Raw genomic sequence first — 57,671 nt, 5'->3', positions numbered from 1 at the left:
GATACTCATACAGCTTGCCCGGGATCTGCGCCTCCAGTGCATTGCCGATGTTCACCAGCACGTCGCACTCCAGCTGCATGCGCAACACCGCCTCGTGCGGCTGCTCGCCAAGGAAGACGATGCGCCCGCCACTGCGCTTGGCCATCGCCAGGTACTCGGTATCCACTTCCGGGGCCACGACCGTCAGGCGCACGCCGGGCGTGGCGCAGACCGCCTCCAGCAGGGCCGCGGGACTGCGGAAGGGGTAGAACCGGCCCGCGTACAGCAGATGCAGCGGTCCAACGGGCCCTGCGGGGCCAAAGGGTATGGCGACCGGCAGCGAATCGTCGAAACCCTGGGTGAGCACTTGCACCTTGGAAGGGTCCACCCCGTGCCGGCGGATCATCAGCTGGCGGGTAGCCTCCGTCGTGACGCTTACTGCGGCCCTGCGGCAGGTTTCCCGCTCCAGCCTCAAGGCACGCCGTCGCCAGCGCCTGGGGGTGTAGGGCGCCCATACCGGATCGCCGAGATCGGCCAGCCATACCGGTACGCGGTCAGCCACCTCCAGGCCAAGCTGCAGCGGCGCCGGCGGCTCGTGCGAGCTGATGAGCACATCCGGCGCGATTTCGTCGATCAGACGATCGAGCGCGCGCCGCGCTGGGCCTAGCCACTGGCCCCGGCCGTCGGGGTAGCAGTAGAGGGAGATCAGCCAGTCCAGGCGACGGTACAGGCGCCCCTTCCAGTTAAGCCGGACGACCGGAGGCTGCCTGTCCCGGGCGCCCGCGGCTGGCGTTACGGCCCTGCGCGTGCGCGCAGTCCATCCAGCCAACCCGCCGGCATGGCAGCGATGCACCACCACTCCTTCGGGCACCGGCAATGAGGTGCCGGGCGTACCCGGCAGGTCGGGTGCCAGCACATGCACCGACGCGCCCTGTCTCGCCAGCTCACGGGTGAGGTAGTACCAGCGGATCGCCTGCGGCGAGGCAAGCGGTGGAAAGTGGTAGGCGATCAGTAGGATGCGCATGTTCTGGACTGCGGTTGCTGGCGTTGCCGAAAGCAGCCCGCTGGCCGCCCCGGGCCGGTCGTCGCCGCTAGTGAGTTCCGGTCGCCCCGCCTGGTCCTGCCGGGCAGCGTGCATCAATCGTCAGCGTCTTGCGGCAGTTGACGGCCAATCGCGCGGCGTTGAATACCACCTGGCCGTAGCCGGGGGCCTGTTCCTCGGGCGCCTCCTGGATGGTCTTGCGCACCTGGGCCTCGATTGCGAGGTAGCCGCCTTCCGGCAGTCCGACCGTGTCGAAGACCAATCCCGGGAGGTCATACGCGTTGATGTCCAGCGTACGTGCGGGCAGGCTCCTGTTCGAGAGCAGAATATAGCGGGTGTGTTGTGCCGGACCCAGTTGTCCATCGTCGAAGCCGACTTCCTGGAACGCGTGGTGCAGCGAGGGCAGATGATCCCCGTAGAAAAGCAGCACCGTCCAGCGTGGCCTCGCGAGCAGCCGCGCAGCGAAATCGCCGAGCGCGCGGTCACCGTTAACCAGGTGCGAAAGGTAGTGGGTGAGCTCGAGCCGGGCGCTGTCCGAGAGCCCCTGGGGAATCGGCCTATCCTTGAGGATCTTTCCGAACTCGCCGACGTCGCTCCCCCAGGGGCCATGGTTTTCCATGGTGATGGCCATGACGAACTGCGGCTTGTCGGTGTGCTTTTCCAGCGTGCCGAGCACATGCTCGAACAACGCCTGGTCGCCGACGTAGTAGCCGGCATGCGCGGCGCCCTTGAAGCTCTCCTCGTAGTCGGTGTGCCCGAAGCCCAGCAACGGCATCACCTGCGCGCGGTTCCAGAAGCTGCTCTTGAACGGATGCAGAAGCCGCGTCTCGTAGCCGAACTCGTGCAGCCGTCGCGGCATGCTCGGCATCCAACTGGCCGCAAGTCCGTAGTACGGGTAGGCCACTGCGGGGAATGCCTGCACCGGATAACCGGTAAGCGTCTCGAACTCGGTGCGTATCGTGCCGCCGCCATAAGCGGGCGTATCGAGGGATCCGCTGATGCCCTGGCCGGACAGGCGAGCGAAGTTCGGTGCGTAATCGCCGAACTCCACGCCCTTGAGCAGGCCGGGTTCGAAGAACGCCTCGCTCTGCACGATCACGATGTCGGGAAGCTCCGCCGGCACCGGACGTTCGGTGCGCGCCTTCAGCTCCTTGGCATGCACCGAAACGAATTTGTGCACAGGCGCGGCATCGACCGTCGGGATGGTTACCCGCGCTTCCTGCGACAGGCGCACGAGGCCTGCCATCAGTCCATCGCGCCGGACGCCCTCGATGGGATGCCAGAGCGGAAAGCTGGGCATGTGCCCATCGGCGTATGCCGTGCGGAAAGGGCCGTCGCCGTGAAACAAGGCGACCAGGCCCACCAGCGCAACCAGCAACGAAGCCAGGCGCGGCAACAAGGCGAGCCGGCTGTGCCGCTCGAAGCGCCACAGCCAGAAAAGCGCAAGCACGCCGATCACCGCGGCGATCCACGGCAATGCACTATGGCCGAGGTAGCGGCCGAAGAATTCCAGATTGTTCGCCAACTGGTCCTTCAACACCACGTCGCCGGGCAACAAGGGCTCGTTCATATTGAGCTGCTTGATTGCATTGACGCGGAACACGGCAATCAGCAGACCACCGATCAGCAGCGAGGTGACCAGCGCGCGGCCGCTGAGCGCCAGGATGAGCAACGCCAGCAACACCACGGGCAACGCGTTGCGCCACCACAGGATGCCGGGCGATTTCGCGATGGCGGGATCCAGCCACCACACCAGCGCGAACGGCACGGCGAACAGCGCGACCAGGCGCAGGCATGTCCGCAGTGCCGTCGATTGCCACACCCGCCGCATGCGCCCTTCAGGCTGCATCATGTCGCTTTCCCCTGCCCGCAAAAGCGGAAATATTACAACAAGATACAACTGGTCCGGGTCGGGCGGCCGGGCGCCCGTGCCTCAGGAGGCCAGCGCTTCGCGCAGGACCCCGACGATGCGCGCGGAGGCCTTGCCGTCGCCGTACGGCGACACGCCACGCGCCATCTGCCGGTAGGCATCGGCGTCATCCAGCAGCCGGCTGGCTTCCGCCACGATGCGCTCGCGGTCGGTGCCGACCAGTCGCACGACGCCTTCGTCCACGGCTTCGGGCCGTTCGGTTTCGTTGCGCATGACCAGCACCGGCTTGCCCAAGGCGGGCGCCTCCTCCTGCACTCCGCCGGAGTCGGTGAGGATCAGGTACGCGCGCTTCTGCACCTCGACGAACGGCGCGTAGTCCAGCGGTTCGCAAAGATGGATGCGCTCGCGGCCACCGAGCAGCTCGCGAGCCACCGCCAAAACGTTGGGGTTGGGATGGACCGGATAGAGCACTTCAATATCCGGGTGGCGCTCGACCAGTTCCAGCACCGCGCGGCAGACCTCGCGCAAGGGCTCGCCGAAGTTCTCGCGGCGGTGGGCGGTGAGCAGCACCAGGCGCTTTGACGGATCCAGCGGCAGGTCGAGCGTGCGACCGGTGGCCGCCACCTCGAGCAACGCATCGACGACCGTGTTGCCGGTGACGTGGATGGCGGCGCCATCGATGCCTTCGCGCAGCAGGTTCTGCCGGCCGCGCTCGGTCGGTACGAAGTGCCATCGCGACAGGTGGCCGGCCAGCAGTCGGTTCATTTCCTCGGGAAACGGATTGCCCAGGTCATGGGTGCGCAGGCCTGCTTCCACGTGGCCGAAAGGCACGCGCCGGTAGAAGGCGACCATCGCCGCGGCCATCACCGTGGTGGTGTCGCCCTGGGCGAGGATCACGTGTGGATCCAGCTCGCCGAACTTCTCGTCCAGGCCGGTGATGAGACGGGCGGTGAGTTCAGGCAGCGCCTGGCCCGGACGCATGATGTCCAGGTCCACGTCCGGCACGATGCCGAAAAGCGCCAGCACCTGGTCCAGCAGGCCGCGGTGCTGCGCGGTGGCCAGCACCGTCACCCGTGCCCAGGGCTCCCGCTGCAGGGCCTTGATCAGCGGCGCCATCTTGATGCCTTCCGGGCGGGTGCCGACGATGCAGACGATGTGCTTGGGCGTACTTGCCATGGATCAACCTGGGAATGAATGCGGTGCGGAGACGGGACAGGAATGTCAGCCGAGCATGCCGGGCCGATAGCGGTGCGGTTCCCACGGTCCCCACTTTTTCTCGTACAGCGCCCTGTTCTGCGCGAACAGCTCGGCGCGGCGCTCCTGCTTGAGCTTATTGAACGAGGCGGAAAGATGGTGATGGATGAACACGTCCTCGGCGCAGGCGATCGACCAGCCCGCCTGGTCGACGCGGCGGCAGTAGTCGTCGTCCTCGAAGAAGCCGATGCCGAACGCCTCGTCCAGCGGGCCAACCTTTTCGTAGACCTCGCGACGCAGCATCACGCAGAAGAACGCGGCCGTGCGCAGCGTGGTGAGCTGGCCGACGTGCCGCGCGGTGTAGTCGGCCGCCGCCCCCAGCATGCCGTCCATGTCCTCGTAGCGGATGTCGATGCGTGCTTCGTTGCCGATGTTGTTGGTCACCGGCCCGATCATCCCGAGCGCGCTATTGCGCCGCAGGTGCGCCACCAGCGTTGCAACCCAGCCCGGCGTGACATGCGTGTCGTTATTCAGCATCACCAGGTAGTCGCCCTCGGCCACGGCCAGGCCCTGGTTGTTCGCCGCGGCGAAACCGCGGTTGTCCGGATTGAGGATCACCCGGCGCCCTTCGCCCCGCGTGGCCCACTCGGTGAGGAAAGCTGGCGTGCCGTCCGAGGATGCGTTGTCGACAACGATGATTTCGAGGTTCTGATAGTCGCTGTACAGCTCCAGGCTGCGCAGGCAGGCCTTGGTCAGGTCGAGATTGTTGTACGTGACCACGACGACCGAGACCCGCGGCTCCGGCAGCGAATCCATCGCCGCCCTCAGGTCTTGAACGCGGTGCTCCCACGTCTGCTCCGAGGCGAACTGGCGCCGCTGCGCCGCGAGTTCGGCATCCGGGCCCGCCGCCAACGCCAGGGCCACCTGTTCGAGGAAGCCCTCGTGGTCGCCGGCCGTGCGCACCAGGCCGTGGAACTGGGCCATTTCAGGCAAGTCAATGGCCACCACGTCCTTGCCCGCGCTGAGGTACTCGTACACCTTCACCGGGTTGGTGGCGAGCGTCAGCGGGATCACCTGGAACGGCATCATGCAGACGTCGAATGCGGTCAGGTAGAACGGCAGCGCGTCGTACGGCACCTCGCCGGTGAAATGCACGTTGTCCAGATGCCGGAGCCGGTCAGTAGCACCGACGGTGTCGCTGCCGACCATAAGCACGAGGCAGTCGGAGAATTTCCTGGCGACCGCTTCGAGCAGTTCCAGGTCGAACCATTCGGCGATGGCGCCGTAGTAGCCGATGATCTTCCGCCCGCGCTCGTCCCGGAAGCAGGGCTCGGCAGGCGTGGCGAAATGCGCGTACTCGCAGGCGTTGCGCACGATCAGCGTGCGCGGGTTCAGTGGACTGGTTTCGTCGTACAGCCACTGCGAGGTGACCACCAGCAGGTCGGCCGTGCGCATCAGCTCGTTTTCGCGGGCCAGCATCGCGGGACCGATCTCGTCGAAGCCGCCGTGGTGGTCCATGCAGTCGTAGACCAGCCGAAGGTTCGGCAACTCGCGCGCCAGCTCCAGCCAGTACGCATGCTGCACCAGCGACAGGCAGGAACGGCTGCACGTCCAGGCGAGAAGCTTGCCCAGGCCTTCGCGCAGCTGCTCATGCACGTCGGGCGTCGGCACCTGGTGGTAGATGCCGGGCGTGCCGGCAAGATTGAACTGCACGCGGAACAGACGACCCGCTTCGTCCAGCGGCTCGACGTGGAAACCCGCGTCGCCGGAATCGACGAACTGGCACGACACGTAGAACACGCGGTGCCCCTCGCGTGACAGTTCCCGGGCCAGATGCTGCGGACGCTGGATACGGAAATGCCAGTCGATCACGGACCACACGAACACGTCGCGGCAGCCGTCAGCCTGGGGCGCCAGCGGCGGAAGCGTCGGCGGTGCGTCGATCTCGCCCGGCGCCATGACGGTGGGAACCGCGCGGCGACCCAGCAGCCGCATCAGTTGCTCGCGATCGGCCTCGCCCAGCCGTCCGCGGCCTCGCACCAGACGCATGGCCAGCCGGATCGGACGCGTCATGCGCCATGACCGGCTGCCCTTGATGATATCGAGTTCCTGGCGCGCCAGCTCCAGCGTATGGATCCGCGCCTGGCGCTTGGCCAGTTCCCCGCGAGCGGCCACCAGCAGCGCTTTCGCGCGCGCGACCTCCCGGCGGGCAGCCTCCACTTCGCGGAGTTCCTCCTCCTGCAGGCGCAGCGCCCGTTCCTCGTGCTCGCAGGCATCCTCCTCGTGCAACAACGCGAGCTTGCGGATGCGCTCGGCTTCCTGCTTCGCCTTCGCCGCTTCCTCCTTCGCCCTGGCCGCCTCGTTCAACGCCGCGGCCGCCTCCTCGCGCGAGGCGCTGCTTTCGGCGAACAGGCGTTCCGCTTCGCCGCGATAGACGTCACTGGCCTCCTGCAGGGCGACAAGCTCGCCTTCGAGGCGATCGAGTCGCGACTTCACCTGGACCTGGGCCATCAGGGGCGAGGCGAACGCCAGGCGGTCGAGGAACGCATCGACCGAGTGTTCCAGCGCGGTCCATTCGAGCTCGCCCTTCACCAGGGCCAGGCTTTCGGCATGGATGCCCAGGATGGCCGCGCGCCACGACGCCGGCAGCAGCTCTTCCGCCACATTGGCGTGCTGGTGCTTGAGGTCCAGTCGCAGGTTGGCGTGCACGTCGTCCGCGACGGCGGCAGACCCGGTCGGCCATTCCACGGACAGGCACTCGCCCAGCGACGCCATGCAGTTGCGCCAATCGGCCAGCAATCCCTCGTAATCGGCCATGCAACGCACACGGTCGTGCGAAGCCTTGAGCGGTTCGGCCAGGTGCCGAAGCCACAGCATGGATGCCACCGACGGCGAGAGTCCGTTGCGGCGCACGAGCGAACCGACCACCTCGGCCGGATGGCGCACCGCGAAGACCAGCCGGGGCTCGATCTGAAGCTCCGCCAGCACGTCGAACCACAGCGGCAGGAACCGGCACAGGCGCGGGTCCTTCACCGCCCACAGGGGGGTGTCGCCGTACTGCTCGCGGATGACCGCCACCAGCGCCTCGCGATAGCCGGCCCCCTCGACCTCGTCCAGCCAGCCCGAGGGCAGTTCGCGTGGATCGTCCCAACTGGAGCCGAGGTGCTCCAGGATGCGCTCGTGCAGCCGCACGACCGCCTGGTTTTCCCAGAAGCCGGCCTCGTTGTCGAACGCCGCCTCAAGCAGCTGGCGACCGAGGGGCACGCCATGCAGGTTGATGACGCGGGTCAATGCCGAGGTACCACTGCGGTGCATCCCGACGATCAGGATGGCGCGCCGCGGGGTGGGGCTGGGAAGGTCGTTCATGAAGCAAGCTCGGTCCCTAAGACGCATGCAGAGGGCTGCACGCAGAAATCCACGAAGCCGGTGGCCAGGCGCTCCGGCTGGGGCAGCACGCGGAACATGGCCGCGTCGATCAGCCGGTCGACATAGGTCTCCTGCTCACCCACCATGGCCAGCACCCCGGCGTTCAAGAAGTACGTGCCTCCGTCGAGCAGGCAGCGGAAGCGAAAGCGAGCCTCCACCATGCCGCCGGCTTCGACCTGGGCAATCGGCTGGCGAGCCAGGTTGCTCGCCGCACCGCCGAGCTCCAGGCCGGTGAGGGTCTTGATCAACATACCGCAGCGGACGCCACGCATGGCCTCATCGAAGCGCACGCGATAGGTGTAGACGTAGTCCCGCCCCGCCCGCAACACGTTGACCGTCCGTCCGTCCAGCGACTCGACGTGCGGATCGATGATCGTGGCGCCGCGTTCGTCGTAGCGCATGGTGCTCTTGGGCGTCATGCCCTCGTCGAACCAGTCCTCGGCCGCCTTGCGCGGCATCGCGGCGTCGGGCGATGCCTGCCGTACCAGTTGCGCGTCGCTCTCGTCGATCGCCGACAGCGCGGGCGCCTCGGGCTCCAGCGCGTCCTCGCGCTCGGCGCGGATGGCCTCGCGCACGGCTTCGGCGCGTTCGGCCGGCACGTACAGCATCTTCTGGTAGCGCGAAACGACGAACTTCGGCACGCCGTCCAGCAGCAGTTCGCCACGGTCCAGCAGGATCGCGCGGTCACACAGCTGCGTGACCACGCCGGCCGAATGGGAAACGAACAGCACCGTCGCGCCGTCGTCGCGGATGCGGTTGATCCGCGCAAAGCATTTGCGCTGGAACGCCTCGTCGCCGACGGACAGCGCCTCGTCCACCACGAGGATGTCCGGCGTGACGTTGATCGCCACGGCGAAGGCCAGGCGCACGTACATGCCGCTGGAGTAGGTTTTCACCGGCTGGTCGATGAAATCGCCGATGTCGGCGAAGGCCGCGATGTCGTCGAAGCGCGCGTGCACTTCGGCGCGGGTCAGCCCCAGCACCGTGCCGTAGAGAAACACGTTCTCGCGCCCGGTGAAATCGGGATTGAAGCCGGCGCCCAGTTCGAGCAGCGCGGCAATGCGCCCCTGGACTTCGACCGTTCCGGCGGAGGGTTCAAGCGTTCCGCAGATGATCTGCAGCAAGGTCGACTTGCCCGAGCCGTTGCGTCCGACGATGCCGAGCGTCTCGCCCTTGCGCACTTCCAGATCGATGCCCTTGAGCGCATGAAACTGGCGGAACCACCGTTGCTTGGCGCTGCGCGGCGAGAGCATCTGCAGCAGCCGGTGTACCGGTCGCTCGTAGATCGGAAAAGACTTATGGACACCTGCGACGCGGATGCCGAGCTCAGATGACATCGGCGAACCCCCGCCGGGTCAGACCGAAGACCGTGTAGCCGCCCAGCAGCACGACCAGCGCGCCAGTCGTGTAGATGGCCAGCCCCTGCCAGTCCGGCAAGGTTCCCCACAGCGTCACCGCGCGGGCCTGGTTGATGATGAAGCTCAACGGATTGATCTGCAGCATCCAGCGCCAGTTCGACGGCAGCGCATCCACCGGGAACATCGCGGTGGACAGGAACAGCATCGCGGTGGCCAGCACACCGGTAACCTGGCCGATGTCGCGCAGGTACACCCCGAGCGCGGCGAGCAGCCAGGAGACCCCGAGCGTCAGCACCACCAGCGGCAGGAACACCACCGGCAGCAGCACGGTCGTCCACGGCAGTTGGTGATCCAGGAACAGGTGCAGCGCCAGGAACACCAGGACGTTCATGCCCGTGTGGAACAGCGCCGACATCACCATCGGCCAGGGCAGGATCTCCAGCGGGAAGATCACCCGCTTGACGAAGTTGACGTTGGTCGTGATCAGGTTCGGCGCACGGTTGAGGCATTCGGCGAAGAAGCCGTGCACGATCAGGCCGATGAACAGGATGATCGAGTAATGGATGCCGCCGGCTTCCGCCTCCGGCCAGCGCGCCTTCATCACGAACCCGAACGCGAACGAGTAGACCAGCAGCATCAGGAACGGGCTGAACAGCGACCACAGCAGACCGAAGCTGGCGCCCCGGTAGCGTCCGAGCACGTCGCGCTTGGCCAGTTCCCAGGTAAGCGATCGGTAGGCGCCTAGGGCAGCCAGAGGCCCCCGCTGGAGCCAGGAGGGCCCGGCGGCGGAGGACGATAGGACAGCGTTTTTCACGGGGTCATCCGGACAGCCGGTCTCAAGTCAGGGCGAAGGCGAGTTCGTCGCGCAGGTCGCGCACGTCCTCCACGCCCACCGACAACCGCACCAGGCCATCGCTGATGCCCAGTCGCTTGCGGTTGGCCGGGGGCACCGAGGCGTGGGTCATGATCGCCGGGTGCTCGATCAGGCTTTCCACGCCGCCGAGCGATTCGGCCAGCGCGAACAGCTCGCAGCGCTCGAGCATGCGACGCGCCTTGCGCAGGCCGCCCTTGACCTCGATCGTGATGATGCCGCCGAAGCCGTGCATCTGCCGGCGCGCCAGCGCGTGCTGCGGGTGGCTTTTCAGGCCCGGGTAGATCACCCGTTCGACCGCCGGATGCTTCTCCAGCCATTGCGCCAGTTCCATCGCGCCCTGGCAATGCGCCTGCATGCGCAGGTGCAGGGTCTTCAGGCCGCGCATGGCCAAGAAGGCATCGAACGGACCGGCGATGGCGCCGACGGAGTTCTGCAGGAAAGCCATCCGCTCGGCCAGTTCCCCGTTGCCGGCGACGACGATGCCGCCGACCATGTCCGAATGGCCATTGAGGTACTTGGTGGCCGAATGCAGTACCAGGTCGGCGCCGAATTCCAGCGGCCGCTGCACCATCGGCGAGCAGAAGGTGTTGTCGACCACCAGGATCAGCCCGTGCTTCTTCGCGAAGGCGGCGACCTTGGCCAGGTCGACCAGCTTGAGCATCGGATTGGTCGGCGTCTCGGCCCAGATCATGCGGGTGTTGGGCTTGAGCGCGGCCTTCAGCGCCTTGGCGTCGTTCAGGTCGATGAAATCGAAATCCAGGCCCGCCGAGCGACGACGCACCCGCTCGAACAGCCGGTAGCTGCCACCGTACAGGTCGTCCATGGCGATGACGTGGCTGCCCGAGTCGAGCAGGTCCAGCACCGTGGCCGCCGCGGCCAGCCCGGAGGCGAAAGCGAAACCGGCCACGCCGCCTTCCAGGTCCGCCACGCAACGCTCGTACGCCATGCGGGTCGGGTTCTGCGTGCGCGAGTATTCGTAGCCCTTGTGCTTGCCGGGGCTCTCCTGCACGTAGGTCGAGGTGGCGTAGATCGGCGTCATGATCGCGCCGGTGCTCGGGTCGGGGTGCTGGCCGGCATGGATCGCCCGCGTTCCGAGTCCGAGAGGGGCAGCGTTCTTCTTGGTCATGGCGTGGGAGCGGCGGGGTAGCCGGCGATGATGGGGCTGCCATCTTAACCGCGAAGCCCGCTTTTTCCTTAATTTTCATCAGCCGGAAGCCTCGCCCGGGCCCCGGCGAAGGGACGTCGATGGCACAATGCGGGGTTTGGAAGAACGCGAACGGACCCCATGGAAACCTTGCTCGTCACCGGCGGCGCCGGCTTCATCGGCGCGAATTTCGTGCTGCAGGCGGTCGCCGACGGCCTGCGCGTGGTCAACCTGGACAAGCTGACCTACGCCGGCAACCGCGACACCCTGGCCTCGCTCGAAGGCAGCGACCGGCACCTGTTCGTGCAGGGCGACATCGGCGACCGCGCGCTGGTGGCACGGTTGCTGGCCGAACACCGGCCGCTGGCGATCGTCAACTTCGCCGCCGAATCGCACGTGGACCGTTCGATCGACGGCCCGGCCGCCTTCGTGGAAACCAACGTGGTCGGCACGCTCGGCCTGCTCGAAGGCGCCCGCGACTACTGGCGCGGCCTGGAGGGCGCGGCGCACGAGGGCTTCCGCTTCCTGCACGTTTCCACCGACGAGGTGTACGGCTCGCTCGGCGCCGAGGGCAAGTTCAGCGAGACCACGCCGTACGCGCCCAATTCGCCCTATTCGGCATCCAAGGCGGCCTCCGACCACCTGGTGCGCGCGTTCCACCACACCTACGGCCTGCCCACGCTCACCACCAACTGCTCGAACAACTACGGGCCCTACCAGTTTCCCGAGAAGCTCATCCCGCTGGTGATCCAGAAGGCGCTGGCCGGCGAGGCGCTGCCGGTCTACGGCGACGGCCTGAACATCCGCGACTGGCTCTACGTGGGCGATCACTGCAGCGCGATCCGCCGGGTGCTCGAGGCCGGCCGCGTGGGCGAGACCTACAACGTGGGCGGCAACGCCGAACGCGAGAACCTGACCGTGGTCAAGACGATCTGCGCGCTGCTCGACGCGCGCCGGCCGCTGGCCGACGGCCGCCCGCGCGAATCGCTGATCACCTTCGTCAAGGACCGCCCGGGCCACGACCGCCGCTACGCCATCGACGCGGGCAAGCTCCAGCGCGAGCTCGGCTGGTCACCGACGCATACTTTCGAGAGCGGGATGGCACACACCGTCGACTGGTACCTGGCGCACCAGCTGTGGGTACAGCGCGTGCTGGACGGCAGCTACCGCATGGAACGGCTGGGATCGTGAGGAGCCACGCATGAGCGCACGCAAGGGCATCATCCTGGCCGGCGGTTCCGGCACGCGGCTGTATCCGATCACCCAGGGCATCAGCAAGCAGCTGCTGCCGGTGTACGACAAGCCGATGATCTATTACCCGCTGGCGATCCTGATGCTCGCCGGCATCCGCGACGTGCTGATGATCAACACGCCGCACGAGCAGGCGCTGTTCCAGCGGTTGCTGGGCGACGGCTCGCAGTGGGGCATGGACATCCACTACGCCGTGCAGCCCTCGCCGGACGGCCTGGCGCAGGCCTTCCTGATCGGCCGCGAATTCCTCGATGGCGCGCCCAGCTGCCTGGTGCTGGGCGACAACATCTTCTACGGCGTGGGCCTGACCGAGCGGCTGCAGCGCGCGGCGACGCGCGAGCGCGGCGCCACGGTGTTCGGCTATTGGGTGCGCGACCCGGAACGCTACGGCGTGGCCGAATTCGATGGTGACGGCCGCGTGGTAGGGCTGGAAGAAAAACCGACCAGACCCAAGTCCAACTATGCCGTCACCGGACTGTATTTCTACGACGAGCGTGCCTGCGACTTCGCCGCCTCGCTGCAGCCCTCGCCCCGCGGCGAACTGGAAATCACCGACTTGAACCGCTGCTACCTGGGCGAAGGCGCCCTGCACCTGGAGCAACTCGGCCGCGGCTACGCATGGCTGGATACCGGCACTCACGAGTCGCTGATGGAGGCGGGCAACTTCATCCAGACCATCGAGCATCGCCAGGGCCTGAAGGTGTGCTGCCCGGAGGAGATCGCCTTCCTCAAGGGCTGGATCGGCCCCGAGCAGTTGCTGCGCCTGGCCGAGCCGCTGGCCAAGACCGGCTACGGGCAGTACCTGAAAAACCTGGTCAACCAGGGCCTGGTGCGATGAAGGTCATCCAGACGGCCATCCCCGGCGCGGTGGTGATCGAGCCGCAGGTGTTCGGCGATGCGCGCGGTTTCTTCTACGAGAGCTTCAACGAGTCGAAATATCGCGAGGCCGGCATCGACGTACGCTTCGTACAGTCGAACGTCTCGCGCTCGGCCCGTGGCGTGCTGCGCGGCCTGCACTACCAGTGGCCCAACCCGCAGGGAAAGCTGGTCAGCGTGCTCGAGGGCGAGGTCTACGATGTGGCGGTGGACATCCGCCGCGGCTCGCCCACCTTCGGACGCTGGGTCGGCGCGATGCTGACGGCCGATAACCACCGGCATTTCTGGATTCCCGAAGGCTTCGCGCATGGCTTCTGCGTGCTGTCGGAGTTCGCCACCTTCAGCTACCAGTGCACCGCGCTGTACGAGCGCGAGCATGACGCGGGGATCTGCTGGAACGACGCGGAGATCGCGATCGACTGGCCGGTCAGCGCCCCGCTGCTGTCGGACAAGGACCTCCGCGCACCGTTCCTGAAGGACGTGCCGCCCGAGCGCCTCCCCGTCTACGCGCCATGAAAATCCTGCTGCTGGGCGCCAACGGCCAGCTGGGCCGCAGCTTCGTGGAGGACGGTGGCCTTGCCGCTCGCGGCGAACTCCTCGTGGCCACGCGCGACGGCACCCTGTGGGACGGCGAGCGCGCCGAAGCGATCGACCTGGCCGTGCCCGGACTGGACGCGCAGCTGGACCGCCTGCGCCCGGACGTGATCGTCAACGCCGCGGCCTACACCGCCGTCGACCGCGCCGAGCAGGAAGAAGCGCTGGCCCTGCGCGTCAACGGCGAAGCCGTCGGCGAACTGGGCGCGTGGGCCGCTGCGCACGATGCGCTGGTGCTTCATTACTCGACCGACTACGTGTTCGACGGCAGCGCCAACGTGCCCTACCCCGTCGAGGCGCCCACCGGCCCGCTGGGCGCCTACGGTCGCAGCAAGCTCGCCGGCGAAGCGGCGCTGCGCGCCAGCGGCGCCGACCACCTGATTTTGCGCACGGCGTGGGTATATGCCCCACACGGCCACAACTTCCTGCGCACCATGCTGCGCCTGGGGGCCGAGCGTGAGGAGTTGCGCGTGGTCGCCGACCAGCAAGGCGCGCCCACCTCCACCGCGTTGATCGTGCACGCCAGCCTGGCGCTGCTCGACCACTGGTTCGCTCGACCCGACGCGCGCGCCTCGTTGCGCGGCACGCATCACGTTGTCGCCAGCGGCCACACCAGCTGGCACGGCTTCGCCAGCGCGATCTTCGACGAAGCCCATGCGCGAGGCCTGCTCGCCCACAAGCCCCGCGTGCTCCCGATCGCGACCGCCGACTACCCCACGCCCGCCCGTCGCCCGGCCTGGTCCGTGCTGGACAACACCGGCCTGGGCCAGTGGCTCGCACGTCCGTTACCCGACTGGCGCGAGGTCCTGCGCGAAGTGATGGACCGGTTGGCCGACCAGGCACCCTGACCGGCGGTACGCTGCCGTCCCCATCGTGAGGCCGGCATCACGCGCGCGGTGCTAGGTTCCGCCGGCCGCCAGCGCCAGGGGACTGTGCGACTCGCAAAAGGGTCGTGCGCCATGAACCAGGTTTCCGCCGAAGGCGAATACCGCTACCGCGCGTTCATCAGCTACAGCCACCGCGACCGGCGCTGGGCGGAGTGGCTCCATCGCGCCCTGGAAACCTACCGCGTGCCCTCGCGCCTTGTGGGCCAGGTCACGGACGCTGGCATCGTGCCGCGGCGGATCGCGCCCGTGTTCCGCGATCGCGAGGAACTGGCCAGTTCCCACGACCTGGGCCACAAGGTGGACCTAGCCCTGGCGCAATCGGCCAACCTGATCGTCGTGTGCTCCCCGGCGGCGGCCGCCTCGCGCTGGGTCGGCGCCGAGATACGTGCGTTCCGGCGGCTCGGCCGCAACGATCGAATCTTCTGCCTCATCGTCGCCGGCGAACCCAACGCGCCGGCCGGACAATCCGCCGAGGAATGCCTTTCCCCAGCGTTGTGCGGCCCTCTGGACGGCCACACCGATGCGGAACAGGACGAGCCGATCGCCGCCGACGTGCGTTCGGGCAAGGACGGCAAACAGGCGGCCAAACTCAAGCTCGTTGCCGGCCTGCTCGGACTGGAACTGGACCAGCTGCGCCGGCGCGAACTGCAGCGGCGCAACCGGCGACTCGCAGTGGTTGCGGCGCTGTCCACGCTGGTGATGCTTGTGACCACCCTGCTGGCGATCGACGCGATGATCGCCCGCCGCACCGCCGAGCGCCGGCAGAAGCAGGCCGAGGCGTTGATCGGCTTCATGCTCGGCGACCTCAACGACAAGCTGGCGCAGGTGCAGCGGCTGGACATCCTGGAGGCCGTCGACGACAAGGCGATGGCCTACTTCCAGTCGCTGCCCGCTACGGACGTGACCGACGACGTGCTCGAACAACGGGCCAAGGCGCTGGAGAAGATCGGCAGCGTGCGGCTGGACCAGGGGCGCCTGGCCGCCGCCACGAGCGCGTACCGGGCCGCCGAGCCGCTGGCGCGGGCGCTTGCCCGCGCGGCGCCGGCCGACCGTGAGCGGCAGATTGCCTATGCGCGGGTGCAGGCCTTCCTCGGCATGAGCGACTGGTACCAGGGCCGCCTCGAAGGGGCCGGGCGTTACTTCGCCGCGGCGCAGGCCACGCTCGAGCGGCTGGGCGCGCCGGCGCGCACCGACCCGCGCGTGCTGTTCGAACTGAGCACGCTGGACAACGACATCGGTCACGTCCTGGAAGCGGGGGGGCACCTGGACGAAGCCGCCGTGCACTACCAGCGCATGCTCGAACGCTGCCGCCTGCTGGCCGCCCGCCCCTCGCCGCGCAGCGAGTGGCTCGAACACCTGGGCGAGGCGCACAACAACCTCGGGAAGATGGCCCTGATGCGCGGCGACCTCCTTGCCGCGATCGACGAATACTCGGCGGACGACGCGATCGAAACGCAGCTGAGCCAGGCCCACCCGCAGGACAACGGCCAGCACCAGAACATGGCGCGCGTTCGCGCCATCCTGGCCCGCACGCTGGCCCTGGCCGGGCGCGTCGAACAGGCGGACCGCGAGACCGGGGAGGCGCTGGCGGTGATCGAGGACATCCACCGCTTCGATCCCAGCCTGACCGACGCCAGGGAGAGCCTCGGCCTGTACTCGACCCAGCTTGCCCGTCTGCGGCGCACGCAGGGCGACACCCGCTCGCCCCGGGCCCTGCTGGCGCGCGCCACACGCACGCTCGAAGACCTGGCGCGGCACGATCCGAGCAACACCGGCTGGCAGCAGGACCTGGCCGAGGCCCGTATCGAGCGCGCGGCATGGCTGCAGGCAACCGGGCATCCCGACCAGGCGCGGGCCGACGCGCAGGCCGCGCTGGCGGTGCTCACACCCCTGCTGGCCGACCAGCCGGACGAGCGCACCCTGCTGTTGGCCACCGTCCGCGCCCGCCTGCAACTGGCCGACCTGCGGACCGGCAAGGAGGCCGAAAGCTTGCGGTTGACCGCCCTGCATGACCTGCGCGGGGTCGGCAGCGGTGCTGGCGACCTGCGCCTGCTCGCCGCGCAGGTCGACGCCCTGCTGGCTCTCGGCCGCATCGACGACGCCCGGCCGCTGGTCCGACGGCTGTGGTCCTCGGGCTACCGCGAACCGGCGCTGGTCCGGCGGCTGGCGCGGGCAGGCATCGCCTTCGGACCCAACCCCGCCTTCGAGCAACGTCTGCAAGACGTCCTCGACCGGCGCGCGCTCGCACTCGCGCGCTGACCGACCACCACCATCCCACGGGAGAACACCATGGATCACATGCTCAGCGTCAGTCTGGACAAGTCCACCACGCCCTGGCTGGTCGACATCGACCAGAACGGCAACGCCAACCAGGTCGGGCGCAGCCCGCAACCACAGACACTGGCGTGGGAGCTGACCGGCAACGCCGCCGGCGGCGACCTGCTGCCGCTGCAGTGGGTCGAGCCGCCGCCGGAGGGCATCTTCGGTCCGCCCGAGGTGGCCGCCAACGGCCAGCGAATGACGATGACCGACCTCAACGACGGCCGGGACTCCGCCGGCACCTGGATCTACAGCCTGAGCCTGACGCTGGACGGCCAGGAATACTCCACGCAGGGAACCATACCCACCGGCACCACCACCAATCCATCGATCAAGAACAACTGATCCCGTCGCACCGGCATCACCAGCGCATAACGACGCAAGACGTACACGCACACGGCGGCCGTGCCGGCCGCCGCCAGGCCCATCGGAGGCTGACCATGACTAAGCCACGCACCACCCAGGGCACCCCGGACGAACCGAAGTCGACCGCCGAGCGCAAACCACCCGACAACCCGCCGGAGGAGCTCGAGATTCCGGAAGACTCGCTGGCTACGGCCAGTACGCGCGATCCCACCATCATCAATCGCACCAGCTAGCGCACTCGCCGCGCAGCCGAACGGCGGTTGCGCAAGGAACGGCGGCCGGCCCCCCGGCCGCCGTGGCGGCTCCGGCCGCAAGCCCTGGAGCACCCATGACGCCCCTGGTGATCGGCGTGACCAGCCATCGGGACCTGCCGCCGGCCGACATCCAGGCCGTCCGCGCGGTCGTGGGGCAACTGTTCGTGACGCTGCGGGAATCCTGGCCGTCGCTGCCGCTGGTGGTGCTCTCCGCGCTGGCCGAGGGCGGCGACCAGCTGGTGGCGGAGGAGGCGCTGGCGCAAGGCGCGCGGTTGATCGCCCCGCTGCCGCTGCCGCGCGAGCTCTATGTGGAAGACTTCACCGACGCGGCGGCGCGCACGCGCTTCGAGGCCCTGTGCCGGCAGGCCGAGGTGATGACGTTGCCGGTGCGCAAGGGCCACTCGCACCGCGAGGTGGGCAACCCCGGCACCGCGCGCGACCAGCAATACGCGCAGGCGGGCGTGTACATCGCCAGCCACTGCCACGTCCTGTTGGCGATCTGGGACGGCCAGCCCTCCGACCGCCTTGGCGGCACCGCGCAGATCGTGCGCTACCACCTGCGCGGCACCCTGCCCGGCCCGCCCAGCGAGGACCGCGACCCGCATCACATCCTGGTCGCGGGCGACGAGCGCTTGCTCTACCACGTGCTCTGCGGGCGGTCGGACCTGGCCGACGATGCGCGCCCGGGGGTCACGGCGAGCTGGCGGCATGCCCTGGCGGCGACGTCGGAAGACCACCTGCCGGCACCGTTCCGGCTGATGTTCGACCGCATGGCCGAGTTCAACGACGAGTGCACCACGTACGCCGACGCGATCGATGCATCGACACGCCCTGGCGTGCACGCCGATCCCGCGGCACCGGCCACGGCCCGCATGGGCATCGAGCGCACCTTCCGCGAGGCGGACTGGCTGGCCATGCACTTCCAGCATCGCGTGCTGTTGGCCATGCGCACCATCTACACGCTGGCCGCCCTGATGGGCATCGCCTTCACCTGCTACGCGCACTTCGCGGCGCAGAACTACCTGATTTACCTGTTTCTGCTGCTGTTCGCGCTCGGTACCACCATGACCGCGATCGCCAAGCGCCGCGGCTGGCACCGCAAGTACCTCGACTACAGGGCGCTGGCCGAAGGGCTGCGCATCCAGTCGTACTGGCGTCGCGCCGGCATCTCGCTGACCCGCGACCATGCCTTCGCGCACGATGACTTCCTGCAGCGCCAGAACGTCGAGCTGGGCTGGATACGCAACGTGATGCGGGCCTCCGGCCTGCCACCCAGCCACGCGCCGCCGGCGAACGCGGCGGAACTGGCCGGCGTGATCGCCGAGTGGGTGGGCGAGCCGGGCCGCTCGGGCCAGCTGTATTACTACGAGCGCAAGAGCATCGAATGCGCCGGCCTGCATCGCGTGACCGAGGCGCTGGGCGCGCTGAGCCTGTGGGGCGGCGTGTCGATCAGCGTGTTGCTGGCGGTGTTCGCGTTGCGACTGGAGGAAGACACCAAGGCCGGCCTGGTCGCGGTGATGGGCATCCTCTCGATCATTGCCGCGGTGCGCCAAGCGTACGCCTACCGCAAGGCCGACAAGGTGCTGCTCAAGCAATACCGTTTCATGGAGCGCATCCTCGGCACCGCGCGCGCGGCGCTGGACCAGACCGACGACCCGGCCGAACAACGCTCCATCCTGCGCGCGCTCGGCCATGCCGCGCTGACCGAGCACGCGGAGTGGACCTTGATGCAGCGCGAACGGCAGGTCGAGCACGGACCGATTGGTCCGACCTAAAATAAAGTCCAAGTCACCCGGTCCTGAGACGGCGAGTGACCGTCGGCCGCGTGCCGCATATGTGGAAGGAAAGAGTCCAAACCCCCGGCCCTGTTCATCGGAACGCCAAGCTGGTGAAGAAAATAGAGTCAAATTTCACTAAACAGGCCAGCAATGTTGTTTCGCCTGGATCAAGCCTTAGCCGGCGGCGCTAGCCGAGACTGCTCCGTCAAAAACCCCGCAGGCTTCTGCGGGGTTTTTCTGTGACCGCAAGTTAGTGGGAACGTCACCTAAGCCATGCTTGTAACGACGCCCACGTGGATCAGAAGCCACGCCCTTTACTCATTGACGTCCGCTTACGGTTAGCAGCGGATGCTCGTCCCTTCCTGAGTCAAGTCAAGTTGTAGTGAATCTCGGCGAAGTAATGCCCCGTACCCGCTGGAATCTCCCGCAAAACCTTACTTGCGGCAGCAGGGATCCACTGAAACATCGCCTGAGCCTCCGCGCTCGCAGAAGCGTTGATCGGCGTCGTTACGATGCCGCGATGGAAGTACTTAGGTAGCCTCTCCCTAAGCAACCGCTCTGCAGCCTCGGCGGTTCCGGCTACAACCAGGCACGACGTTACACCCTCGCCAGTGGCTGCGTAGTTCATGAAGCTGAGGTACCAGCTGCCTTCTAGGCGGGTGAGGGGCGGAGAGCTGTTTGCCACGTTCAGGTATCTCTCGGCGAAATGTGCGCGTTGCAGGCCTACTCGTGCCGCTCATTGGCGCCGGCACATCTCGCGAGCCTCGCGAATGTTCCGGTCCGCAGCTTCATTTGCACACCGCAGAACCCAACGGGAGAGTCCTACGACCGGTGCAAAGAGGTCTCGAAGCGCCCGCCTCGCACCGATGCGTACGTCCAGCTTGAAATCAGCCAGGTTGTAGTTCATGCCTAGTGCCTTCTGGTGAACGCCTGTCAGGAAGCAACATAGCAGGCTGGCTAGGCGGCTGCTATCGGCCAGAAGCGGACAGGTACTGCCAAGCAAACCTCTCAATCGACATATGGACAGAAATTGCCGACGTGTCCGCTCCGGGTCGAAAGCAGACGACCCTCCTACCCCCGATAACTTGGCCTAACGCTGACCCGCAGTACCCCTCACGGCGCTACGCCTCGACCACCAGGAGCTGGCCCCAGTCGGTGGTGTACGCCGGAGAGAGTCGCCCGCGCCGCATCGTCCATCCCTTCGTTGCCTTGACCCCTGCGAGCCCCATGCCAACTTCCGTGCGCCCGAAACGAGCGTGGATGCGATCGAGCGTCGCCATCAGGGCTTGGCGTCGGGGGCTTGCCGCCGCCGCATCAAACAAGCCACCTTGCACGTGCACTTGGTCTGCCAAGTCTTCCAGCATGACACCGGCCTTGGTGTAGCGGTAGCCGGCTTTGAAAATCCGGGCGAGCGCGACATCGGCGGCGCGCGTCAGCGCGGCCAGATCATCGCTTGGGTTTGGCAGGCGCACGCCGGCACACGGGTGGTATTGCGGATCCTGCGGTCGGAAGCGGTTGGTTTCCAGCCAGACCTTCAACGTGCCCGCCCGACTCCCCTGCCCCCGCAGCTTGTAGGCCGCGCGACCCACGTAAGTCTGCACGGCGGCCCTCAGGTCCTCGCACGCATATACCGGCTCGCCGAACGACCGCGAGGCGATGATCTGCTGGCGCGGTTCGACCACGTCCAGCCCTTGGCAGGCGATCCCCTGCAGCTCGCGTACCGTGCGCTCGACCACCACGCCCAGGCGTTCCCGCAGGCGTTTGGGGTCGACTTGGATCAACTGGGGCACCGTGTCGATGCCCATGCTGTTCAAGTGGGCCGAGAGCTTGCCCCCGATGCCCCAGACGTCGCCGACGGCGACCGTCACAGTGAGGTCGTGGAAGTCCCGAACAGCCATGGCAGTGAGGTCGCACACCCCACCGAACTCCGGCCGCTTCTTTGCCAAGTGGTTGGCCAGTTTGGCGAGCGTGCGCGTGGCGCCCACGCCGACGCATACCGGCAGCCCGCACCACTGCGCGACACGCTGGCGGATCTGCCTGCCGAGTGCCGCACCGTCTGCGTGCGGGTAGCGACGGAGATCCAGGAACGATTCGTCAATGCTGTAGACCTCTTGGTCTTCGCGCGCCACGAACTGGCCGATCACGCTCATCGTTCGACGGCTCATGTCCCCGTAGAGGGTGTAGTTCGAAGACCGGTACTGGATGCCATGCTGTCGCACCAGGTCCTGCATCTGGTGCCAAGGGGTCCCCATGCGAACTCCCAGCGCCTTTACCTCGGCCGATCGCGCGACGACACACCCGTCGCCGTTGGAGAGCACGACGGTGGGAACACCGAGTAGCGTGGGGTCATACAACCGCTCGCAGGAGACGTAGAAGTTGTTGACGTCTACGAGCGCGAAGCGCGTGGCCATCAGATGAGCTTGTGCAAGGCGTACCGAACCACGCCCCAGATCTCGAATTCGTCGCCTTCCGCGATGACGCGGTCCTCGTAGTGAGGATTCTCAGCTTTCAGGTAGGGGCGCCCGTTCGCCATGTAGCGCAAGCGTTTGCAGGTGGCCTTGCCCTGGTAGACGGCGATGACGATGGAGCCATTACGCGGCTCGAGTGCGCGATCGACCACCAGCTCATCGCCATCGTTGATGCCTGCGCCCGTCATCGAGTGGCCTTTGGCGCGGACCAGGTAGGTCGCCTCCCGGTGATGCGGATCCATCACCACTGTGTTGAGGTCGATCGGGCTCTCTTCATAGTCTTCCGCGGGGGACGCAAAACCGCATGGCACTTCGGTGAAGTGTCGGAGCAGCCAGGGGCTGGCCTCGGCGACGGTGCCGAGGTGCTCGACGCCCTCGGCGTCCTCCCTGCGTAGACGGTCGATCAAGCTAAGCACCACGGGCACGTGGGGCTCCGGGACGCGGATACGCTGGGAAGGGGCGCCGGGCCGGCCGGCGCCGGGGCGAGTGCCCCCGCGGTTGTTGCTGGACGTGCTCATGCTTGTTTGATTTCTGGGACAGAAATCAAAGCTACCACGCAGTCTGGCTCACAACGCGAGATTGGCCACCTAGCCCGCGCGGTACCTTGGGTCTCAGGTCTTGACGTGCTCGAGGCCGATGGGCCTCTCACCCGCGTCATCGATCAAGTGATCGCCCGTCCAGCCGCATGGGAGAATGCGCCCATGACCATACCTACCGACGCTTTCCGCCGTTTTCAGGCCGAACTGGCGGCCCTTGATGCGAGCCGCCCTTCCAAGACGCCCATGGAACTCGCAAAGGAAGAGTTTCTCGCACTCAGGAAGCGCTACGGTCTGACAGTCGCGGACGTCGTGACCTTCTTTCCGGAAGAGGAAGGGATCGCCTACCTGCAGCAACTCATTGCAGCCCGTACGCGCTAGACCTGCGCGGCCCCAAACGCGCTGTCTGGCGCCGAGGTCCTGTCGACCAGCCGCTACCATGGCGTGATGAATACACGCCTCCTGTTGGCTCTCGCCCTCCTCCTGCCTGCCACCCATCTTTACGCATGGGGTCGCGAAGGCCATGCCGTCGTCGCCCGGATTGCTGCCGATCACCTGACGCCCGCCGCCCACGCGGAAATCCAGCGACTGCTCAGCTTGGAGCCAGGCGCCACGTTGGAATCCATCGCCTCCTGGGCCGACGAGCACCGCAACCCCGCCACGGGCAAGTGGCACTACGTCAATTTTCCACGCGGTTCGGACTTTCACTACACGCCCGAGCAATGTCCCGGCGGCGACCAGTGCCTGGTTGCTGCGCTGAAACGTCAAGAGCTGGTGCTGGGCAACCGCCATGCCTCAGACGAGGATCGGGCAAAGGCACTGCGCTATGTGGTCCATCTGGTGGGTGACGCCCACCAGCCGTTGCATGCCGGCTACGGCGACGACAAGGGCGGCAATACGTATCAGGCGCGTTGGCAGGGACGCGGATCGAACCTGCACCACATCTGGGACACGGGGCTGATCGAGACGTTCGGGCTGGCACCGACCGATTTGGCGCGCCGCGTTGAGATGGACGTACCCCATGCGCCGACCGGTGGCGACGTCGAGGATTGGGTTCACGAGAGCGGAGCGCTGGTTGGCTCGCCGGGCTTTTACCCGCCGCGCAAGGTCGGCGTCGATTACGTGCGTGTGTGGCGCCCCGTGGTCGAGCGGCGCTTGGGACAGGCCGGATTGCGCTTGGCCGCCATCCTCAACCGCCTCTTGGGCTAAGGGCTGACGGCAACTCGCTGCCTCGCACCCCAAGCTTTAGGCCGCGGCCGTCGCTTCCGTGATCTGACGCGGATACTGCACCAACAGCAACGTCTTCTCGGGAATGACCAACTCGACGGTGACCGCCAACCCCGTGCGTTCGTGAAGCTCGCGGCCTAGCTGTCGCGCACGTGTGATGGCCTTGCCCAAGGTGAGCCCTTCGGCGACACCGGACTTACCTTCACGCACGCGCCAGCCCACAGCGCTCTCTTCGACGGAAAAGACAAACCGCATGGGTCATGCTCAAGAGTAGGAAGGAACCCCGGTCATCGGTCCGCGCCTGGACATCCCATCGTCGGCTCGCGCCTGACTCCCTGTCGCCTTGGACCTGACTCGCGGGGCAGCCATAGCTTGTTGCGTGTTGCATTGGCGGCCTATCAGGCGCCCGCTCCCCGTTTTGTAGGGCAACACCGATACTTCTTCCGCGCACGGCCTGGTAGCACACCGTCTCTCGATGGCAAGGCCCGATGGCATGAAGGTGCGGGTCCCTGGCGGGGCCAGGTTCCCTCAACCAAGGCGAGGCTGGCCGAGCGGCAAGTCCAGTTGTACCTGCCATGGGCCGCCACCTGTTCGCTCTAGCAGCACGACCGCCTTGCAGGTTGCGTGAATCGCACCACCACCGCTGCCGGCCAGAGCTGCGCCAAGCGCTTCCATGACCTCTGTGCGGTCTTTCCGTACTTGGCGTGCAACCGACAGATGCGGCGCATACCGTGGGAACGGATCCTCCGGCAGTCGCCGCTCGAACGCCTGATCCACCGCGGAACGCAGGGCGGCAAACGGTGACACGGGTTCCGGGTCGAGGAAGACCGTCGACGGGAAATTGGAAAACGCGCGCCAGCGTGTAAGGGAAGCTGGGCACGGAGGCGACCGCGTCCGTCAACGTTTTCCGGTCGCGCGTGCTCAGCGCGCTGAGCGGGAGAAACGGGTAGCGAAGGGTAATGTGCGCGCCCAGTCCGCGCCGCACCGACGGGTCCCAGCGCTCGCGCAGCTGCCCGACAACGGTGTCGGCTTCAGGCGTCAGTACCGCCAGAAATGCCGCCATATGCGTGCACCTCGCGGTAGGCCGTCAGCGCTGCGGCCTCGTCGAACTCGCCTGGGCCGTAGAACCCGGCCACGTCACAAAACTCGACAAAGGCCTGCTCGCACGCTTTGCAGCCACACTCACCGGCGCAGCGGCTCGGACACCCGTTCGTGCAGGTACACGGCAACTCCCGGTCGGGAGCAGCCTCTATATGCCCCCGCTCGGGGAAATACCCGTGCGTGTGCGGATAGCGGCGGCGACCTACGGCGGTGGGCTCAGTCATGGCTCGATTTTACGCCGTCGACTCGAACGCCGGCAGGCTAAGCCGCGAGTCGGTGCTGGTAGTACGGCCGCGCTCGATCATCCAGGATCGCGTACAGCGCCTCGCGGGGCGCCACTGCCGGGTTTAGCCAGGCATCAACGTGCTCGGGCTTGATGGGGATGATGCAGCGGTCGTGGCCTGCGGCCGCGACTTCGGGAGGTGGCTCATCCGTGATGGCGGCAAAGGTGAAGAGGTCGGAGCCGTTGTCCGCCCCCTTGGACACATTCCACAGGCAGGCCACCAGCATGTCCTGGGGCGGTTGCGGGTCGAAGGCTAGTACCGCGTTCTCTTCCTTTTCGCCCGGCGCCAACTCCCTGCCCTCCAGCCGGTGGCGCGCCACATTCTCATAAAAGCGGGTGATGACTAGGATGCCGTGGCGGTAACCGAAGAGCTGGCCCCAGGATTCCTCCAGCTTGTCGCGTCTTGCATTGTAGGTGCCCGGATACTTGCGCTCCACGGTCGCGTTCCAGCCGGGCATGCGGCATTGGTAGCGCATGGGCACCACGAATCGCTGCCCATCGCGCTCAATAAGCACAGGCGCATACGAGCCCGGATAGATGCGGGCGTCGTCATCGACCAGGTCGCGCCGCTGGAGCGCTGCCAGGTTGGCCTCTGTCGCAGCGATCTTATTGGTCGCGATGCGTTTGTCCTCAGCCGCCTTCTTGGTCGGCTTTGGGCCAGCCAGCACCGCCTCCGCCTTGGTCAGACGCTCCCGCTGCGCCACCAGGTCCTCCCGGTAGCGCTGCTCCAACTCGCGATCCCCCTCAGCCACCAGTTTGGCGAGTTCAAAGCCGGCTTCGCTGTCCGGATGCCGGAAGCTCTCGCGCAAGGCCTTCGGGATCTTCGTCCACGTACCGTCCCGGCGGCGTTCCCAGAAAAGTTCGGTGAATCGCTGCAGACTGATCGTTGCGCCAAAGTGGCGCACGTAGCGGACATAGTCGGCCTTGATCTGGGCGGAGTAACACATGGCGAAGGCTCACGGCGTGGGATAACCAGCATACTGACCGCATGTCGAAGGGGCGCGGACAACGGCACCCTCTCTGAGCTTCATGCACCCGAGAGCGTGACAGTCTCACTTGGCGAGACGCGCTCCCCATGTACTGCCGCCAAAGAACACAGGCGGCTCTTCCATTGAACGCTCTTCCAGACCGATACCAGGCCTCTGACGATCTGGTGCTACGCGGCCCCAGCGACGGACGCGCGCTTGCCCAGCGCCTTTCCAAACGGTACGCCGCGCGCATCACCGGTGCCTTCGTTGTGCCCGGCCGCGAGGGCTCATTCGCGCCCCTGCCTACAGGCCTGCCGCCGGCACTGGCCCGGGCCCTGCGTTCGCGCGGCATCGAGGCGCTCTACAGCCACCAGGCCGAGGCCTGGGCCGCGGCGCAACGCGGCGACCAGGTAGCGATTGTGACCCCGACGGCCTCGGGCAAGTCGCTCTGCTACACCCTACCGGTCATCAGTGCTGCCATGCAGCAGGGCGCGAAGGCGCTGTACCTTTTTCCGACCAAGGCGCTGGCGCAGGATCAGGTCGCCGAGCTGCTGGAGCTCAACAAGGCGGGCGAGCTTGGGGTCAAAGCGTTCACCTTCGACGGCGATACGCCGGGCGACGCCCGCCAGGCGATCCGCCTGCACGGCGACATCGTGGTGAGCAATCCCGACATGCTGCACCAGGCGATCCTGCCGCATCACACCAAGTGGGCGCAGTTCTTCGAGAACCTGCGCTACGTGGTGATCGACGAGGTGCATACCTATCGCGGCGTGTTCGGCTCGCACGTGGCTAACGTGATCCGGCGGCTCAAACGCGTTTGTGCGTTCTACGGCGTCACTCCGCAGTTCATCATGTGTTCGGCGACCATCGGCAACCCCAGGGAGCACGCCGAGGCGCTGATCGAGCACCCGGTCACCGCCATCACGGAAAGCGGCGCGCCCTCGGGCGACAAGCACGTGCTGCTTTGGAACCCGCCGGTCGTCAACCCGGATCTCGGCCTGCGCGCCTCGGCACGCTCGCAGACGAACCGGATCGCCCGCCTGACTATCAAGGCCGGCATGAAGACACTGGTGTTTGCTCAAAGTCGCACCATGGTCGAGGTCCTGACCAAATACCTGAAGGACGTCTTCGACCACGACCCACGCAAGCCGCCGCGCATCCGCGCCTACCGCGGCGGCTACTTAGCCACCGAACGCCGGGCCGCCGAGCGGGAAATGCGCGCCGGAAACATCGACGGCATCGTGAGCACCTCCGCGCTCGAGCTTGGCGTGGACATCGGAAGCCTGGATGTCGTGGTGCTCAACGGCTATCCCGGTTCGATGGCGGCTACCTGGCAGCGTTTCGGCCGGGCCGGCCGGCGCCAGCAGCCGGCGCTCGGCGTGCTGGTGGCCAGCAGCGATCCGCTGGACCAATACTTGGTGCGCCATCCGGAGTTCTTCGAAGGCGCCCCACCCGAGCATGCGCGCATCGCGGCGGACCAGCCGCTGATCCTGCTTGACCATATACGCTGCGCTGCCTTCGAGCTTCCGTTCGTGGGCGACGAGGTATTCGGGCAGGGTGCGGCCACGCCCTGGCTGGAAGTGCTCGGTGAGGAGGGCGTGCTGCACCGCGAGGGCGACCGCTGGGAGTGGATCGCCGACAGCTATCCGGCCAACGCCGTCTCGCTGCGCAGCGTGGCTGACGGCAACTTCGTGGTCGTCGATCGCAGCGGCGGCAAACAAACCATCATTGCGGAGGTCGACTACACCGCCGTGCCGGTGACGCTTTACGAAGGGGCGATCCACATGATCCAGTCGGTGCCCTACCAGGTCGAGCGGCTCGATTGGGAGGGCCGCAAGGCATTCGTGACGCGCACCCACGTCGACTACTACACCGACGCCATCGACTACACCAAGCTCAAGGTGCTCGATTGTTTTGGCAGCTCCAGCGCGGGACGCGGTGACGCCCACCACGGTGAGGTGCACGTGGTCCGGCGCGTGGCCGGCTACAAGAAGATACGCTACTACACCCACGAGAACATCGGCTACGGCCCGGTCAACCTGCCCGATCAGGAGCTGCACACGACCGCCGTCTGGTGGCAGCTTGCCCAGCGCGAGCTCGAACAGGCTTTCGATGGCCGACAGCAGGCGCTGGACGGTTTCCTCGGGGCCGCCTATGCGCTGCACATCGTCGCCACGGTCGCCGTGATGGCTGAGTCGCGCGACCTGCAGAAGTCGGTGGGCAGTGCTGACGGGGCGTGGTTCGTCGCTTCGGAGATCGCCGGCCGCGGCCAGCTGCGCGGGATGGATGGACAGCCCACGGCGCTGGCGCCCGATGCGTCCTTCACCCCGACGGTTTATCTCTATGACGCCTTTCCCGGCGGCGTGGGCCTGAGCGCGCCGTTGTTCGAGCGGCGTGAGGACCTTGTCCGCCTTGCCATGACGCTGGTCGAGCGCTGCGACTGCATGGCCGGCTGCCCGGCCTGCGTCGGACCGATTCTGGCCGCGGACGAGGCGGCCGCTGACACGCCCAAGGCCTTGGCCTTGCGGGTCCTGAGCCTACTGGGGGCCCTGTGAGCGCGCTGGCCGAGCGGCTGCGCCACCTGCGCGCGCAATCCGGGCTATCTGTACCCGCGGCTCCGACGGCGGCGCCGAAACCAGCCCTGCCCGCCAATGTGCTGCGGCTGATCCACGGCCGCTCGCGGCTGCTGTGCGCGGAACCGCGTGTGTCGTCGACGGATCGCTTCGTGCCCGGCGAAGAGATCGCAAGCGGACTGTTCCTCACCGAAGCGGTGGTGGACTGGCTCCCGCCGCCGCCCGTGATCGACACCGCGTTCGCTCGCTGGAGTGAGCCGGTCGCCAGCGGCCGACTGATGCATTTCGATACGGAAACCACTGGGCTCGCCGGCGGTACCGGAACCCGAGCGTTCATGATCGGCGCGGCTCATTGGCAGGCGGACGGCCGCTTCCGAATGCGCCAGCTGACTATCACCACCATGGCCGCTGAGAGGGCTATGTTGCACGCCTTTGCCGGATGGCTTCGCGACGACACTGTACTCGTCAGCTATAACGGTAAGTGCTACGACGCGCCCCTGCTCGCTACCCGCTATCGCCTAGCGCGGCTACCCAACCCGCTCACCGGCCTCGGTCATCTAGACCTGCTCCATCCTGTCCGTCGGCGCTGGAAAGGTATCTGGGAGAACTGTCGCCTTGCGACTGCTGAGCGGCAGCTCCTCGGCGTGGTACGCGACGACGACCTTCCAGGATCGGAAGCGCCAGCGGCTTGGCTTGCATATCTCCGAGGCGGACCGGCGACCAATCTGCGTCGCGTGGCTCACCACAATGCCCAGGATCTTCGCAGCTTGGCGGGCGTGCTCCTGCGCGTTTCGGGACTCGGCGCATGTCCGCCGGCCGCAGAACAGGTTGCGTAAATACCTGACGCCCGCTTCGGCCAGCAGCGGCCATGGAGCGCTTGGATCTGGTGCTGAAGTAGTAGCGCCTCGAAGGCTTTGCAGCGGGCTGAGACGCATCAGGCGATCGAAGCGCTGAGTGCCCCAGGCAGGCAGCCGAAGACTCAGGCGCCTAGCGTTGAGAGCGTCGGGTACGACGGCAGGAGTAGGGGGTGCGGATGACCTGGTTCGACCGATGGGTCGCACTCAAGCACCTCTCGGCGCCGCCGCCAGCTAGGGCGCCAGGCGCGCCTACGGAGACACGTCGACGGTTTTTGTTAGCACAATGCAAAGACCCCTTGAAGTTTGCGTGACGGCGCTCATATCGCGTTCTATGGGTGCGTCCGCCACAACACGGGGGGCCTAGCCCTGCATCCGCGCCACGGGAGATATTGGAATGGAAGGCCAAGGGGTAATGCCAACGCCAACTTTGGAGCCCCCACCGGGCGGTGCGGCCATGGCACCAGCGGAACCTCCAGTGCCAGCCCTTGACGACAACGCCCTCGCGCTCGAATTGGAGCGTGCGGCCACTGGGAATGGCGACGTACTTGTAGTCGCGAACGCGTTCACAGTGTTGGTCTTCGAGCGTTTGGACGACACCGCGCCCTGGTCGCGGACCGCATCGGGTGAGTTTGGGTCCAAGTCCCAGGCTGCCGCCCGCCGGCTTCCTGGCAGGATGTACTGGGCTTCGGTGGACGGTGATCCGCTGACGGCGGACATCGCGAACGTCGATATAAAGGTCTCGACGCCAAAGGGCATCAAGGACTGGCTTAAGACGGCCAACGTGGTCACCGCGTCGGGTCGACAGGGCGACATTACCGCAGCGCAGAAAGATGAGTTGGGCTACCAGGCAGGATGGCGCTGCCAGTTCGCGGGTTGCGGACAGGACCTTCGCTGGCACGAGGCCACGGCGACTATCGGCCGGTTTGGCTACTTCGCGCACATCGTCGCTTCCTCGCCCGATGGCCCGCGCGGCGATTCCGTCCAGTCGGCTAGGCTCGCCGCTGATCCGGCAAACATTCTCCTGCTGTGCGATGCCTGCCATCGCCGCATCGACAAGGTCGAGCCTCAGTCATATCCGACCGATGTCCTTCGGAAGATGCGCGAAGACAACATCGCCGAGGTTAAGCGCCTGCTCGACACGCTGCGCTATCCCGAGGTGTCGCTGCTCTGCGTGACCGGGAACATCGCCGGGCAACCCGCACAATTCTCGATGCATGACGCGCACGAGGCCCTACGGGGCCGCCAGCTACGCACAGGCGAGCTCAAGCCGCAGCGCTTCTTCGACCCGGGCGGGACTCAGCATAACGTCCACGAGATGGCGTACTGGACGACCGCGTTCCGTCAGTTCCAACGCGACCTCCTTGCCCTCCAAGGGTTGCTCGATGGCAGCCGGCACGGCGCCGCGCGCCCCCACATCGCCGTGTTCCCTCAGCACTCGACCTCCATTCTCGCACTGGCGGGCCGCGTGCTCGGCGACACAGCGGGCGTGCATGTCTTCCAGCCCCACCGCAACACGCCGGCCAAGGAGTCCCGCTGGGCGTGGCCCTCCGATTCCGTTGAGCCAGCGCCCGACAAATTCAAGGTCACGAGGCTTCGCGAGCCCGATCCGGGCGAGCGTGAGGCGATCCTCATCCTGGATCCAACGGCCACGGTCAGCTACGCGCGTCTGCCAAACCATTGCGCGTCGGGCGGGGAGCTCGCCCTACCGGGCCTGCGCATTTCGATCGATGCACCAAGCATCCACTGCATCCGGCACCCGAGAGACCTGCAGCTAATCACGGAGGCGATCGACGACGCTGTCCGTGTTCTGCAGGACGAGTGGCGGGTCAATCGAGTTCACGTGTTCGCTGTCGCGCCCGCGTCCGCCGTCGTGGTGCTGGGTCAGAAGATGCAAGCACGCCATCAGGCGAATTACGTGATGTACGAGGCGGTCGCTGGCGGCGTCGACTCCTCCTTTAAACCGACCATCGAACTCACCTCTGAGGTTGTGCGAGAGCTCGTGAGTGGGCATGGCCAAGAGCAATCCCTGCAACCCTGAGGGCACTAGATGGACAAGAACCGCTTTTCGAAACGCCTCACCGCCTCGTTGCTGGAGCGACACGAGACCGACCAGTGGACGACCCTGATCGGTCGCCTGCTCCGTCGCCTCGAGCTCAAGCGCGAGGACCGCGAGAAGGCCGAGAAGGAATACGAAGCGCTGGCAGACCGCATCGCGCGCAAGCTCGACTTGCCGCGTCATGAGGTGCATATCTTCCCCCAGGGCTCGATGCGTACGCAGACCACGATCTCGCCACAGTGGCCCACGAAGTTTGACCTGGACGTGGTGGTCCACCTGAAGGGCCCGCGCTATCAAGCGCCTGATCCCGAGAAGATGTTCGAGGCATTCGGCCAGGCCCTGGAAGGCCACGAGTCGTTGACTGGTGACCCGCAGGGGAAACGTCGTTGCTGGCGCCTGAACTATCCGAATGAGCGGTTCTACTTCGACGTCACGCCCGCGGTGAACGACCAGACGGGCCTGCAAGGTTCAAGCTTGTCGGTTCGCGATCCGGACACGCGCTGGTCGCCTTCGAACCCCGGCGAATATGCGAACTGGTTCTGCGAGCACGCGAACAAGCGGTTTCCCTTCCAGTCTCGTACCGCCAAGGTGGCAGTCGAAGCACGCAGCCAGGTCGATCCGCTTCCGGACGACGAAGTCGGGCTCGACGATATCCTTCGCCGCACGGTGCAGCTGGTAAAACTGCACCGCGACACGATTTACCGGGGCGCGTCTGACGAAAAGCAGGCGGTGATGCCGATCTCCGTCATCATCGTTACCCTTCTGACACAGGCTTACGAGAAGCTTCTCGCAGACCGCGCGTACGACTTCCACTCGCCGATCGAAGTGGTCCTCGAGCTCATCGAGATGATGCCGTCCATGATCTTGTCGCACGACGGGAAGTGGTACGTGCCGAATCCGGCGCTGCCCCGCGAAAACTTCGCGGACCGCTGGAACGATGACTTCGGCGCACGCGAGCGGGAATTCCGCGGCTGGCACAAGAAGCTCGAGAGCGACCTCGAGGCCCTCTTGCATCAGAGCGACCGTACCCCGCGGGAGGACTCGATTCGCAGCGTCTTCGGCCCCGCGGGCGTTGAGGCGTGGAAGGCGAGCAAGCCCGAAAAGCCTAACGTGCTGAACGGACTGCTGTCTTCTGCCGGCCCCACGGCGACGAACCCGAAGGCGCCCATGCGCGCAGGATCCTCGAATACCTTGGGATCGGCCATCGGGCGCGGCTCGAATCCTACGATCAGCTAATCGATCATCGTGTCCGGACCGGTTAGCGCCGCAGTGACGGCCGTCGAGCACTGGCTCGACGGCCCCGGCTCCGCGTTCGCTCGGCGGGCGATGATCCGACGCGCCGATGTGGCCGCCGAGTGGATCATCGATTTGGGCGACTCGGCTCTGCCTATCTCTTCGGTCACGCTGCGCTTGCCGCCAAACTTCCCTGATCGCCCCTGCCAGCTGTTCGTCGACCGAAGCTACTTCCTGAAGGTCCCGCATATTGAGCACGACGGAAGGGTTTGCCTGGGTCTCCATGCTGTCCCGGGCGATCACGCAGCGCCTGTCGCCGCCGTGTGTCGGGCCATCGAGACCTTTAAGGACAAGCTACTAACACCCGCGTCGGATCCGGCTTGGTGCGAGCAGCAATTCCATGATGAGCGAGCGTCGTACTGGGCGCAGGCCTGTAGCACGCAAGACGCGCGAGGATATCGGCGACCCGTAGCGGGCAACACGTTGGGTGAGCTCGGCAACCTGCCCAGTGGGGCGCAAGGCCAGATGGTGGCCTACGTATCCCAAAACGAAAACCGCAAGGCCGCTCGCCTCCAGATCGCCACGTTTCGAGACACCTCGCCTCGAGATCTCGCGACGCGGCATGGGTGGGCGAGTGGCACCGAAGTCCATGGACAGGCGCTGTTCGTTTCGCTGCCTGCCGGCGAGCTCTGGACGCCGCAAACGTGGCCTACGGGGTTCTCGGAGCTGGAAGCGCTCGTGGCACGTTCAACAGGCGGCGCGCTGTCCTTGCCCGATTGGTTGACCAAGGTCGGCGGCTTCCACATCCCTCGGCCCAGAGAGCCCGGCAAGAAGCGTTCGAAAGCCCAACGCTTCTGCAACCGGCCGACGCTACACCGACCTGTGGTGGTGTTTGTCGGGGTGGGCAGCACTGTCTTCGGGTATCAGCTCTTCGCCTCTGAAGCGATGTGCGGTTGTGCGCCGCGGATTGAACCAGTGCCGGTCAAGCGCATTGACGCCGATTGGGCGCTCGCGCGCGACCAAGAGTTGGCGACGCTGCACGCTCGACGCGCCAAGCGCGTCCTGCTCCTCGGCGCTGGGTCCCTTGGCAGCCCTCTGGCCGTCGCGATCGCGCGCGCCGGCATTGGTACATTGGATATCGTCGACAAGGAGATCTTCGACACGGAGAACGTGGCGCGCCACCACTTGGGTATGCGCGCACGCGACCGGTGGAAGGCGGACGAACTCGCGGCGCAGCTGTGTGCTGATGTTCCGGGCCTCGCGGTGGTTCCCCATCACGAGGATGCCGTGGTCTGGTGTCGGAACAACTGCCGACCTGATCAATACGACCTGATCATTGAGTGCACTGCTGAGTCTAAGGTGCGCAACTTCATGTCGCATCACCGCCGTGAGCTCTTTGGCGATACGCCCATCATCCATGCGTGGCTCGAGCCTCTCTGCAGTGCCGGGCATGTGGTGTTGACGCAGCCCGATGTGCCCTGGCCGGAGGAGGACCCTGCGGACGACCTCGTCAACGCTTCGGATCTATCGGCCAATGACACCCGCATTGCGCTTCCCGGGTGCAACAGCGGCTTCCATCCGTATGGGGTCGCTGACGTGACCTTGGTCGCGGCGTTCGCAGCCGAGCGGGTCTTGTCCGTCGTGGATGACCCGCGCCATCCCGCTACCGTCTGGTCGTGGGTGCGGTCGAGCGGCTTCTTCGATCGACTGGGCTTCGACGTGCTTCGAACACACATCGTTCCAACTTCCAGCAGCGCCGCCGACAGCGCGACCTGTACACGCTCGCTCGCCGATATCCTCCGACCCCATGACTGAGACGGTTGCACGCTATCGGCTGCAGGGCGCCAGCTGGACTCTCGCGATCACGGACGATGTGACCGCGTTTCTACGCCCGTACGTCCAACAACGTTGGCTGAGCAGGGAGTCGGTTGGACAGTTGTACACGCGCGACCTCACGAGCCGAGAAGTGGTGGTCGTACGAGCGACGCTCCTGACGCAAGTCAGCGCTGCCTGGGCTTCGGTCAGCTTCGACGTCAAGCAGGCGGTCGCGGAACGGGGAGCCATGTTCGAGCAGGGCTACCACTGTCTTGGGCTCTGGCATACTCATCCTGAGCCTGTGCCTCATCCATCACCGAAGGATCTGAGACTCCTGAAAAATCACGCTGCTGCAGCGGCGACCCGGGACTATGCAGGCATGGTTTTCGCGATTCTGGGTACCCGCCCGCTTCCGCTGGGTCTTGGAATATGGGTGCACGACGGCGAGGTATTGCACGAAGCGGCAGGCGAAGTGGTTGGCGGTCGCGACTAGAGACCGCCCGGCCCACCTGCCCCAATGCCAGAGTGCGAGGTGATATGCCACGGATTCGGTTCGACCGAACGCGGGCAGCACACCGCAACCTCGTGGGGCGCTTTGACCCGGTCATGCTGGAGCTGGCGTCGAAACTACTAATGGCCGCCATAGCCGATTCTGAATAAAGCCTCAGCTTCTAGAGAGTGAAGCACGCGCGCCCTCTCAGGACTGTCCCTGATCACAGTCGTGCACAGTGGTGGTGAGAGGCATTCCATGTGCGACCGATCGGTGCCCGCTACCGGCCAGGAGCGGACATTAACGCCTGAGTTAACCCGCTCCGCGAAGCGGGTCGGCTTGAAAAACTTCTTAGACCCCTTGCCTATGAAATGACGCCGCGAGCTCCGCCTGGACGCGACTACGATCTTCTGCGAGCTCACCACTGATATTCACGAAACGAACTCTGCCGCTCCGCAGTTGTTTGGAAAGCGCAATTTCAAGCTGGCGAGGCAGGGGAGCGAGCGATGCAATAATGACGCTATCGATGTCTGGTTCGGCGGTCAAATAGCGCTCGATCTGCGAGACGTCAATCCCGCGCGGATTAGCCTTTACCTCGACAGCAACTTTCTTGTCGCCTTGCGTTGCGATGAAGTCAACCGCTCGGCTAGGGCGAATTTCCACCACGTTGCCGATGGACGACAAACTCCTAAGAATGTCTCCAACCTGCTGTTCGAGCGCGAAGGACTTCAAGGCAATAGTTTGAATATCGTAGAGCGAGGCGTTACTTGGGGCAGTTATTTCCTCGCGCTTGCCGGCAGACTGCACCGCGACGAATCGTCGCTCCTTAGCTCGCAGCTTCTTTATGAGAAGAGAAGCGAGTGCGGCCGTGATGAGGCCGAGTGCTGCAGACACAGCAGCCGTGAACAGAGACGTATCCATCAGACGGCCTCCTTTATCGCAACGAGGACCACGCTTATAAAATAAATGGCCAGGCCTATCGCAACGTGAACAGGGAGCAGGTAGAAGGTTTCTGAGTTCAGCTTGATCGAGAAGTAGCAGCTAGCCGCCCAGGCGAACAGCCCGGCAAGCACGGTTAGCCAGACTACCGGGATCAGCTGCTGGTCGCGCTCGTTCAGCAGCTGAAAGGTCGAGCCGTCCTGAGAAATAGTGGTGATCTTCGGCCTTGTCAGAGGCACGAGAAATGACAGCGCGGCGGCCGCAAGCGTTGGCCCTATGAAGCCAGAGGAGTCAATCTGGAGGACACGACGGAGTCCCCACTCGAACGCGATTAGCAGCAGCGGGAATCCGTAGCTCAGGATTGCGTACACGGTGTGCGATTCTCCTCGAATGGGCCCAACGCTTGAATTAAGGGACGGAAGCCGTCCGTCTTGAACAAGTGGTTAGGAGTACTTTGCCCTAATAAGAGCCCGAACGAGTTTCGCTGCCATAGACAAGATTAGATTTTCCGCTTCCACGTAGTCTGTCATGACGCGTGTTGGGGGCTTGTTACTTGATGCGCCGTGACGAGCATTAAGGCCAAGAATACTCATGTTATTGCATGCAGCAGTAAAACGCTCTATCTCATTTTTATCCACAAGTGAGGCGTAATCCATTCCCAATTCGGAGGAGTATGTCTTAGCGCAGTCGTGAATTCGATACAAGGTAGCCCAAGAGAGGATGGCCTCGAGTGGACTGTTGTCAGCTAGGAGACCGGCGAGAAATAGCAGGTTGCGTATTGAGTCATCTTTTTTGCTCAAATGCAGAGCGTAAGATGCTAGCCGTTGCCTTGGGTCCATCGTCCCTTCTGGACGGGGCGCGGACGAACTGTCGGATTTGAACGGGTACTCCTCGATGGGGGAGTAACTTGCATTATTCGATTTTGCCCCATTGAGACTGCGAAACGAGGTGAATGATACGGGCACAGGATTGCGCCCCCCAGACTCAACTCTCAACGCGCCGTTTAGAAGGAGCTGAAGGCTGAATATCCTGGTAGAAACATGTTGCGGGTCAGTGAGCTCATCTATGTGTGGCGAGTACGCAGAGAACTGCATACCACAATGGTCGTCATTCTCGTAACTGAGGAATATGTCGTCGCCGAAGAAATTGTGTGAAAGGTCCGGGTAATAACTTCCGGCGTCGACATGAATTTCCCAACTGTGCGGCATGTGTGGTGAGCCCCTAACGCTGAGTTAAGCGGCGGCGTAGCCGTCCGGCCTTGAACGAGATGTCAGGCACTTAGCCCGATACACCTATGGAGATCGTTTGAAAGACAGCAGAGAGGCTAGCTGCTACTGCTGCACGCCTACTCCAGATGCTCTGCCGTACGAGAGTCTCTACGAGCTCGTACTCGTCTTTGCCGCTGCCCACATAAATATGGGAGGTTTGGAAGCCGTCAGGGTTGTTCGGTCTCCCGCCAGCCTTGACCTTTATGCGCGCTGACACAAACCATAGTACAGCTGCTGAGCAACCGAAGAAGGCTGAGAGCATCAGAGCAAATTTTTGCATTTAGTTGGCCTATCTGGTGACGCCTAACTACGAAATGTACGGACCCGCAGGTCCGGTTATACCGAATGCTGACCGCGCGCCACAGAGCTTTCAACCCGGTGGTCTCGTCTGTAAGCTTCCGGTGACCAAGCAGCCTTTGGATGGCCTGAATACCGGTTCCATGCGCCAACGGTTGCGGGGAAAAACATGAGGGTAACGCAACGAGCGCGTGCTGACCCTGGCTATACTCCGATCGTGTAGCCGACCTGCATCAGAAAAATCGCCAAAGAACCGCTGTGTCAGGTGGATACGGTTGAACCCCCCATCGCGAGGGTTCACGCATGAAGAACAAGCAGGGCAGGACCCCTTGGAACGAGGGCGAGTTGGTCGGGCAAAAGGCCGAGCCGCAGCCAACGTCCGCTTTTGGCCGGAAGCGGACGATAGGCGGAGGCTGCCTTTCAACCGATAGCTGGCTTTCAGGCTGACAGGTTGGGCAACAGCAGCAAGATGATAAACACCCGGGCGTTGTTCAGGCCGTGCCGGAAGGCTGTCCAGCGATCACCCTAATCCGCACCAAACCCCTGGAACGATTCTAACCGTTCTGAAACAAGCCGGATGCTCGTGCGCCGACCAGGTGATCGCCTAACCACTCCCAATGGCAGTCGCCAGAGATCGCGTCCCTCAGGCAAGTGCCTGGGGGACGCTGTGTTGCTAGAACGTTCCGCCCAGGTGGACTTTCGTCCTCTGGCCGGACAAGGGGTCAGACCGCCAAACGCAGACAGGTTCGTCGGCGGTGAGGCCTCGCGATCTGGGGAGAGCAAGGCTTTACCGCAGAGGTGGTGCCGGATCGGGCCGAGTTTGGCGGCCAAATTTAGGGCTATTGATAACCACAGTTATCATGCATGCGAACCACGCCAGCCTGAATCCTCGCCACGATTGATGAGCCAAGCCTTGTTGCTTTCTGCTAGGTTTGCACTTGCTAGTTTTGGTCGGAAGCGAACATGGCAAGCGACGAAGAAAACGTCGTACCCGACGTACAGTACGACCCATCGGCGATGCTAAACGCCATCCGTGACTATATGCGCCGCTCTGGGGTGGGCGGCTTTCTACTTGAAGATCCGGACGGAAAGTTCTTGGTCGCGGCTGAGCCTGATCTCAAGGGCTTGCATGGTCTTGTGAAAAGCCAGCTGCAGTGGGAAAGGCGCCACCGGAACCGAGGTACTCCCTGAGGTGTAGGGACTTGGTGGGTGGATCCGACCCAGGAAATCGCTCCGCCGAGTTCTAGCTCGCCTTCCGAAGAAGCGACGAGCTAGCGGTCAAGATTGGCTTCACAATTGCACTGGACCAGCGCCTCGCATCCAGACCTACCACCAAATGGTTCGGCCGCTTGGCGTGAGCGACATTCGGCGCCTGAGTGCGGATCGTGTTGGCGCTCTACAAGTCTGAGAGGACAAGTACAACGTGGGGCAATTGTGCCGGGAGCGGGTGCGGGCTGGAAATGCAACGCGGCTACGGATTCGGGCCTACAAGGTTATGTGTTGACGTGGCGTGAAAAGGCCCATATGTTGGGCTTGAGCGCGCTACCGCCTTTCAGGGGGCTGGCGATGGGGTGGCTCGAACGCGGCTTCGGCTGCTCACGTACACCTGTAAGAGGCCCTAAAAATGACCAAGCGCAATGAACAAACCGGCAAGTCCGTGGCATCGACCGCCGGCAAGCTGCTTTCCAACCCCAAGACCCCCGCTCCGGTAAAGAGCGTTGCTGCGTCAGCGCTGACCCAGGCACCAAACAAGGGAAAGCGGCGGTAGGAATCAGCTGGGAAGCAATGGCCGGGCTCGCCCGGCCTTTTTTATGCAATGAGTTCCTCGACCGGGCGGTCCCAGCGCCACCACTGCGCGGTGATTCGCACGGACGGCAATACCCTGACCCGCTCCTTTACCCCGCGTGTCGCGCGAGCGAGCTCGTCGTAGCAGAGCAACGCCAAGCCGTTGTAGATAGGGGGCTCGTCAAACTCGATAGCTAGGCGCTTGTCGGTCCACAGTACGCAGGTTTCCGCTGTTGGCTCCATGCACCTCCGAATCTCCGCCTCAAGCTGAAGGAAGCGCTTGCGCAGATCCTCGTGCTTTCGCGCCATCATTGCGGTGCCGACCACCAGGTCAACCGTTGACGCGACCGCGACCATCGCGCCGGTCACCGCAGTAATCCATGCAGGCATATGTGCTGCGGTGAAAGCGCCGGCGATCGCGGTTGATCCAAAAAGCACGCCAGTGGCCGCCGTCACACGTGACCAGCGCTCGAAGAAAGCCTGCCGACGCATGTGGTAACGAGATGAGAGCTGGACCGCCCACAGAGTGTCGAAGGCTTGTTGTTCGATGGTCTCATCCGTCATTGCATCACCCGCTATCGTTTCCCTGGCTTGGTTGGGGGCGGAAGAATGTCCTGCACCGTGGGCTGATTTACTACATCACCGCGCGTGAATCCGCCATCGTAAGCCGGGCTCCTCTGCGGAGGAATATCGCGAGGAACGTGCGGTGTCGGGTTACGCGGAATGTCGTTCCCGCTGCGTTCTTTGTTTGCCATTGTTGTTCCCCTGGTCGCGGATAAAAGGTTCAACGCTTCTTGGGCTTGGTTGGCGGCGGCAGCAGGTCATGAACAAATTCGCCAGCACCGACGCGCTTGGCAGCTGCGCTCGCGACCACGGGTTTGGCGCTCTTGGTGCCGATGCGCCGCCCGGTCGCGATGCGCATGGTGACCAGCCCCCGCTCGTCGTGGACGAGCACCTCGTAGCCTCCCCGGCGCGCTAGATGACGCGCCTTGCGGAGGATAGCTTCTTTTGTGCTCGCGACGGCGGATGCACGCAGGCCGCCCTCACGCACAAGGCGCCAGCCCTGAGTCGTTTTAAGGACATGGTAAGTGGTGCGCTTATGGGGCGGCATACTTGATCCTCACCGGCACGTCGCGATTCCGCTTTGCAGTGATCGCGTAGCGGCGTCCAGTTCGCGCCCGTCCCACATGCCTTGGTCGACATTGACCACGGACACGGCCGCGCCGTCGGGCGCGTCCTTGATATTGATTTGCTCTGGCATCGTGCCACCGCCCCAGGCGACGTGCACGTAGGCTTCGCCCGTATCGGGGAACAGCTCATTGGTGATGGTCGCGTGCTTGAAGAGGCCGCCGCCGGTGTGACAAATGCGCGCGAACTCGACGGCCCGATGGTAGGCAACGGCGTAGCCAACGCCGGGAAGGATGAAATCGCGGCGAGCGCCGTTGCTACCGTCCGGGCGTACCGAACACGCAGCGAGCACGGCGGTGGCCGCGCAGACAAGCATCCATCCCCTGATCACGCGATGCTCCTTGCGAGCCAGCCATCCCAAGTTTAGGTCAAAGCGCCGCGAGACCACGCCGCCCTATTTCGGGCACGACAAAAGCATTGTATCACCACGTCGATCGAGCGAACTCGTTCATCCGGGGCGTGAATCGAGCAACGCCATCTAGATCCGTCTCGGGTAGGCGTTGAAAACAGCTTCGAAGAACCACCGCGACAATTGTGGCTTGCAGCTTTCGGGGGCTCTCCGGTTAGGGCAAAGTGCATCTGCTGTCATGTCCACGATTGCCTGTCCCGGCGGAGGATCGATGGAATTCCCCCGCCTCTGAGAAGGAAGGCAAGCACTTCGTTCGCAGAGCCACTTTCGCAGCGAGGCCGGCTGGCGACGGCGCAGACGTTGCATCGACAACCGGACCTTGGCAGCGAGCGGTTTGTCTCCCCGAAGCGCGATCGCTATAGTCCCGGCTCCGCTCCTGCAGAACTCCGAGGAACCGTCCGATGCGCCGGTGATGCCGCCGTCTTCCCGACGGCCTGTCCCCTCCATCCCACCAGATGGACCGACACACGGCACCCTAGAGATCCCATGACGGAAGTTTTTCTGACGCTGCAAGACGCGGCGTTCGCGTGGCCCGATGGTCAGCTCGTTTTCTCGCATATCGACATCCAGCTCGACCGTCGCCACACCGGCCTGGTCGGGCGCAATGGCGCAGGTAAGAGTGTGCTCGGGCGTGTGCTCGCCGGCGAGCTCGAGCCGACCCAAGGACGATGTCTGCGCACAGGCCGCATCGCTTATGTCGCTCAACAGGTAGCTTGTCCGGCAGGCGCGACGGTGGCATCCATCGCAGGCGTGCAGTCAATCCTTGATGCCCTCGACCGGATCGAAGCAGGCGAAGTGCGTGCACACGACTTCGAGACGGTCGGAGACCGCTGGGACATCCGCCAGCGACTGCCCGCGTGGCTGGATGCGCACGGCCTCGGCCACCTCGCCCAGGATCACCCGGCCGCCGGACTCAGTGGCGGCGAGCTGACGCGGATCGCGCTGGCGGGGGCATGGTTGGCAGAGCCGGACATGCTGGTGCTCGACGAGCCTACCAACCATCTCGACCGTCCCTGTCGCGAGGCACTACTGGAGCGCCTGCGCGCGTGGCCCAAGAGCTTGCTGGTGATCAGCCATGACCGCGAACTGCTGCAGCCGATGCAGCGCATCTTGGAACTCTCGGCCACCGGTCTGCGCGACTATGGCGGCGGCTACGATTTCTACGCGCATTCGAAGGTGGAGGAACAAGGCCGCGCCAGACAGGAGTTGGAGCATCGCAAGGCCGAACAGCGACGCGGCGAAGCCGCCATCCGCCAGACACTGGAGAACCTGGGGCGCCGCCAGTCGCGCGTCACGCGCGCTGGCCGCGATGCCAACCAGGCCGCCATCCTGCTGGGCCGGCGCAAGCAGCAGAGTCAGGTCAGTACCGGCAAGCCGGCAACGCGCACAGGAGGCGCGCAGGGAGGAACTGGCACAGAACGTACGTGACGCGGCCCTGCAGGTGGCGGACGATGCCGATATTGCCTTGCCAGCGCCCGCTGTCTCCGGCGTGCCTCGGCGTAAGGCCGTCACGCTTGACCAAGTGCGCCTTCCATTTGGTGCGGGGGCTCCAGGGCCGCTCGACCTGACCATCGGAGGCTGCCAGCGCATCGGCGTGACGGGGTCAAACGGCAGCGGCAAATCCACTTTGCTCAAGGTGGTTGCCGGGCGGCTCGCACCAGCGTCGGGGCAGTGCGAGGTGCACGTACCGGTCGCCTTTCTGGACCAGCAGCTGGAAATGCTCGATCCCGGGCAGTCCCCCCTGCAGCACTTGCTTGCGGCTAACCCTTCCGCAACTGAGGCTGCAATGCGCACCCGGCTCGCACAGTTGGCGCTGCCCTGTGATTCCGCGCTCAAGGCCGTCTCCCGCCTAAGTGGCGGTGAACGACTCAAGGCGGCGCTGGCATGTGCGTTGTATGGCGAGACGTCCGCACAACTGCTGGTGCTGGACGAGCCGACCAATCATCTCGACCTGCAGTCGCTTGAAGCCTTGGAGCAGGTGATGCTGCACTATCGCGGCGCCTTGATCGTGGCGTCGCATGACCGAGTCTTCCTCAACCGCATCGCGCTCGATTACCGGCTTGAGGTCGGAGGGAACGGATTCCGCCTTCTACCGTGGTAGCTCAGGCAGGAGAGCGCAACCGATCAGTCGGTGTTATCGAGGGTAGGCCGAAGTTCCGCTTCCGACCCGAAGCGGCCACGTGCGCGTCTGTTACCGCCGAGGGCGTTAAACAGGAGGGGGCCGCATCGAGCGGGGAAATATTCACGCCAAAATTACGTATGGCGATGTATGGAGCCCCTTGGGCAAACCGGTTGAATGACCAAGCCGGGAGCGCGGTCTGCGCGGTTTTAATATGCCGATACATCTCGACAAGCCTGCCTAAGTCGAATCCGCTTAGTTCTGTTGAGTTCAACGTCGGAGTCCAGAATCATGGCGACAGAAAAGAAGTCTGCGACACCTGTGAAGGTTTCAAAGGCTGCCGCTGAAAAAGCGCTAGCTTGGTACGTCGTGGACAAGAGTGGCTTGCCTCGTGGCCAGGTTATCAAGCTTCTAGAGCAGAATAAGATCGATCCGAAAATGATCGACAAGATTAGCGCGGCACTTGTTCCTTACGGCTGCACTTCATCATAAAACTTCACCCTGCCGTCTCCGTGCACCTCGAATCCGAAGTTATTGACTTCTCCGCAACTCTGCGGAGGCGAATCAGGTGCACCCAACGTTTTCTTACCTCACGGCTAGGAAGCGATCTCTGGGTCGACGGGGTAGATGCGTTGTTATCGACGCCAGTAGAGATACTTCAGGCATACACGTCAGTTCTGCTACGACGGATTGAACGCGAAATCGCCAAGAGTAAAAAAGCGACAATTCTCGAATTCTTCGCCGCCTTTGACGATTTTCTCGCATATTGTGTCTCCCGAGGAGAGTCCGCTATCTACCATGGACTCGCCGCCGGAATGTGCACTCTGCGCTTTTTTGACTCAGAGCTTCGTGCCGGAGACATTCCGTTCGCTGTAGTGAATGACAGCCTTATGGTACTTGTTTGCAACCAATACCGTGCGGTGAGATTCTATGCGTTCAATAGCGGCATTGAGATTTACGCTTCGACAAAGAACGGGGCGTTCAGGCCCGATCTGGGCGCGATTGTTATTGGCCCCCCGGTCTTAGTTCCAGGTAGGCCATCGAGGGTGCAGTCGTTTAGCCTGATTCACGAACTTTGTCATGCTGCTCTATTTGGCGACTCCTACTGTCGCATGTTTGGAAGCATAGGCGCCACCAAATCGATGCTTCTGAATATCGAAGAGTCGATTATCGGTCTTGACTTGCTGCTCTATGGCTCTTTGCGGAAAATGTCTCCTGCTCATCTTGAAGCACAACACGAATTTGAGCGATTAGTTATTAGCAAGACCAATGATATCAATCTTCGAAGAGCAACTCTCGCGCGGGGTGCTATGTACCCAACAGAGTTTGTTCGTTCATTGCGCGCCACTGCCCAAAGGCGGCTCAATGAAGCGAACGCCTTCTCCGAAAGAATATTGTCTTTGGACGCCGGTGAAGATGTGAGCAATTGGGTGGGTCCCAATGCGTTGGATTTTCACATCAGAGGACTGGCGGCACTCACTAGCAGGATCGAGCACCCCACTTTCCGGAAAATAGTTGACCTGTTACCTCGCGATCCTGTTCAGCAGCGTAACTCTTTCCAAGCATTGGGCAAGGCGTTTGGTTTAGATGATTGCTTCCATGAGTGCTCAATCGAAGCGCCCTCGAGGTCGGTTAGGAAACACAACTTGCGCGCATCGCATTCCAGAAGAACAATGATCAGATGCGCTGAGATCGCCATCGGGGGGCGGTATCTCTCGGCTTCTCAAGGGGATAGTTTTATCTCTCGCATTATGGAAATAGCGGGTCGATTTTCGACGTGCGACGCCGGTGAGCCTTGCTTTTCGCGATGGGTGAAGCAAGAGGCTGTTCATTTGCTGGAACACGCTGTCCGACCGGAATGCTTATCCCTTGCAATCGAGGCACTCAGCAACCCATTTCTTCCACTCGATGCTTAGCTAAATGTATATAGCGACGCCAGTATTTTGGGACCTGCCTGGCATTGGGCCTTACAAAGGTGCTAGGAACTTTATAGCCAGAAGAGGCGTGGTGCCGACAACATATAGCTATTTTGGGATATGCGAGGACGGAGGGCGCTCCATATTTCTAAAGATAGCAAATCCCCAAAGCGCTGTTGGGGCTGACTTGTTAAGGAATGAAGCGGCATTTCTCACCAGCGGAATGGCGGGTGCTGCGGTTGATCTCATAAGCTACGGGTCACAGCTTTTACTTGATTCGGATGGATATCAGTGGGATATCCCATTTATTGCGACGGAGTATCTTGACTATTGCCTAGTTGATGTAGTCGCTTGGAATGACTGGGAGTTGAGTTTAAAAATCATTTGCGGGTTACTGAGCGCAGTGGATGCACTCTCTATCAAAGGGATCGTTCACGGTGACGTTTCGCCGAGCAACATCTTGCTTGCCTCGGACCTGAAGACAGTTAAGTTATGCGACTTTGGTAGTGCGAGATATGCGAATCAGGAATTGTGCGCAATTTTTGAGCGGACGGGGCCCCATCAACCGCTTGATGAACATTACACAACAGCTTTTGATTTTTTTAGTTTCGGAGCTATTGTCCATTTGTTAGTTGCGCATGGAGACTTTAGGCGGTTCGCTTATCTTCGTGAGCCCCTTACCTTCAAACGCTATGTACCTCCAGCTGCAAGGGCAAAGGTTGCAGTCGTCTTGAAGGAGTCGGCGCAACCAGACCCCGAGAAGCGGAATGCCGCCCGGGTTATTGTTCGCGATGTAGTCGAGCAACTAGCTGCGTCCTAGCTTAAATGTTTTCGATTAAAGCTCGGGAAGATAACGGGTATCTGACTCATCCCTCAGTCTTCTGCCGACGTGCGCTTCGCGCAGGCCAAAGCGATGTCACACTGTTGCTCTACCCGCTGTGCGCCTCGCTATTGGAGCGCATGAATGAAGGTTGGGATGTCCGCTCTGGGCCGGGAGCGGACATCGGCTAGCCTGTACCGGCACACCATTCGGCACGGTACGCTGAGGTAGAACCACTGCGCGGACAGACGACCAGGCTAATGCTAGGGTCCAACACCGGTTTCCTTACCGAACGCCTTCCGCTCTCGCCCAACCACCCGCACTTGCAAGCAGGCTCGCCGCGACCATCGTTGCAATGAGTCCAAGAACAAACCAGAGCCCGGCGGCCGCGACACTAACGCGTGCTGCAAGCCACCCAAATACCTGCCACTGATTTCGGACAGGCTGCATATCGCCGGTCCAAGGACCCTCCACATCCACGCAGGTGGGTGGCGTCGTCTGCACGCACAAATGCAACCCGGATTTAAGCCGATCTTCCACTTTGAGCCGTTGCCCTTTGACTGCGGACAACCTACCCGACACGACGATGCTGCCGGCCGAGGTCTGAACCGTGGTGGCAGGCCGGGTGAAGAATCCGCCGGCACTAGTGGTGGACGATACAAAGCTCCCCACGTCGCCCACGCGCGTCGTTGTGTCGGCGGTAGAACTGACTAGCAACGCGACGATCAGTGGCACCACCAAACCGATCGTGACCACTGTGGCCAATGTCCACTTGGCGGCCCGCTTGCTTCTCGCCGTCGTTCCCATGGTTTCCCCCTCGCGATCAACTTCTCGCCACTGATGGCCGGCCGCGCAATAAAAAATCCAAACCACACAAGCACTTCGAGCCATGTTGTACTGCTCAGGCCCGATAGAGCAACCCTCACGGCGAATGTCCCTCAACCTACCGAAGCTAGTCGCTGATCAGACCCTCTATAGCTGGTGTGGACTGGTGCACGCATGGAATGGGTCAAGCGCGACTTCGACGAGCCGGAGCTTGTTTGGTTCGCCCTACACCGCGTTGATGCACGACTTTCCCGGTCTGCTTCACCACCTCGCCGAGCGGACAGGAGGACAGCTGGGAGAGCCCAGGGATATAGCGCTTCGGCACACCCTTCTTGGGTACTTCCTCCCCCTAGTTCACGTCGATCAGGCAGAGAACATCTTGCAGCGGGTCTTCACCGGAACAATGCCGGAGCTGAAGATGAAGCTCGGGATCGCAGCCAGCCGCATCGGAGGCCATCATCATCTCAAGGGTTGCGCGGTCTGCTTCGACAACGACGAGGAAACCCATGGGTTCGCCTACTGGCACATAGACGACCAGTTGCCCTCCGCTATGGTCTGCCGGAAGCACAGGCGCCCGCTCGTCATTGCGTGGGACCCGGTCACGCCAGTACATCGACGCGGGTGGCTGCTGCCGAGGAGCGGCCTGAAGCGAAAATGGATTGAGGTGCCTGTCCTTGGTGAAGAGCAGATCGATCGTCTAACAACTGTAGCTGAGTATTCCGCGCGCTTTGCCACGCTGGCGCCTGGGTCACTCGACTCACGTGTGCTTGCAAGGGTTTACCAGAGAGCATTGCACAGCCAAGGGCTCGCGACAGCCAAAGGTAGCTTGCGACTTACGGCGCTCATCAAAGCCACCCGCTCACATTTTCGTGGGATAGAGAGCGTGCCCGGGTTCGAATCCCTTCAGGCAGTCACAGGAGACTGGCCGGGCCTGGCAGGAGCATTAGCGCGACGCCAACCGAGACCAGGCCACCCACTCAAGCATCTTCTGCTCATATCCATGCTGTTTGAGGCCTGGGAGGAATTCCTTGCAGCCTACGAAGACACGCTCTCGCCCAGTGGTGAGGTCGCGCCCACGGGCGCTTTCGGACCGCAGGTGTGTCCCATAGAGACCTTTAGGGGCCATGTAATAGCCGGCTCGTCCATTCGGTCGGCATCCATCAAAACGGGCGTTTGCACGACCACAGGCCTCAAATGGGCCAAACAGCTCGGGCTAGCCTACACGCCTCGCACTAAGGTGTTTTCCGACGAAAAGAAGAACCTGGCAAGAACGGAACTCATGTCTGGGGCGGACGCAGGCGCTGTTGCAGTGATGGTCGGGGTCTCTCAGGTCACTATCAATCGAATGCTTTCCTCAGATCTAGACCTTAAGCAGGCATGGTGCATTGCTCGCTTTTATACAACTCGAGAGCGCAGACGAAAACATTTTCAAGCACTTATTCGCAAGCACCCGCAACTAACGGTCAAGGCGCTAAGAAAAATACCGAATAACGGCTACATGTGGCTGTATCGCCACGACCGAGCCTGGCTGGCACAGAATCTACCCTCACTTTGGGCCCAGATAGGTCCAACCAACCCGGACTAAGCATGGCATATATCGGCTACATGCCCTACCTAAAGCCCGGTTCGACGCTACTGAGCGCTATCGTAATACACAACCGGATGTTTCAATCGTCAAGCGCGGAGCAATCCTTGAGAGCAATTCTCGGGCGAGCAAGCCAGATGAGCGTATTGGGAGGCGGCGCAAGTGAGGCAACGCGACGGCTGTTTGGCCTATCGGTGCCTGTGCGCCAAGTTCTCGAACAGCACACCTTGTTTGGCGTGTACTCGCGAACGATGCCAGCGTCAGTAGCCAACTCACTTGCCGAGCGATTTGAGTCGGGCAACGGTGACCGCGTTCGAGCTGCATTCAGAGGGCATAGACGAAGGCGAATTCCAAGGCTCGCTACAAATTGCCTACGGTCATGCGATGAGTGTATCCAAGAAGACATGGACCATCAGGGCTTTGCATCGTGGCGCGTACTCCACTTGCTGCCCTCCATTGGGCATTGCCCTTACCACGGAAAAGGACTGCGTGATGAGGGCGGCACTAGCGATGGTGACCATCGGAAATGGCCATTGACGCTACCCGGCGAACATAAGTTACGAAAGACAACCGCCAAGGCCTCAGCGCTACCCATTTCAGATGGGTACGCCGCCTACCTCCATCTCTGGACGGAGACATTCGGTGGAAATTTGATCGGAATCGCCCCGGATCTGTGGATGCTGGTGATGGACGCTGTGGTACGCCGCCTTGGCACGCTGGCGCGCGCATGCGAACTCATCGAGACCACCATCCGAAGGCTTTGGGGTGTATCGGTCAGCCACGTGGCTGCTGCTCTCGATATTGCAGACGGGGAGCACTTCGTGAGCGCGGAGCTAGAACAGCGCGTGCAAGCAAGCTACGTAGCTTCGCGGCTCGTCATAGTGGGGGCCCTTGACCACCTTCAGATGAGCCCGCCGAGGCGGCAAAGTCCCCCTCACTTGGTCCCCTTGGAGGTAACTCAAGCCGAACCATTTGGATCGTGGCTTTCGCCACGAACGCAGGCGGAACTCCGAAGATGCGTCATGGATGCGAACTTCCCGCCAGCTCTGTACCGCGCGCTGGCAGAGGACATAGACGTCTACTGCATCGACGCCAAATGGCACATCGACAGACTGCTTGTAAGGCGGCTGGCGACGACCCTTCCAATCGAACTGCTCGAGACAATGTCCAAAGAGCAAACCTGGAGCGACTCCTCGTGGCTGATGAAGGAGATGCGTCGCCGTGAAGTCGCGTGGTCGCGGGGCGACTCATCCATGGAGGCCTAACGCCGCTTCGGCGGAGCACGATCACTGCCTGCCAGGAGCGGCTCTTGCGTTCCTCTCAGGCTAGCGAACATCTCCATTTGGAGTTCGTGTCTCCTCATGTCTTCGGGCGTGAGCTGTTCGGCTTTCTCCCTTCGCTTCTCGGCTGCTCGCTCTTTAGCCTTGATCTTACGTTCAGAGGCCTTCCTAGCGGCGGCTACGTGATCAAATGACACGATCGCTTTTGGAGTCGGTGCGCCGGTGCATTCGTCGGCGGGTATAGGCTGAGCGGATCCTGCTGCTCCTAGGGATTTGAATGGCATGTCGGTGAAGCGATGGACCGCCGCTTTACCACGCACCTGAAGTGCCATCGCATGAAGTTCTCTCACGCGAGGGGTGTCCAAAGCCGCAATGAAGTCCGCGTGCTCGAGCTGAGCGACCTCGCCTCCGCGTCGTAGCGCGAGTCGTTGTGCCTCGATCCAAAGCGGCCCAAACAGGCCAGGCACGCCCGCCGACATATCAAAGGTCCCTTCCACGATCTCCTCCACCGGAGGGACTTCGTCACATAGAGAAAAAAGGCACATGCCAGGAACAAACTCCTTGGACCACCAAGTATCTGAAAACGAGGGAGCAGGCGTCAGCTTGTAATAGCCCGCCGTGGAGAAGCGTCGGATGTCTTGTGATGCGCTTTCGAGGCCAACAAATGCCAGCGGATTCCCCAGCAGCAAGACAGGTATCCCCAGGTTCATTAACCCAAGAAAGAACAGGACGAAGCTCTTTTGCCAAAAGCTCTCGTCAAAGTTGGCTTGCTGATTCTCGTCAATCGCAAGCATCCCCACCCGGTGGTTGGATAGGAGCTTTGTAACAAATAGGAGCTGCTGATCAAGATTGCGCAACTTGCGTCGGTCGCCGGCGTAATCGGTTCCCAGGAGAACGTCCAGCCCCTCAACAATTCGCGCAAGCAACCCTCCCGGAGTCCCATTAAATGGGGCATCAATGACCAGATAGAGGACCTGCGTTAGAGCTGACCATCCACACGCTTCGCTTCGGCTGTGGACTACGACCTGCTGTGGAGCTATCACCTCCAAGGTCCGTGCCAACACCGCGGATTTCCCCATGCCCGTGATGGCTGAAATGATCCCTCCGCCTGCGGGCGTGCGTAGCGATTGAAGGGGCATCTTATGCGTATCTCCGGTGAGAGCGAGCGCATTGATTCGTCGCTGCTCAAAAACCGAAAAAGGATTGCGCGCTGCAAGTCCACTCCGCAACATCGTCTGGATACTCTCAGCGAGGTCAAGAACAAGACTGCTTGGCCAGTAGTGCCATTTGTACTGTTCGAGAAAGATCGTGCGCTGCGCGGTCGGTATGGATCGCCAGTTTAACGATTTGAGCGGCTGACGGGCTAAGGCAGCTGGCATGTCTTCAAAGCTAATGAATGGCGCCATCGCCTCCAGCAATGGATTCGGTCCATTAATCAGCTCTGGGTGGTCAAGGTTGTTGTTTTTCATCGCGCGACTGTCTTCAGAAACGCGGCCATAGCTCGCTCAGCTGCTTCCGCAGTCCGGTTGGCAACAGGTGCTGATTCTTCTTCCGGAAGTTGTGGCGCGCTGGCCTTCGAAGAAAAGGTGAGGGCGACCATCTCCTCCTCTCGATTCTTCTTGAGTGATTGTCTCCGCACCCTTTTTCCTTTTTTCGACGTTTGGAGCCTCTCCGCCTCGGATTTTTTTTCTTGCGCAGCGTTCCGCGTTACTTCACTCCGTCTGATCAAGGTGTCGAGACTCTTCTGGTCTTCGGCTTCGCGAGCCATGTCTAACCTGAGATCCTCACTCTCGACCTCGTTGTTCGTGTCAACTAACGTCAGGCCCTCCAGGAGGGCCTGCTCGGCCTGAACGTTTGGTATGCGCAGGAGCCCCCTGTCGCTCGGCAGCCAAAGGTGACTCAGGTCATTGGCATCAAGCTTTACGGTCAACTTGACGGTACGTCCGGTGCTCGCTGCACGCTGCCACACCGGATGATCAGTAAGGTCGCCCGCAAAGAAGCGATGGCCAGGAAGAAGCCGGATTCCGTTTTCCATGAGCAAATGTATGCCGTCCCGGCGCATCACAGCCTTACGATTGGGAAGGGTGAATGCTCTTAACTGCCCGAGGTCGCAAGATATGTCTGCTCGCATCCCATGATCGCGCATCCAGCAGAAGACATTGAGCCGGCTCGGGCGTATGCCAGCGCGCTTCATATCAAACGGGGCAAGAGCAGGCACCTCTTCGTTGTTGTGCTCAATCGTCGCAACAATGAACTCGCGCATGTATTCGTTGTAATTCCACAACGCCTCGTCAGCAGGACGAGTTTCGCCGCGCTGGCGTTGTCGTCCGCGTGTAGTACCGGGGAGCTTGTGGTCCAGCGTCTTGTGGTCCGTGTGATGCTGGGTCTCAACGAGGCTCTTGCTCTGGCCGCTGTACGCCTTGGCATATTCAACGCCAAATCGAAATTGCTTCTCAGCCTCCACGAGCGCCGCGGATTTCATTTCACCGTTGTCGGCCAAGTACAAACGATGCAAGAGACCGGGCCAGTCGTCCGGCTTCAGTTCGATGCCAAATCTTGCTGCGATATCCGCCTTATCGCTCGCGGCACAAAGAATCGCCTGCAATGACGTGGCTGAGCTCGGTGCTTCCCAGCTCATGCAAAAGCCCATAACCAAGGTGGAAGCTACGTCGACGACAATCGTCCTGTGCATTGGTGGCAACACGATCTGCCGCGACCTCATGGAGGTGAGGTACACATCCGATGAGGTTGAATCGATCATCGCCATTTGGCCGACGGCCTGAACTTGGTCCTGAGCGCGCCCTGAAACGGCAAGCGTCGAGGTCGACCAGTGGTCCACGCCGAGTAGCTTCCGCCTCAGAGGAGTGCCGTGAAGCAATCGACCCCAATATTCGAACTGCACCTTTGTTGGGCGAAGGTGCGCGGGAAACAGATCATGCTTGATATGACCCCGCTGGTCCTGATGCGTCTGCGACCAATACGCCCCCATGGTCAGACGGTAGGCGTCCGCTACTGTGACGCCCGGCTTCACCAGGGCATATCCCATCGCCAGGCGCTCCTGATCCACCGCGGTCAGCACATAGCCTTCGCTCTCGATCAGTCCTGCCTTGAACTTCCGGGATTTGCGACCCGCGCGACGCGTCGTTGGCGGCCTCCGCTTTCCGGGTCCGCCACAAAAACTCGTGTTGGGAAGAAGGCTGTTGAGGCATTCCCGGCCTGCCCAGTACCTATGAAGCCAACTGTAGATTGTTGGCAGGCTGCGACTGTGTCGTTTCGCGACTGCCTCGATCTTCTCCGCCAGTCCATCAGCCACCGGCGCTAAATCTTGAGCGGACTCTGCTCCTACGATCGCGTGGACGGCCTCCCAGCATTCATCCCTTTTTTTTAGGCGCTTGGACCTCAGGTCTCTTTCGCGTGCACTTGGTGCACTGCTGAGATAGTCCGCATCTGTCATTTGCCAGGCTCCCGGCAGCGGCACGTCTTCCATGATCAAGTGGCCCTGCTCAAGTGCTTCAGCGACCGTTGAGAGGCTGAACCGCTTTGGGCCGGTGAAGTAGCGTTGTCGTTCACCCTTGGTGCCTGTCCCTCGTGGCATTGGAATAAGCCAAACCGCATCTGCAAGCTGTTGGACAGACACGACACGATGGTCTGCCGAGATGCAGGCTTCCCCGAGTCCTGGCCGTAGGATGTGGCCATAGATCGGAGTCATTCTTGCCCCCCGAACCACTGCTCTCGGAGTTCTCGTCGGAGGGATACGCCACCAGGCTTCAGTACGCGCGTCAGGCAGACCGGTTGCGATAGGTCTACATCGATGTGCTGGTACCACAGGGCGAGCCTGAGGGCTTGCTGGCCTTGTTCTTCGCTCCACCCAACCATTTCAGCTGCTGCATAGGAAGCCTGATGAGCAGGAAGCTCGTAGACCTTCGGCGCGATGTGAGCGAGGTATGCTTGATACGTTTGCCCCCCGATCAACAGTTCGAGTTGGCCTTTCGACATGATCGGGGCCAGCCAGTGGAGTTGAACTACCAACGTTTTGGATATTTGCTCGGGATGAACGAGCCGATGGCGGAAGGCCGCTGCGGCACAATATCGACGATCGAGCTCAAGACGCTCCCTGAGGCGTGATCGTGACGCGGCGGCGTGGAACAGCGCCCGCGGCTTGCAGCTGAAGCCCACCAAGCGGTGAGGACCGACGGCCGGCGGGATCGTGGCCAAGAGGTCCAAAGAGAGAATGACCGGAACGTTCGTTCCCGGGTATCGGCCTAGTCTGATCCCTGCATCCCCGGCGAGTGCAGCCATCCCCGGGTGCTTAGGCATCCGTGGAGCGTAGGGCTCGATCTCCTCAAGCGGCTGCCGATGCGGCCAGGGCCATAGGGGATACTGCTCGCGAACATCCTCCGCGCCCAGCCACCACAGGAGCAGGCCGAATTCCCGCTCCCCACGCGACAGAAAGTGAGCAAGGCGCGTGAGATGCGGCACCGGAACGATGTTTAGGTTCGAGAACGGTGATGCTCTCTTACGGGTTATCTGTTCCCATGGCTTGTAGTGGTCGCCCGCCCCAAGGCCACGTCCTTCTCCTATCAGCCCGGCAAGTTTCTCGATGGTCATCCTCATGATAGGTTCCTCGACCCGCTCGAGTGAGCTGTGTGACGCCCCCTGGTGGTCCTGTCGCCGATGCGTCGATCTGCATGCTTTTCGCGCACGCACGCCTCCTATGCCGCGAAACGGCGGCATTTGATTTGGGTGTCGGAGGCTTGACTTGAAGGGCCGGCAGGGAACACACTGCCGCTCAAGCGGATCAGACTTGAGCCTTCAGGTCACGCCAGAAAGCCACCCCGCCACAGGGTGGCTTTTCTTTTTTCCGGGTGGGTTGTTTGGAAGGCCTACGCTCGCCCACCTCCTTGGCCAGTGACTATCATCAGATAGACCGCAGCGAAGACATTCCTTCGCGTGCCCAGTCGGCACAAGGGCGTGACGCCCGATGCACGGCCGGGTTCGCTGGATAGAGGAGGAGCTCCCCTATCCATAGGAGCGAGGTGCTCCCGAAGTGCCATGATCGACAGTCTGCTCCAGCCAGGCTGCGACGGTTTCCGTGGAAGCAAACCAGCCACGGCGCCCTTCGATGGTGAACATCGGGACGGGGAGACGGTGGCGAATACGTGCCTGCCGCAGCGCGTCGGTGCTCTTGAATCCCAGAAGCTTGGCCGCGACCGAGGCGCACAAGAGCGGGCCGTGCTCTTGCATGAGCCAGTAAGTGGTGGGTGATCTCACGTTGCGGTCAATCACGCTCTGTCCGCTTAAGGCCTACCTGAGGCGACCATATCGGAAGGCGGGATACGACACAAGTGCCTGTTTTTACGTGTTTTTCTTACTAGTACGCGCAACAGACGCAGAGTGAAAGACGCGCCTCAGGTCACCCAATCATGCGTCCGAGCGACCGCCTCTGTGGCTGGACCCGTCGCGCGGGGCCTTTTGCCCCGCAATTGGGGAATACGGGTCTGCTTCCAGCAGCGGCCGCATCTTCTTTCCCCCGAACAATGGGAACCTGTGGACTCCCACCTGGTCCGAGTCGGTGGGCAGATCCTTGTCACCCCTGGTGGTCGAGAAGCGGACAGTCCTCGGACGCCTCGATCCTTTTGAGGCACGTCCTGCATTGCCCGCGTTAAGCGGGGGGACAGTAACGCGTAACCCGGCAAGACAAGTCGCAGTGAGAGTCGCGAGCGTTATTGCGAGGCCTGAGAGCGCGGAGGTCAAAATCCTATTATCAGCAAAGTGCCACCGGCAATTTATGGCCTCTATCTTAACTCGACCCACGTAAAAACATTAATCAGCTTCAGCCGGCTCACACTTGATAGCCTCGTAGGCTCCCTTTGTTGCGGTTCTATGCATAGCCCGAAGCCCTTGCTTGTCAGGGTCAACCGCATCCGCCTTGCTATGAAGGAGCGTCTGATTCTCCCAAATAACGATATCACCTTTGTTCCACGAGTGACGATAAACGAAATCGCGATGGACCTGATATTGGCGTACCGTATCTAGGATCCCCGCGCTCTCAAAAACCGTCATACCCCGTATTTGACGGGCAGCCGGAGCAAAGAAAAGGAACTGCCTACCGGATATGGAGTGACGCCGAATAAAAGGCTGCACTAACCCCGCTGACGGCGGAACTTCCGAGTACGGAATACGCGGCAAATGCCAGTATAAGCCTTCTAAAAGACGTCGCATGCCCTCAGACATCGCCGAGTATGAAGAGTACTGGTCTGCAAAGACAGTATCACCCGCAGCCTTCGGGCACGAAAGGCAATACAGCATGGTGATCCCATGCGGGACTTTTGCGTAGGCTAGCCCGTCTGAGTGCCAACCCATGCCATAGTTGGCCGTGGAAGAGTTTGGCTTGTTGCTCAACAGCAGAACGTGCGGGTACCCAGCGACCTGATGATCTTCCGGTCGAAGAGATAGGCTAGATTCGAGAGTACCAAAGCATTCGGTTAACTTAACTTGATCGGCGGGGGGGAGATCTTGATCGCGAATAACCAAAACTTGGTGCCGGACTAAGGCTTCTCGAAGGCCTGCTGCAGCTTCAGGAGCGACGTCATTTGCCCGAATACCCTTGATCTCTGCACCAAAAGGAGAAAATGGATGTACTCGAACAGAGCCGATAGAATAGCTTTTGAGTCGCATAATGCCTCGGGTCGAATCGCCAATCCCTCGTATTCCTGTTAGCAGCTCAACATCTGGCCGCCATCAACAACAAGTACCTGCCCGGTGATTTTCCGCGCAAAAGCTGAGGCCATGAACAGAACCGCAGCGGAGACGTCCTCTGGTGCACAAAACCCGCCTAAAGGCATACCGCGGTTGGCTCTATCGTAAGCGCTTGGATCGCGATCGCGGACTTTCTGCCACACGCTACCGGGAAAGTCCGTAGGTCCAGGCGCAATACAATTCACTCTGAGATTCTTGCCGGCGAGCAGCCTCGCTTGAGACCTAGTGTAGTGCACCACAGCCGCCTTTATAGCCCCATAGGCGCCGTAACTTGGCCTCAGACCACTAACAGAAGCAATATTGACGATCGATCCACATACAGACTTACTTAGCCACGGGAGACATTGGTTAGTCGCTCGCACTATGCCTAGCATGTCAACAGAGAAAGAACGTTGCCAGCTCTCGTCATCGTCCCCCTCCGTCAGCGCCGAGACGCAATTAACGAGAATGTCTACGCCTCCAAGGGAATGGACAGCTGCCGCAACGTAAGACTTAACGGATTCGACATCGGAGACATCACACCATCCGGCGTGCGAAAACGCAGTTAAGCCGGCCGGCGTTTTAGTTGGCTCCTCAACCTGAGGAACGCTGCGCCCGCAAACTGAGACGTTAGCGCCGCTATTCGCAAAGTCGCTAGCAATCCGCCTCCCGATACCCTTTGAGCCTCCAAAGACGATTACGCGCAACCCTTCGAAAGTTAATACCACAGCCGGGAGTCTCCAACAATACATGCGACCCAACAAGCATTATGCAACCGCAAAACTAACTAGCTCAACCAGGTATCACGAAACAATCCAAATCGCTGTCGACGCAGTCAACAACGACCCGATGCCCATGTCCGCCGGCTATCGCTAAACGCCTATCGATTTCAACTAACCTCGAGAGTAGAGTACGGTCTAGAACGGTTCGCAAACCACGATAGCCGATGGCTAATTCAACCGTCTCCTCAGCAATTCTTTTTTTTGCCCTGCCGGTGAACTCAAGTTTACAACCCATCGCGTCAAAGAGCGAGGTATATTCACCTGTTATACCGCAACCGTCGTCAAGAACATTTTCTACGTCGTTAACTGCCAGACTTTTAAGTCTAACGATATTTGGTATTCTTGCAGTCAGCTCCCTTAGAAATCCGAGCGCCGCAATATCGCTCGGAGTTATGCGTTCGAGACTTAATAGGTCGAGCGAAGAGCTAAAAGCACCCGCGAAAATGAAGAGGAGCTTGCTGGTGTCGAATTGATAAACATCGCCCTGCGAGACAGTTTGCAACCGGGAGGAACGCGTGCTCCTTATTTGCCTAATGTCGCCATCTAGGATCTTTAGAAGAGAATACTGAACTCCCTCACCTCGTATATCTCGCTCTCCACCGGAAGCCGCTTTAATCTTATCGAACTCATCTATGAATACGATCCCTGACTCTGCCCGCAGGCGATCGTAGCTAGCCTCACGCATGAGATCGTCGAACACAGAATCTACGTCGCGCCCCTGGTAACCGGCTTCAGTGAGGCTAGTCGCGTCAACCGATACCACGGGCACGTCGGCCAGATCCTTCAGAGCACTCACTAAGTGAGACTTACCAGCTCCAGTGGGACCTAGTATTAGTGTGTGACTTTTCGCACCAGTGGCGAGCCCAGCTCTTATCAGATATAGGTGTTTAAATATAATGGA

General features: G+C 62.8%; 46 protein-coding genes and 3 pseudogenes (2 of these 49 cut by a window edge). 25 read left to right on the top strand and 24 right to left on the bottom strand.

Going from position 1 to position 57,671, the window contains the following annotated elements; translation table 11 throughout:
* The 7 genes from ACFWZ4_RS13215 to ACFWZ4_RS13185 all read right to left on the bottom strand — a co-directional run.
* Window positions 1–1,003, bottom strand: partial view of a glycosyltransferase gene (locus ACFWZ4_RS13215; RefSeq protein WP_439705143.1) — the 5' portion only. Its footprint begins 269 nt before the window's first position; the window shows 1,003 of its 1,272 coding nt (coding positions 1–1,003); it begins with the start codon at window positions 1,001–1,003; the stop codon falls past the left edge of the window.
* A gap of 67 nt (window positions 1,004–1,070) precedes the next feature.
* Window positions 1,071–2,873: an LTA synthase family protein gene (locus ACFWZ4_RS13210; protein WP_439705142.1), complete on the bottom strand. Its 1,803-nt coding sequence runs from the start codon at window positions 2,871–2,873 to the stop codon at window positions 1,071–1,073.
* Window positions 2,874–2,954: 81 nt separating this feature from the next.
* Window positions 2,955–4,067, bottom strand: a complete 1,113-nt coding sequence (wecB, locus tag ACFWZ4_RS13205) for a non-hydrolyzing UDP-N-acetylglucosamine 2-epimerase (protein ID WP_439705141.1) — start codon at window positions 4,065–4,067, stop codon at window positions 2,955–2,957.
* A 45-nt stretch (window positions 4,068–4,112) separates the two neighbouring features.
* Window positions 4,113–7,451 (bottom strand): glycosyltransferase, encoded by a 3,339-nt coding sequence (locus ACFWZ4_RS13200; protein ID WP_439705140.1) that lies wholly within the window; start codon window positions 7,449–7,451, stop codon window positions 4,113–4,115.
* The gene (locus ACFWZ4_RS13195; protein ID WP_439705139.1) at window positions 7,448–8,848 is read right to left on the bottom strand and encodes an ABC transporter ATP-binding protein; all 1,401 of its coding nucleotides are present in this window, start codon (window positions 8,846–8,848) and stop codon (window positions 7,448–7,450) included. The genes ACFWZ4_RS13200 and ACFWZ4_RS13195 overlap by 4 nt, the downstream gene beginning before the upstream one ends.
* The gene (locus ACFWZ4_RS13190; protein ID WP_439705138.1) at window positions 8,838–9,683 is read right to left on the bottom strand and encodes an ABC transporter permease; all 846 of its coding nucleotides are present in this window, start codon (window positions 9,681–9,683) and stop codon (window positions 8,838–8,840) included. Before ACFWZ4_RS13190 ends, ACFWZ4_RS13195 begins: the two co-directional genes overlap by 11 nt.
* A 22-nt stretch (window positions 9,684–9,705) precedes the next feature.
* Window positions 9,706–10,869 (bottom strand): trans-sulfuration enzyme family protein, encoded by a 1,164-nt coding sequence (locus tag ACFWZ4_RS13185; RefSeq protein WP_439705137.1) that lies wholly within the window; start codon window positions 10,867–10,869, stop codon window positions 9,706–9,708.
* 159 nt (window positions 10,870–11,028) lie between these two features.
* Here ACFWZ4_RS13185 and rfbB point away from each other — a divergent pair, with 159 nt between their 5' ends.
* The 8 genes from rfbB (at window position 11,029) to ACFWZ4_RS13145 (ending at window position 19,209) form a co-directional block, all read left to right on the top strand.
* Window positions 11,029–12,078 (top strand): dTDP-glucose 4,6-dehydratase, encoded by a 1,050-nt coding sequence (gene rfbB / locus ACFWZ4_RS13180; RefSeq protein WP_439705136.1) that lies wholly within the window; start codon window positions 11,029–11,031, stop codon window positions 12,076–12,078.
* A gap of 10 nt (window positions 12,079–12,088) precedes the next feature.
* On the top strand, window positions 12,089–12,976 hold the full coding sequence (gene rfbA, locus ACFWZ4_RS13175; protein WP_439705135.1) for a glucose-1-phosphate thymidylyltransferase RfbA: 888 nt from the start codon (window positions 12,089–12,091) through the stop codon (window positions 12,974–12,976).
* Window positions 12,973–13,530, top strand: coding sequence for a dTDP-4-dehydrorhamnose 3,5-epimerase (gene rfbC, locus ACFWZ4_RS13170; RefSeq protein ID WP_439705134.1), 558 nt, complete (start codon window positions 12,973–12,975; stop codon window positions 13,528–13,530). Before rfbA ends, rfbC begins: the two co-directional genes overlap by 4 nt.
* Window positions 13,527–14,456 (top strand): dTDP-4-dehydrorhamnose reductase, encoded by a 930-nt coding sequence (gene rfbD, locus ACFWZ4_RS13165; RefSeq protein ID WP_439705133.1) that lies wholly within the window; start codon window positions 13,527–13,529, stop codon window positions 14,454–14,456. Before rfbC ends, rfbD begins: the two co-directional genes overlap by 4 nt.
* A gap of 111 nt (window positions 14,457–14,567) precedes the next feature.
* Window positions 14,568–16,754: a TIR domain-containing protein gene (locus ACFWZ4_RS13160; protein ID WP_439705132.1), complete on the top strand. Its 2,187-nt coding sequence runs from the start codon at window positions 14,568–14,570 to the stop codon at window positions 16,752–16,754.
* Between the two features lie 30 nt (window positions 16,755–16,784).
* The gene (locus ACFWZ4_RS13155; protein WP_439705131.1) at window positions 16,785–17,159 is read left to right on the top strand and encodes a hypothetical protein; all 375 of its coding nucleotides are present in this window, start codon (window positions 16,785–16,787) and stop codon (window positions 17,157–17,159) included.
* Between the two features lie 95 nt (window positions 17,160–17,254).
* The gene (locus ACFWZ4_RS13150) at window positions 17,255–17,413 is read left to right on the top strand and encodes a hypothetical protein (protein ID WP_439705130.1); all 159 of its coding nucleotides are present in this window, start codon (window positions 17,255–17,257) and stop codon (window positions 17,411–17,413) included.
* Window positions 17,414–17,508: 95 nt separating this feature from the next.
* Window positions 17,509–19,209 carry a hypothetical protein gene (locus ACFWZ4_RS13145; RefSeq protein ID WP_439705129.1) on the top strand — a complete coding sequence of 567 codons (1,701 nt, stop codon included), beginning with the start codon at window positions 17,509–17,511 and terminating at the stop codon, window positions 19,207–19,209.
* 1,124 nt (window positions 19,210–20,333) lie between these two features.
* Here ACFWZ4_RS13145 and ACFWZ4_RS13140 read toward each other — a convergent pair.
* Window positions 20,334–21,623, bottom strand: coding sequence for a Y-family DNA polymerase (locus tag ACFWZ4_RS13140; RefSeq protein WP_439705128.1), 1,290 nt, complete (start codon window positions 21,621–21,623; stop codon window positions 20,334–20,336).
* Window positions 21,623–22,105: a LexA family protein gene (locus ACFWZ4_RS13135; RefSeq protein ID WP_439705127.1), complete on the bottom strand. Its 483-nt coding sequence runs from the start codon at window positions 22,103–22,105 to the stop codon at window positions 21,623–21,625. The genes ACFWZ4_RS13140 and ACFWZ4_RS13135 overlap by 1 nt, the downstream gene beginning before the upstream one ends.
* 198 nt (window positions 22,106–22,303) lie before the next feature.
* On the opposite strand from ACFWZ4_RS13135, the gene ACFWZ4_RS13130 reads away from it, so the two are divergent.
* Window positions 22,304–22,597 carry a 2-hydroxyacyl-CoA dehydratase gene (locus tag ACFWZ4_RS13130; RefSeq protein ID WP_439705126.1) on the top strand — a complete coding sequence of 98 codons (294 nt, stop codon included), beginning with the start codon at window positions 22,304–22,306 and terminating at the stop codon, window positions 22,595–22,597.
* A 66-nt stretch (window positions 22,598–22,663) separates the two neighbouring features.
* On the top strand, window positions 22,664–23,425 hold the full coding sequence (locus ACFWZ4_RS13125; RefSeq protein ID WP_439705125.1) for a S1/P1 nuclease: 762 nt from the start codon (window positions 22,664–22,666) through the stop codon (window positions 23,423–23,425).
* A 36-nt stretch (window positions 23,426–23,461) separates the two neighbouring features.
* Here the strand turns inward: ACFWZ4_RS13125 and ACFWZ4_RS13120 are convergent, their stop codons facing one another.
* The 3 genes and pseudogenes from ACFWZ4_RS13120 to ACFWZ4_RS13110 form a co-directional block, all read right to left on the bottom strand.
* Window positions 23,462–23,698 carry a hypothetical protein gene (locus ACFWZ4_RS13120; RefSeq protein WP_439705124.1) on the bottom strand — a complete coding sequence of 79 codons (237 nt, stop codon included), beginning with the start codon at window positions 23,696–23,698 and terminating at the stop codon, window positions 23,462–23,464.
* A 273-nt stretch (window positions 23,699–23,971) separates the two neighbouring features.
* Window positions 23,972–24,322, bottom strand: a pseudogene (locus ACFWZ4_RS13115) (2'-5' RNA ligase family protein); the annotation flags it as partial.
* 483 nt (window positions 24,323–24,805) lie between these two features.
* On the bottom strand, window positions 24,806–25,774 hold the full coding sequence (locus tag ACFWZ4_RS13110; protein ID WP_439705123.1) for an SOS response-associated peptidase family protein: 969 nt from the start codon (window positions 25,772–25,774) through the stop codon (window positions 24,806–24,808).
* A 164-nt stretch (window positions 25,775–25,938) separates the two neighbouring features.
* On the opposite strand from ACFWZ4_RS13110, the gene ACFWZ4_RS13105 reads away from it, so the two are divergent.
* The 6 genes from ACFWZ4_RS13105 (at window position 25,939) to ACFWZ4_RS13080 (ending at window position 34,822) form a co-directional block, all read left to right on the top strand.
* On the top strand, window positions 25,939–28,350 hold the full coding sequence (locus ACFWZ4_RS13105) for a DEAD/DEAH box helicase (protein ID WP_439705122.1): 2,412 nt from the start codon (window positions 25,939–25,941) through the stop codon (window positions 28,348–28,350).
* Window positions 28,347–29,204 carry a ribonuclease H-like domain-containing protein gene (locus tag ACFWZ4_RS13100; RefSeq protein ID WP_439705121.1) on the top strand — a complete coding sequence of 286 codons (858 nt, stop codon included), beginning with the start codon at window positions 28,347–28,349 and terminating at the stop codon, window positions 29,202–29,204. The genes ACFWZ4_RS13105 and ACFWZ4_RS13100 overlap by 4 nt, the downstream gene beginning before the upstream one ends.
* 496 nt (window positions 29,205–29,700) lie before the next feature.
* A complete protein-coding gene (locus ACFWZ4_RS13095) occupies window positions 29,701–31,263 on the top strand; it encodes an SAVED domain-containing protein (protein WP_439705120.1) in 1,563 nt (520 codons plus the stop codon).
* Window positions 31,264–31,272: 9 nt separating this feature from the next.
* Window positions 31,273–32,517, top strand: a complete 1,245-nt coding sequence (locus tag ACFWZ4_RS13090) for a nucleotidyltransferase domain-containing protein (protein WP_439705119.1) — start codon at window positions 31,273–31,275, stop codon at window positions 32,515–32,517.
* Window positions 32,518–32,550: 33 nt separating this feature from the next.
* Window positions 32,551–34,329, top strand: a complete 1,779-nt coding sequence (locus tag ACFWZ4_RS13085; protein WP_439705118.1) for a ThiF family adenylyltransferase — start codon at window positions 32,551–32,553, stop codon at window positions 34,327–34,329.
* Complete coding sequence (locus ACFWZ4_RS13080; protein ID WP_439705117.1) at window positions 34,322–34,822, top strand: Mov34/MPN/PAD-1 family protein; 501 nt, start codon at window positions 34,322–34,324, stop codon at window positions 34,820–34,822. The genes ACFWZ4_RS13085 and ACFWZ4_RS13080 overlap by 8 nt, the downstream gene beginning before the upstream one ends.
* 348 nt (window positions 34,823–35,170) lie before the next feature.
* Here ACFWZ4_RS13080 and ACFWZ4_RS13075 read toward each other — a convergent pair whose 3' ends face one another.
* Both ACFWZ4_RS13075 and ACFWZ4_RS13070 read right to left on the bottom strand, forming a co-directional pair.
* Window positions 35,171–35,740, bottom strand: coding sequence for a hypothetical protein (locus ACFWZ4_RS13075; RefSeq protein WP_439705116.1), 570 nt, complete (start codon window positions 35,738–35,740; stop codon window positions 35,171–35,173).
* On the bottom strand, window positions 35,740–36,129 hold the full coding sequence (locus ACFWZ4_RS13070) for a hypothetical protein (protein WP_439705115.1): 390 nt from the start codon (window positions 36,127–36,129) through the stop codon (window positions 35,740–35,742). Before ACFWZ4_RS13070 ends, ACFWZ4_RS13075 begins: the two co-directional genes overlap by 1 nt.
* A gap of 2,157 nt (window positions 36,130–38,286) precedes the next feature.
* Between ACFWZ4_RS13070 and ACFWZ4_RS13065 the strand changes: the two genes are divergently transcribed.
* On the top strand, window positions 38,287–38,514 hold the full coding sequence (locus ACFWZ4_RS13065) for a hypothetical protein (RefSeq protein ID WP_439705114.1): 228 nt from the start codon (window positions 38,287–38,289) through the stop codon (window positions 38,512–38,514).
* Between the two features lie 433 nt (window positions 38,515–38,947).
* Window positions 38,948–39,091 (top strand): hypothetical protein, encoded by a 144-nt coding sequence (locus ACFWZ4_RS13060; RefSeq protein ID WP_439705113.1) that lies wholly within the window; start codon window positions 38,948–38,950, stop codon window positions 39,089–39,091.
* 41 nt (window positions 39,092–39,132) lie between these two features.
* Here the strand turns inward: ACFWZ4_RS13060 and ACFWZ4_RS13055 are convergent, their stop codons facing one another.
* The 3 genes from ACFWZ4_RS13055 to ACFWZ4_RS13045 all read right to left on the bottom strand — a co-directional run bounded on the left by ACFWZ4_RS13055 (window position 39,133) and on the right by ACFWZ4_RS13045 (window position 40,627).
* Window positions 39,133–39,672: a hypothetical protein gene (locus ACFWZ4_RS13055; RefSeq protein ID WP_439705112.1), complete on the bottom strand. Its 540-nt coding sequence runs from the start codon at window positions 39,670–39,672 to the stop codon at window positions 39,133–39,135.
* Between the two features lie 220 nt (window positions 39,673–39,892).
* Window positions 39,893–40,219 (bottom strand): DUF2188 domain-containing protein, encoded by a 327-nt coding sequence (locus ACFWZ4_RS13050; protein ID WP_439705111.1) that lies wholly within the window; start codon window positions 40,217–40,219, stop codon window positions 39,893–39,895.
* 9 nt (window positions 40,220–40,228) lie between these two features.
* The gene (locus ACFWZ4_RS13045) at window positions 40,229–40,627 is read right to left on the bottom strand and encodes a BPTD_2524 family lipoprotein (RefSeq protein WP_439705110.1); all 399 of its coding nucleotides are present in this window, start codon (window positions 40,625–40,627) and stop codon (window positions 40,229–40,231) included.
* A 564-nt stretch (window positions 40,628–41,191) separates the two neighbouring features.
* Here ACFWZ4_RS13045 and ACFWZ4_RS13040 point away from each other — a divergent pair.
* From ACFWZ4_RS13040 to ACFWZ4_RS13025, 4 genes and pseudogenes are all read left to right on the top strand, one after another.
* Window positions 41,192–42,806: pseudogene (locus ACFWZ4_RS13040) on the top strand (ABC-F family ATP-binding cassette domain-containing protein).
* 309 nt (window positions 42,807–43,115) lie between these two features.
* Window positions 43,116–43,316, top strand: a complete 201-nt coding sequence (locus ACFWZ4_RS13035; protein ID WP_439705109.1) for a hypothetical protein — start codon at window positions 43,116–43,118, stop codon at window positions 43,314–43,316.
* A gap of 20 nt (window positions 43,317–43,336) precedes the next feature.
* On the top strand, window positions 43,337–44,740 hold the full coding sequence (locus ACFWZ4_RS13030) for a hypothetical protein (protein WP_439705108.1): 1,404 nt from the start codon (window positions 43,337–43,339) through the stop codon (window positions 44,738–44,740).
* A 91-nt stretch (window positions 44,741–44,831) separates the two neighbouring features.
* Window positions 44,832–45,560: a protein kinase domain-containing protein gene (locus tag ACFWZ4_RS13025; protein ID WP_439705107.1), complete on the top strand. Its 729-nt coding sequence runs from the start codon at window positions 44,832–44,834 to the stop codon at window positions 45,558–45,560.
* A gap of 285 nt (window positions 45,561–45,845) precedes the next feature.
* Here the strand turns inward: ACFWZ4_RS13025 and ACFWZ4_RS13020 are convergent, their stop codons facing one another.
* Window positions 45,846–46,451, bottom strand: coding sequence for a hypothetical protein (locus ACFWZ4_RS13020; protein WP_439705106.1), 606 nt, complete (start codon window positions 46,449–46,451; stop codon window positions 45,846–45,848).
* Between ACFWZ4_RS13020 and ACFWZ4_RS13015 the strand changes: the two genes are divergently transcribed.
* The 3 genes and pseudogenes from ACFWZ4_RS13015 to ACFWZ4_RS13005 all read left to right on the top strand — a co-directional run bounded on the left by ACFWZ4_RS13015 (window position 46,450) and on the right by ACFWZ4_RS13005 (window position 49,235).
* The gene (locus ACFWZ4_RS13015; protein WP_439705105.1) at window positions 46,450–47,970 is read left to right on the top strand and encodes a TnsD family Tn7-like transposition protein; all 1,521 of its coding nucleotides are present in this window, start codon (window positions 46,450–46,452) and stop codon (window positions 47,968–47,970) included. The genes ACFWZ4_RS13020 and ACFWZ4_RS13015 overlap by 2 nt on opposite strands.
* A gap of 2 nt (window positions 47,971–47,972) precedes the next feature.
* A pseudogene (locus ACFWZ4_RS13010) lies at window positions 47,973–48,437 on the top strand (hypothetical protein); the annotation flags it as partial.
* Between the two features lie 210 nt (window positions 48,438–48,647).
* The gene (locus ACFWZ4_RS13005) at window positions 48,648–49,235 is read left to right on the top strand and encodes a hypothetical protein (protein ID WP_439705167.1); all 588 of its coding nucleotides are present in this window, start codon (window positions 48,648–48,650) and stop codon (window positions 49,233–49,235) included.
* Here ACFWZ4_RS13005 and ACFWZ4_RS13000 read toward each other — a convergent pair.
* From ACFWZ4_RS13000 to ACFWZ4_RS12975, 6 genes are all read right to left on the bottom strand, one after another.
* Window positions 49,232–50,719, bottom strand: a complete 1,488-nt coding sequence (locus ACFWZ4_RS13000; RefSeq protein ID WP_439705104.1) for a hypothetical protein — start codon at window positions 50,717–50,719, stop codon at window positions 49,232–49,234. The two genes, ACFWZ4_RS13005 and ACFWZ4_RS13000, sit on opposite strands and share 4 nt — an antisense overlap.
* Window positions 50,716–52,743 (bottom strand): hypothetical protein, encoded by a 2,028-nt coding sequence (locus ACFWZ4_RS12995; RefSeq protein ID WP_439705103.1) that lies wholly within the window; start codon window positions 52,741–52,743, stop codon window positions 50,716–50,718. Before ACFWZ4_RS12995 ends, ACFWZ4_RS13000 begins: the two co-directional genes overlap by 4 nt.
* Window positions 52,744–52,955: 212 nt before the next feature.
* Window positions 52,956–53,864: a hypothetical protein gene (locus tag ACFWZ4_RS12990; protein ID WP_439705102.1), complete on the bottom strand. Its 909-nt coding sequence runs from the start codon at window positions 53,862–53,864 to the stop codon at window positions 52,956–52,958.
* Window positions 53,865–55,073: 1,209 nt separating this feature from the next.
* Window positions 55,074–55,928: a TauD/TfdA dioxygenase family protein gene (locus ACFWZ4_RS12985; protein WP_439705101.1), complete on the bottom strand. Its 855-nt coding sequence runs from the start codon at window positions 55,926–55,928 to the stop codon at window positions 55,074–55,076.
* 38 nt (window positions 55,929–55,966) lie between these two features.
* Complete coding sequence (locus ACFWZ4_RS12980; protein WP_439705166.1) at window positions 55,967–56,740, bottom strand: SDR family NAD(P)-dependent oxidoreductase; 774 nt, start codon at window positions 56,738–56,740, stop codon at window positions 55,967–55,969.
* Between the two features lie 40 nt (window positions 56,741–56,780).
* Window positions 56,781–57,671 carry the 3' portion of an AAA family ATPase gene (locus ACFWZ4_RS12975; protein ID WP_439705100.1) on the bottom strand. Its footprint extends 117 nt past the window's final position, so only the last 891 of its 1,008 coding nucleotides appear in the window; the start codon falls outside the window, past its right edge; its stop codon occupies window positions 56,781–56,783.

Origin of the sequence: Frateuria sp. GZRe12, from assembly GCF_051900535.1 — a bacterium.
Taxonomy (GTDB): domain Bacteria; phylum Pseudomonadota; class Gammaproteobacteria; order Xanthomonadales; family Rhodanobacteraceae; genus Frateuria_A.
Note: the sequence above shows the minus strand (reverse complement) of the source record. Positions and strands in the feature narration are given on the sequence as shown.

Excerpts from the sequence above, each read along its gene's own strand:
- ACFWZ4_RS13110 (WP_439705123.1), bottom strand. The coding sequence starts at position 25,774 with ATGTGTTACTCCGCCCAGATCAAGGCCGACTATGTCCGCTACGTGCGC.
- ACFWZ4_RS13200 (WP_439705140.1), bottom strand. The coding sequence starts at position 7,451 with ATGAACGACCTTCCCAGCCCCACCCCGCGGCGCGCCATCCTGATCGTC.
- rfbD (WP_439705133.1), top strand. The coding sequence starts at position 13,527 with ATGAAAATCCTGCTGCTGGGCGCCAACGGCCAGCTGGGCCGCAGCTTC.
- ACFWZ4_RS13155 (WP_439705131.1), top strand. The coding sequence starts at position 16,785 with ATGGATCACATGCTCAGCGTCAGTCTGGACAAGTCCACCACGCCCTGG.
- ACFWZ4_RS13020 (WP_439705106.1), bottom strand. The coding sequence starts at position 46,451 with ATGGCTCGAAGTGCTTGTGTGGTTTGGATTTTTTATTGCGCGGCCGGC.
- ACFWZ4_RS13120 (WP_439705124.1), bottom strand. The coding sequence starts at position 23,698 with ATGCGGTTTGTCTTTTCCGTCGAAGAGAGCGCTGTGGGCTGGCGCGTG.
- rfbA (WP_439705135.1), top strand. The coding sequence starts at position 12,089 with ATGAGCGCACGCAAGGGCATCATCCTGGCCGGCGGTTCCGGCACGCGG.
- ACFWZ4_RS13015 (WP_439705105.1), top strand. The coding sequence starts at position 46,450 with ATGTTGTACTGCTCAGGCCCGATAGAGCAACCCTCACGGCGAATGTCC.
- ACFWZ4_RS13195 (WP_439705139.1), bottom strand. The coding sequence starts at position 8,848 with ATGTCATCTGAGCTCGGCATCCGCGTCGCAGGTGTCCATAAGTCTTTT.
- ACFWZ4_RS13060 (WP_439705113.1), top strand. The coding sequence starts at position 38,948 with ATGACCAAGCGCAATGAACAAACCGGCAAGTCCGTGGCATCGACCGCC.
- ACFWZ4_RS13065 (WP_439705114.1), top strand. The coding sequence starts at position 38,287 with ATGGCAAGCGACGAAGAAAACGTCGTACCCGACGTACAGTACGACCCA.
- ACFWZ4_RS13005 (WP_439705167.1), top strand. The coding sequence starts at position 48,648 with ATGCTGGTGATGGACGCTGTGGTACGCCGCCTTGGCACGCTGGCGCGC.
- rfbC (WP_439705134.1), top strand. The coding sequence starts at position 12,973 with ATGAAGGTCATCCAGACGGCCATCCCCGGCGCGGTGGTGATCGAGCCG.
- ACFWZ4_RS13055 (WP_439705112.1), bottom strand. The coding sequence starts at position 39,672 with ATGACGGATGAGACCATCGAACAACAAGCCTTCGACACTCTGTGGGCG.
- ACFWZ4_RS13140 (WP_439705128.1), bottom strand. The coding sequence starts at position 21,623 with ATGGCCACGCGCTTCGCGCTCGTAGACGTCAACAACTTCTACGTCTCC.
- ACFWZ4_RS13075 (WP_439705116.1), bottom strand. The coding sequence starts at position 35,740 with ATGGATACGTCTCTGTTCACGGCTGCTGTGTCTGCAGCACTCGGCCTC.
- ACFWZ4_RS13150 (WP_439705130.1), top strand. The coding sequence starts at position 17,255 with ATGACTAAGCCACGCACCACCCAGGGCACCCCGGACGAACCGAAGTCG.
- ACFWZ4_RS12985 (WP_439705101.1), bottom strand. The coding sequence starts at position 55,928 with ATGCGACTCAAAAGCTATTCTATCGGCTCTGTTCGAGTACATCCATTT.
- ACFWZ4_RS12990 (WP_439705102.1), bottom strand. The coding sequence starts at position 53,864 with ATGAGGATGACCATCGAGAAACTTGCCGGGCTGATAGGAGAAGGACGT.
- ACFWZ4_RS13185 (WP_439705137.1), bottom strand. The coding sequence starts at position 10,869 with ATGACCAAGAAGAACGCTGCCCCTCTCGGACTCGGAACGCGGGCGATC.
- ACFWZ4_RS13000 (WP_439705104.1), bottom strand. The coding sequence starts at position 50,719 with ATGAAAAACAACAACCTTGACCACCCAGAGCTGATTAATGGACCGAAT.
- wecB (WP_439705141.1), bottom strand. The coding sequence starts at position 4,067 with ATGGCAAGTACGCCCAAGCACATCGTCTGCATCGTCGGCACCCGCCCG.
- ACFWZ4_RS12980 (WP_439705166.1), bottom strand. The coding sequence starts at position 56,740 with ATGTATTGTTGGAGACTCCCGGCTGTGGTATTAACTTTCGAAGGGTTG.
- ACFWZ4_RS13050 (WP_439705111.1), bottom strand. The coding sequence starts at position 40,219 with ATGCCGCCCCATAAGCGCACCACTTACCATGTCCTTAAAACGACTCAG.
- ACFWZ4_RS13210 (WP_439705142.1), bottom strand. The coding sequence starts at position 2,873 with ATGATGCAGCCTGAAGGGCGCATGCGGCGGGTGTGGCAATCGACGGCA.
- ACFWZ4_RS13035 (WP_439705109.1), top strand. The coding sequence starts at position 43,116 with ATGGCGACAGAAAAGAAGTCTGCGACACCTGTGAAGGTTTCAAAGGCT.
- ACFWZ4_RS13125 (WP_439705125.1), top strand. The coding sequence starts at position 22,664 with ATGAATACACGCCTCCTGTTGGCTCTCGCCCTCCTCCTGCCTGCCACC.
- ACFWZ4_RS13145 (WP_439705129.1), top strand. The coding sequence starts at position 17,509 with ATGACGCCCCTGGTGATCGGCGTGACCAGCCATCGGGACCTGCCGCCG.
- rfbB (WP_439705136.1), top strand. The coding sequence starts at position 11,029 with ATGGAAACCTTGCTCGTCACCGGCGGCGCCGGCTTCATCGGCGCGAAT.
- ACFWZ4_RS13090 (WP_439705119.1), top strand. The coding sequence starts at position 31,273 with ATGGACAAGAACCGCTTTTCGAAACGCCTCACCGCCTCGTTGCTGGAG.
- ACFWZ4_RS13160 (WP_439705132.1), top strand. The coding sequence starts at position 14,568 with ATGAACCAGGTTTCCGCCGAAGGCGAATACCGCTACCGCGCGTTCATC.
- ACFWZ4_RS13080 (WP_439705117.1), top strand. The coding sequence starts at position 34,322 with ATGACTGAGACGGTTGCACGCTATCGGCTGCAGGGCGCCAGCTGGACT.